This window comes from Colwellia sp. C2M11, assembly GCF_018860915.1.
In the GTDB taxonomy this organism is placed as follows: Bacteria; Pseudomonadota; Gammaproteobacteria; order Enterobacterales; family Alteromonadaceae; genus Colwellia.
This window is the reverse complement of the sequence record NZ_JAHKQD010000018.1, coordinates 1-57,671: the sequence shown is the minus strand read 5'-3', so window position 1 is coordinate 57,671 and position 57,671 is coordinate 1. Positions and strand designations below refer to the sequence as shown.

At 35.0% G+C, this 57,671-nt stretch carries 48 protein-coding genes; 23 read left to right on the top strand and 25 right to left on the bottom strand.

Features of this window, described 5'->3' with window-relative positions:
- Nucleotides 1-225 precede the first annotated feature (225 nt).
- From pdsR to KO509_RS06240, 4 genes are all read left to right on the top strand, one after another.
- Nucleotides 226-945 carry a proteobacterial dedicated sortase system response regulator gene (pdsR, locus tag KO509_RS06255; protein ID WP_215972431.1) on the top strand — a complete coding sequence of 240 codons (720 nt, stop codon included), beginning with the start codon at nt 226-228 and terminating at the stop codon, nt 943-945.
- Nucleotides 935-3,154: a proteobacterial dedicated sortase system histidine kinase gene (gene pdsS / locus KO509_RS06250; RefSeq protein WP_215972430.1), complete on the top strand. Its 2,220-nt coding sequence runs from the start codon at nt 935-937 to the stop codon at nt 3,152-3,154. Before pdsR ends, pdsS begins: the two co-directional genes overlap by 11 nt.
- 115 nt (nt 3,155-3,269) lie before the next feature.
- Nucleotides 3,270-4,586, top strand: coding sequence for a 3-oxoacyl-ACP reductase (locus tag KO509_RS06245; RefSeq protein ID WP_215972429.1), 1,317 nt, complete (start codon nt 3,270-3,272; stop codon nt 4,584-4,586).
- A gap of 320 nt (nt 4,587-4,906) precedes the next feature.
- Nucleotides 4,907-6,427, top strand: coding sequence for a hypothetical protein (locus tag KO509_RS06240; protein WP_215972428.1), 1,521 nt, complete (start codon nt 4,907-4,909; stop codon nt 6,425-6,427).
- Nucleotides 6,428-6,555: 128 nt separating this feature from the next.
- Here the strand turns inward: KO509_RS06240 and KO509_RS06235 are convergent, their stop codons facing one another.
- From KO509_RS06235 to KO509_RS06225, 3 genes are all read right to left on the bottom strand, one after another.
- Complete coding sequence (locus KO509_RS06235; protein ID WP_215972427.1) at nt 6,556-7,314, bottom strand: Nif3-like dinuclear metal center hexameric protein; 759 nt, start codon at nt 7,312-7,314, stop codon at nt 6,556-6,558.
- 590 nt (nt 7,315-7,904) lie between these two features.
- A complete protein-coding gene (locus tag KO509_RS06230) occupies nt 7,905-10,316 on the bottom strand; it encodes a TonB-dependent receptor (protein WP_215972426.1) in 2,412 nt (803 codons plus the stop codon).
- A 328-nt stretch (nt 10,317-10,644) separates the two neighbouring features.
- Nucleotides 10,645-11,430, bottom strand: a complete 786-nt coding sequence (locus KO509_RS06225; RefSeq protein WP_215972425.1) for a class I SAM-dependent methyltransferase — start codon at nt 11,428-11,430, stop codon at nt 10,645-10,647.
- Nucleotides 11,431-11,510: 80 nt separating this feature from the next.
- On the opposite strand from KO509_RS06225, the gene gloB reads away from it, so the two are divergent.
- Together gloB and KO509_RS06215 are read left to right on the top strand one after the other, a co-directional pair.
- Nucleotides 11,511-12,326, top strand: a complete 816-nt coding sequence (gene gloB, locus KO509_RS06220; RefSeq protein ID WP_215972424.1) for a hydroxyacylglutathione hydrolase — start codon at nt 11,511-11,513, stop codon at nt 12,324-12,326.
- A gap of 76 nt (nt 12,327-12,402) precedes the next feature.
- Nucleotides 12,403-14,046 carry a LysM peptidoglycan-binding domain-containing protein gene (locus KO509_RS06215; RefSeq protein ID WP_215972423.1) on the top strand — a complete coding sequence of 548 codons (1,644 nt, stop codon included), beginning with the start codon at nt 12,403-12,405 and terminating at the stop codon, nt 14,044-14,046.
- A gap of 99 nt (nt 14,047-14,145) precedes the next feature.
- On the opposite strand, the gene KO509_RS06210 is transcribed toward KO509_RS06215, so the two are convergent.
- Nucleotides 14,146-14,628 (bottom strand): hypothetical protein, encoded by a 483-nt coding sequence (locus KO509_RS06210; protein ID WP_215972422.1) that lies wholly within the window; start codon nt 14,626-14,628, stop codon nt 14,146-14,148.
- An 880-nt stretch (nt 14,629-15,508) separates the two neighbouring features.
- Here KO509_RS06210 and ccoN point away from each other — a divergent pair.
- The 11 genes from ccoN to ttcA all read left to right on the top strand — a co-directional run bounded on the left by ccoN (nt 15,509) and on the right by ttcA (nt 25,921).
- Nucleotides 15,509-16,933: a cytochrome-c oxidase, cbb3-type subunit I gene (gene ccoN, locus KO509_RS06205; RefSeq protein WP_215972421.1), complete on the top strand. Its 1,425-nt coding sequence runs from the start codon at nt 15,509-15,511 to the stop codon at nt 16,931-16,933.
- An 11-nt stretch (nt 16,934-16,944) separates the two neighbouring features.
- Nucleotides 16,945-17,589 (top strand): cytochrome-c oxidase, cbb3-type subunit II, encoded by a 645-nt coding sequence (gene ccoO / locus KO509_RS06200; protein WP_215972420.1) that lies wholly within the window; start codon nt 16,945-16,947, stop codon nt 17,587-17,589.
- 10 nt (nt 17,590-17,599) lie between these two features.
- The gene (locus KO509_RS06195) at nt 17,600-17,821 is read left to right on the top strand and encodes a CcoQ/FixQ family Cbb3-type cytochrome c oxidase assembly chaperone (protein WP_215972506.1); all 222 of its coding nucleotides are present in this window, start codon (nt 17,600-17,602) and stop codon (nt 17,819-17,821) included.
- Entirely contained in the window at nt 17,814-18,785 is a 972-nt protein-coding gene (gene ccoP, locus KO509_RS06190; protein ID WP_215972419.1) for a cytochrome-c oxidase, cbb3-type subunit III, read from the top strand. Before KO509_RS06195 ends, ccoP begins: the two co-directional genes overlap by 8 nt.
- A 184-nt stretch (nt 18,786-18,969) precedes the next feature.
- The gene (locus tag KO509_RS06185; RefSeq protein ID WP_215972418.1) at nt 18,970-19,464 is read left to right on the top strand and encodes a FixH family protein; all 495 of its coding nucleotides are present in this window, start codon (nt 18,970-18,972) and stop codon (nt 19,462-19,464) included.
- A 3-nt stretch (nt 19,465-19,467) separates the two neighbouring features.
- Nucleotides 19,468-21,960 carry a heavy metal translocating P-type ATPase gene (locus KO509_RS06180; RefSeq protein WP_215972417.1) on the top strand — a complete coding sequence of 831 codons (2,493 nt, stop codon included), beginning with the start codon at nt 19,468-19,470 and terminating at the stop codon, nt 21,958-21,960.
- A gap of 27 nt (nt 21,961-21,987) precedes the next feature.
- Entirely contained in the window at nt 21,988-22,185 is a 198-nt protein-coding gene (gene ccoS / locus KO509_RS06175; protein WP_215972416.1) for a cbb3-type cytochrome oxidase assembly protein CcoS, read from the top strand.
- 35 nt (nt 22,186-22,220) lie between these two features.
- Nucleotides 22,221-22,958: a sulfite exporter TauE/SafE family protein gene (locus KO509_RS06170; protein ID WP_215972415.1), complete on the top strand. Its 738-nt coding sequence runs from the start codon at nt 22,221-22,223 to the stop codon at nt 22,956-22,958.
- A gap of 80 nt (nt 22,959-23,038) precedes the next feature.
- Nucleotides 23,039-23,758 (top strand): fumarate/nitrate reduction transcriptional regulator Fnr, encoded by a 720-nt coding sequence (gene fnr, locus KO509_RS06165; protein ID WP_215972414.1) that lies wholly within the window; start codon nt 23,039-23,041, stop codon nt 23,756-23,758.
- Between the two features lie 152 nt (nt 23,759-23,910).
- Nucleotides 23,911-24,849 (top strand): universal stress protein UspE, encoded by a 939-nt coding sequence (gene uspE / locus KO509_RS06160; RefSeq protein WP_215972413.1) that lies wholly within the window; start codon nt 23,911-23,913, stop codon nt 24,847-24,849.
- 190 nt (nt 24,850-25,039) lie between these two features.
- Nucleotides 25,040-25,921, top strand: coding sequence for a tRNA 2-thiocytidine(32) synthetase TtcA (gene ttcA, locus KO509_RS06155; protein ID WP_215972412.1), 882 nt, complete (start codon nt 25,040-25,042; stop codon nt 25,919-25,921).
- 154 nt (nt 25,922-26,075) lie between these two features.
- Here ttcA and KO509_RS06150 read toward each other — a convergent pair whose 3' ends face one another.
- The 3 genes from KO509_RS06150 to KO509_RS06140 form a co-directional block, all read right to left on the bottom strand.
- A complete protein-coding gene (locus KO509_RS06150; protein ID WP_215972411.1) occupies nt 26,076-27,374 on the bottom strand; it encodes an Ig-like domain-containing protein in 1,299 nt (432 codons plus the stop codon).
- A 64-nt stretch (nt 27,375-27,438) separates the two neighbouring features.
- Nucleotides 27,439-27,969: an outer membrane beta-barrel protein gene (locus tag KO509_RS06145; protein ID WP_215972410.1), complete on the bottom strand. Its 531-nt coding sequence runs from the start codon at nt 27,967-27,969 to the stop codon at nt 27,439-27,441.
- A 210-nt stretch (nt 27,970-28,179) separates the two neighbouring features.
- Nucleotides 28,180-30,000 carry an acyl-CoA dehydrogenase C-terminal domain-containing protein gene (locus KO509_RS06140; protein ID WP_215972409.1) on the bottom strand — a complete coding sequence of 607 codons (1,821 nt, stop codon included), beginning with the start codon at nt 29,998-30,000 and terminating at the stop codon, nt 28,180-28,182.
- A 291-nt stretch (nt 30,001-30,291) separates the two neighbouring features.
- Here KO509_RS06140 and KO509_RS06135 point away from each other — a divergent pair, with 291 nt between their 5' ends.
- A complete protein-coding gene (locus KO509_RS06135) occupies nt 30,292-30,696 on the top strand; it encodes an RNA-binding S4 domain-containing protein (protein WP_215972408.1) in 405 nt (134 codons plus the stop codon).
- A 28-nt stretch (nt 30,697-30,724) separates the two neighbouring features.
- Here KO509_RS06135 and KO509_RS06130 read toward each other — a convergent pair whose 3' ends face one another.
- The 4 genes from KO509_RS06130 to zwf all read right to left on the bottom strand — a co-directional run bounded on the left by KO509_RS06130 (nt 30,725) and on the right by zwf (nt 35,555).
- Nucleotides 30,725-31,372 carry a bifunctional 4-hydroxy-2-oxoglutarate aldolase/2-dehydro-3-deoxy-phosphogluconate aldolase gene (locus KO509_RS06130; RefSeq protein WP_215972407.1) on the bottom strand — a complete coding sequence of 216 codons (648 nt, stop codon included), beginning with the start codon at nt 31,370-31,372 and terminating at the stop codon, nt 30,725-30,727.
- Between the two features lie 111 nt (nt 31,373-31,483).
- On the bottom strand, nt 31,484-33,298 hold the full coding sequence (edd, locus tag KO509_RS06125; RefSeq protein WP_215972505.1) for a phosphogluconate dehydratase: 1,815 nt from the start codon (nt 33,296-33,298) through the stop codon (nt 31,484-31,486).
- Between the two features lie 89 nt (nt 33,299-33,387).
- Entirely contained in the window at nt 33,388-34,083 is a 696-nt protein-coding gene (gene pgl / locus KO509_RS06120; protein WP_215972406.1) for a 6-phosphogluconolactonase, read from the bottom strand.
- Between the two features lie 2 nt (nt 34,084-34,085).
- The gene (gene zwf / locus KO509_RS06115; protein ID WP_215972405.1) at nt 34,086-35,555 is read right to left on the bottom strand and encodes a glucose-6-phosphate dehydrogenase; all 1,470 of its coding nucleotides are present in this window, start codon (nt 35,553-35,555) and stop codon (nt 34,086-34,088) included.
- Nucleotides 35,556-36,083: 528 nt separating this feature from the next.
- Between zwf and KO509_RS06110 the strand changes: the two genes are divergently transcribed.
- On the top strand, nt 36,084-36,932 hold the full coding sequence (locus KO509_RS06110) for a MurR/RpiR family transcriptional regulator (protein WP_215972404.1): 849 nt from the start codon (nt 36,084-36,086) through the stop codon (nt 36,930-36,932).
- 80 nt (nt 36,933-37,012) lie between these two features.
- Nucleotides 37,013-38,464 carry a pyruvate kinase gene (pyk, locus tag KO509_RS06105; protein WP_215972403.1) on the top strand — a complete coding sequence of 484 codons (1,452 nt, stop codon included), beginning with the start codon at nt 37,013-37,015 and terminating at the stop codon, nt 38,462-38,464.
- A 172-nt stretch (nt 38,465-38,636) separates the two neighbouring features.
- Here the strand turns inward: pyk and KO509_RS06100 are convergent, their stop codons facing one another.
- The 8 genes from KO509_RS06100 to KO509_RS06065 form a co-directional block, all read right to left on the bottom strand.
- Nucleotides 38,637-40,094, bottom strand: coding sequence for an NAD-dependent succinate-semialdehyde dehydrogenase (locus KO509_RS06100; protein WP_215972402.1), 1,458 nt, complete (start codon nt 40,092-40,094; stop codon nt 38,637-38,639).
- 1,038 nt (nt 40,095-41,132) lie between these two features.
- Nucleotides 41,133-41,693: a CBS domain-containing protein gene (locus KO509_RS06095; protein WP_215972401.1), complete on the bottom strand. Its 561-nt coding sequence runs from the start codon at nt 41,691-41,693 to the stop codon at nt 41,133-41,135.
- A 244-nt stretch (nt 41,694-41,937) separates the two neighbouring features.
- The gene (locus KO509_RS06090; protein ID WP_215972400.1) at nt 41,938-42,228 is read right to left on the bottom strand and encodes a hypothetical protein; all 291 of its coding nucleotides are present in this window, start codon (nt 42,226-42,228) and stop codon (nt 41,938-41,940) included.
- Nucleotides 42,229-42,357: 129 nt separating this feature from the next.
- Nucleotides 42,358-43,242: a glucosaminidase domain-containing protein gene (locus KO509_RS06085; protein ID WP_215972399.1), complete on the bottom strand. Its 885-nt coding sequence runs from the start codon at nt 43,240-43,242 to the stop codon at nt 42,358-42,360.
- 32 nt (nt 43,243-43,274) lie between these two features.
- On the bottom strand, nt 43,275-44,108 hold the full coding sequence (locus KO509_RS06080; RefSeq protein WP_215972398.1) for a hypothetical protein: 834 nt from the start codon (nt 44,106-44,108) through the stop codon (nt 43,275-43,277).
- A 118-nt stretch (nt 44,109-44,226) separates the two neighbouring features.
- A complete protein-coding gene (locus KO509_RS06075; protein ID WP_215972397.1) occupies nt 44,227-44,871 on the bottom strand; it encodes a LysE family translocator in 645 nt (214 codons plus the stop codon).
- 15 nt (nt 44,872-44,886) lie between these two features.
- Nucleotides 44,887-45,477 carry a DUF1415 domain-containing protein gene (locus KO509_RS06070; RefSeq protein ID WP_215972396.1) on the bottom strand — a complete coding sequence of 197 codons (591 nt, stop codon included), beginning with the start codon at nt 45,475-45,477 and terminating at the stop codon, nt 44,887-44,889.
- Between the two features lie 96 nt (nt 45,478-45,573).
- Entirely contained in the window at nt 45,574-47,361 is a 1,788-nt protein-coding gene (locus tag KO509_RS06065; RefSeq protein ID WP_215972395.1) for an ABC transporter ATP-binding protein/permease, read from the bottom strand.
- 591 nt (nt 47,362-47,952) lie between these two features.
- Here KO509_RS06065 and KO509_RS06060 point away from each other — a divergent pair.
- The 3 genes from KO509_RS06060 (at nt 47,953) to KO509_RS06050 (ending at nt 49,362) form a co-directional block, all read left to right on the top strand.
- Complete coding sequence (locus KO509_RS06060; RefSeq protein WP_215972394.1) at nt 47,953-48,201, top strand: DUF3297 family protein; 249 nt, start codon at nt 47,953-47,955, stop codon at nt 48,199-48,201.
- Nucleotides 48,202-48,326: 125 nt separating this feature from the next.
- A complete protein-coding gene (locus tag KO509_RS06055; RefSeq protein WP_215972393.1) occupies nt 48,327-48,632 on the top strand; it encodes a DUF962 domain-containing protein in 306 nt (101 codons plus the stop codon).
- 133 nt (nt 48,633-48,765) lie between these two features.
- A complete protein-coding gene (locus KO509_RS06050) occupies nt 48,766-49,362 on the top strand; it encodes a 3'-5' exonuclease (RefSeq protein ID WP_215972392.1) in 597 nt (198 codons plus the stop codon).
- 720 nt (nt 49,363-50,082) lie between these two features.
- Here KO509_RS06050 and KO509_RS06045 read toward each other — a convergent pair.
- The 6 genes from KO509_RS06045 to KO509_RS06020 all read right to left on the bottom strand — a co-directional run bounded on the left by KO509_RS06045 (nt 50,083) and on the right by KO509_RS06020 (nt 57,424).
- Nucleotides 50,083-51,030 (bottom strand): M14 family metallocarboxypeptidase, encoded by a 948-nt coding sequence (locus tag KO509_RS06045; protein WP_215972391.1) that lies wholly within the window; start codon nt 51,028-51,030, stop codon nt 50,083-50,085.
- Between the two features lie 34 nt (nt 51,031-51,064).
- Nucleotides 51,065-51,640, bottom strand: coding sequence for an elongation factor P-like protein YeiP (gene yeiP / locus KO509_RS06040; protein ID WP_215972390.1), 576 nt, complete (start codon nt 51,638-51,640; stop codon nt 51,065-51,067).
- Between the two features lie 252 nt (nt 51,641-51,892).
- The gene (locus KO509_RS06035) at nt 51,893-52,030 is read right to left on the bottom strand and encodes a hypothetical protein (protein WP_215972512.1); all 138 of its coding nucleotides are present in this window, start codon (nt 52,028-52,030) and stop codon (nt 51,893-51,895) included.
- 142 nt (nt 52,031-52,172) lie between these two features.
- Nucleotides 52,173-52,724: a DUF2058 domain-containing protein gene (locus tag KO509_RS06030; protein WP_215972389.1), complete on the bottom strand. Its 552-nt coding sequence runs from the start codon at nt 52,722-52,724 to the stop codon at nt 52,173-52,175.
- Between the two features lie 406 nt (nt 52,725-53,130).
- Nucleotides 53,131-56,379, bottom strand: a complete 3,249-nt coding sequence (locus KO509_RS06025; RefSeq protein ID WP_215972388.1) for a S41 family peptidase — start codon at nt 56,377-56,379, stop codon at nt 53,131-53,133.
- Between the two features lie 544 nt (nt 56,380-56,923).
- Nucleotides 56,924-57,424, bottom strand: a complete 501-nt coding sequence (locus KO509_RS06020; protein ID WP_215972387.1) for a GNAT family N-acetyltransferase — start codon at nt 57,422-57,424, stop codon at nt 56,924-56,926.
- Nucleotides 57,425-57,671 lie beyond the last annotated feature (247 nt).

Below are 57,671 nucleotides of genomic sequence, written 5' to 3'. Positions count from 1 at the left end.
AATAAAAAGGCAGTGATATGCTGTAATAAAGGCAAATTGCTGAGCAATTGTGGCAACAATATGGCAATTTCAAAAATAAGGCGCGAAAAGAGTAAAAGTTAGATATAGTCCGAGACAGCGCTATTGTTTGTAATGTATTGACCATTCAAGGCATTGTTTTCTGTAACATAGAGATAATTGTTGTTAACTACTTATCTCTATCAAAAATTATTAAAGTATTTATAAATGACCAAACGAATTGCTATTGTTGAAGATGAAGCCGCCATACGTGAAAATTATGCTGATGTATTGCGTAGCCAAGGTTATCAAGTGCAAACTTATGCCTGTCGAGAAACAGCGACACAAGCTTTCAATTTACGTTTACCTAATTTAGTTATTTTAGATATTGGTTTGAATCAAGAATATGAAGGGGGATTTGTTTTATGTCAGCAATTGCGGGCCAAATCAGCGAGTTTACCTATCATTTTTTTAACCGCTCGCGATAACGACTTTGATACGGTGTCCGGGCTTCGTATTGGTGCCGATGATTATTTAACAAAAGATATTAGTTTACCGCACTTAACTGCGCGGATATCTGCCCTATTTCGTCGCCAAGAAGCTTTTAAACAGCCTATTAATAATGATCATATAACCCAAACAGGATCGTTAACAATTGATAGTCAACGCATGACCATTACATGGCAAAGTAAAGCCATTGACTTAACGATTACTGAGTTTTGGTTAGTACATGCACTAGCCAAGCACCCAGGACATGTTAAAAACCGTACGCAATTAATGACTGATTCAAAAATTTACGTTGATGACAGCACCATAACATCTCATATTAAACGTATTCGTAAAAAGTTTATTAAAACCGATGAACATTTTGACTGTATTGAAACAGTTTATGGTATGGGCTATCGCTGGTTAAGTGAAATGACTAACACAGACCCATATGCCCAATAACAAGTTTTTTCAATTACGCGTTGGTTTAAGAGCCAAAGTATTATTACTTTCTAGCTTTCTATTTGTCATTCCTTGGTTTGGCTATCAATATGTATGGGAAATGGAAAAGTATTTACGTTTTGGACAAGAGCAAACACTGGTAGGTACTGCTAGAGCACTAGCGACAGCATTACATGAACGTGAAAATTTATTTAACAACCAAGCCAGTTTTTTACCTAGCGTAGAGCAAGGTAAAGATTTATATGGCTATCAGTTCACTGAAGCGATCCAACTCGATGGCTTATCTAATGATTGGACAAATTTTTCACAACGAGCTCATTTTTATAATCAACAACAGCAACTATTTGCAAAAGATGCATTAAGTTTAAACTTTAAGGCAAGTGTTGGTAAATATGACAAATATTTATATTTATTTTTTCAGGTCGTTGATAATAAAGTTATATTTCGTGGTAAAAATAACCGCAGCATCACCAACAATGATCATTTAGCTCTATCATTTAGCGACACTAACAATGAATTAAATCGTTTTATTATCAGTAATAAACAAGCCGGTTGGATATCAGCCTTTAACATTACAGATGATCCTGATGATATCCCAAAGCCAGCGCCTCAGATCCAAGGGCATTGGTTAATAACTCCCCAAGGTTATAATATTGAATTACGTGTTCCCTTAAAAACGCTAGGCGATAAAATTGCCTTTGCTTTTTTTGATGTAGATAGCCCTGGTGGCGAAGTTACTTCAGCTATAGGCTCTGCTGATCCAAGCAAGCTCAACAGTTTAGGCACCATATTAGTTCCTTCGCCTGAAATTGAGCGTATTGTAAAAGGTATGCGCTATACTAATTCGAGTATTTGGGTTGTTGACCAACATCATAGAGTACTCGCCAGTGCAGGCTCGTTAAAATCAGCTAGTGGCGTTTGGCAAACAAAAACCGACCCCTTAAATGATCAAGAAGAAAAAAGTCTTTGGTATCGATTTAAACAGCATTTATTACTTCCTCTGTATTATAAAATACTGACTAAACCGCCAACAGATTTCATTGACAAAATTTACGATGCTGGGCACTTAAGTGGCGAACATATTGTCCATGCCTTATCAGGCAAAGCTAAGTCTCAATGGCGATTAACAACAGACAAACAAGCATTAGTGCTATCTGCTGCTTACCCTATTTTCATTAATAATCAAGTGCAAGGTGCTGTAATTGTAGAAGAAACAACAAATGGTATACGCACATTAAGAAATAGAGCTTTAGAAAAGTTATTTACCGTAATTTTAGCCATAATGACTTTAGGGGCATTAACCTTTATTATTTTTGCCACACGCATTTCATCACGTATTCGACACTTATCTAACCAGGCAGAACATGCTATTGATCCCCAGGGACGTATTATTGGCAAAATATCGCCATCTAACAGTCATGATGAAATAGGTGATTTGTCGCGTAGTTTTACTACTGCCGTTAATCGACTTAGCGAATATAATCACTACTTAGAAAGCATGTCATCACGTTTATCTCACGAATTAAGAACACCGATTGCGGTAGTAAAAACATCTTTAGAAAACCTGGCGATACAAGAAAAACAAAAATTATTAGCTGATAACTCAGCAGATAAATCAATCGAAAGTAATCCTTATATTGAACGAGCACAAACAGGCATTAATACATTAAATTTAATTTTAACAAATATGAGCGAAGCGACCCGGCTTGAGCAGATGTTATCGAGTACAGAAAAAATTGATTTTGATTTAAAAACCGTTATTTCTGGCTGTATTGCTGGATATCAACAAGTATATAAAGAGCATACTTTTATATTGAATACTGATCTTGCTAAGTTAACATTTAAAGGCTCACCTGAGCATATTGTACAATTACTAGATAAAGTCGTTAATAACGCCGTTGAATTTAGTGAAGATAATGTTATCACCTTTGACTTAAAACGACATGATGAACAAGTGACTTTATTAGTTCATAACAATGGTATTCTATTACCTAAGCAACTAAATGAAAGCTTGTTTGATTCAATGGTTTCCTTACGTGAACATTATTCAGCTAATAAAAAAATCACCGAACAGCCTCACCTTGGCTTGGGTTTATATATAGCTCGATTGATCTGTCAATTTCACCAAGGTAAAATTAGCGCATATAACCATCGCTCACCTGATGGTGTAACGATAGATATTTGCTTACCATTAAAGTTTAACCGCTAAGTATAATGGCTAAAACTAGGTGAATTAAGTGAAGCACTAAAGTTAAAGAAAAGTTAGGCACTTATACAAAATAATTTGTTAAACTGAAAATATCACCCTATTAAAAATAAAACGCATGAGCTTAACAAATAAGTTTTTTTCGTTGCTTGGCTTTCCTGAGCCTATTGCTCTGCAGCGCTTCAATAGTAAAAATTCACTGCCTGAAAACGTTGCCCTATTAAGTATAAGTCAGCATATTAACCCAAATATTGAACAGGCCTTATTCCAGCTACCAACGCATATAATTAAAAGTATAGCTGATTTAACCATAAGGCCTATTAAAGCGGTTATTATTGATGCAACCGATTATCTTGATGAAAGTAGCTACCAACAATTATATACAACGATTAAAAGCACACTTAAACAGCTAGATAACAATGCAAAAATATTAATTATTGCTCACCCACAATCAACCAATAGAAGTGAAGATGAAAATACCTTTAGCCAGTCATTAATCGGCTTTAGTAAAAGTTTAGCGAAAGAAGTTGGCAGAAAAGGCAGCACCACTAATGTTATTTTTATTAATGATGAAGCCTATGCGACTCACTCAGCATTATCAAATCCTATAAACTTTTTTTTATCGAGCAAATCTTCCTTTATTAGTGGTCAAACCTTAACAATAAACGCTGAAAATAATTTAATAACCCCTCCTTCGGTGACATCAAAGATTAAAAAAACTGCGGTAGTCACAGGTGTTGGGCAAGGTATTGGCGCAGCGATAGCGACAAAGCTATCTGATGATGGATATTTTGTAATCGGCATTGATATAGAGCCAATGAAGATACAGCTAAACAAGGTAATGAATACCTTACAAGGTGAAAGTGTCATTTTAGATGTCTCCGCAAAGGAGGCAGGAAATAAACTGGTCACCTTAGCTCAAAAGCACGGCGGTTTTGATTTAATCGTACATAATGCCGGCATAACCCGAGATAAAACATTAGCTAAAATGCCAGAAAATTTTTGGCAACAAACCCTAAATATTAACTTACTTGCCGTCATGCGTATTAATAAAACGCTATTATATGAGCAAGCTATTAATCCAGGAGGGCGTATCATTTGCTTATCTTCTATGAATGGTATTGCCGGTCAAGGTGGTCAAACTAATTACGCTTGCTCTAAGGCGGGCATAATTGGCTATGTTCAGAGTATGAATACCAAGTTAGCCCGTGAGAAAATTACGATCAATGCCATAGCTCCAGGTTTTATCGAAACACAAATGACGAAAAAAATGCCTTTTTTTACTCGAGAAATGGGAAGAAGAATGAATGCCTTAGGGCAAGGTGGTTTACCTATTGATGTTGCAGAAGCCGTTAGTTTTTTAGGTGATGAACATAGTTTTGCTATATCAGGACAAACTCTTCGAGTTTGTGGGTTAAATATAATAGGGGCTTAACATACGACTAGTGACAATTTTATGAGCGACTACCGCTAGATTAAAAATTATAGCCTGACATTTATAAATGACCGAAGAGTAGTGTTATTTGCTTTTAATCATGCTTGTAATACCGTTAATATTGTAAAGTTATGTAAAGTTATGTAAATTTCACTAAATCAGTTATTATATGATGAACTTATTACGAGCAATACACTCTATCTGCAAGTACAATAATAACCAGGTTAACTTAACTGCTTAAAATTTGAGTAATCTAGCTAAGGGTGCATATTGCCCTAAATTTAATGTTCTGATAGTGGTAATTTACAAAAGGTAAACAAATGACAAACAATAATTCTCTATATTTTCAATTTAAACAAAATATACCGCTATGGTGTGTTCTACTATTTTCATTCACCTTAATGAGTTGTGGTGGTAGTTCAAGCTCTAAAACAGGCTATGTGCAGTTATATAACTTATCGCCAAATGCCCCTGGAATTTATTTAACAATAGATCAGTATGATGATGACGATTATGTTGAACAAACATATTCTGCAATTACATTTTCTAATACTAGTAGTCGTTTCTCTTATGAACCTGACACTTATGATATTGAATTAGCTTGGCAAAATGAGTTTGGAAATCAAAGCGATTTAGAAATTGTTTATCAAGACCAACTAAAAATCAGCAACGAGAGTGTTGAATTTATTGTTATCTCAGAAGATATTAAAGCGCCACAAGTTTTAGTTTATGAAATTCCTGTTAGAGATGATGATGAACTAAATGATGATAGTGATGATGATCTTTTCAATATTAAAGTTCTTAACATGCATAACTGGTCTGCTGGTTTAGACTTTTATTATTCTGAAGCTGATGAAACATTTAATGAAGCTCAATTACTAAATAAAACAAGCTATACTGAATTATCTGAGAATCAAAAATTAGATCAAGATAGCTATATTTTCTACATCACCTCAGCAGGTGAAAGTGACGTTTTATTCACTTCAGAAGATATCTCATTTCCTTATGCATCTGAGTATATTATTGTAATTAGAGAAAACACAGGTGTAGGTTCATCGCCATTCCTTATTGATATCGTATCTACTTCAACGACACAAGAATTTACAGATTCTGGTGCTGAAGCAAGCTACCGTGTATACAATGGTATTGTAGAAAATGATTTACTACCTGGTTATGAAAAAAATATCGACTTTCATATTAATGCAATTGATGATTCACCGGAAGTTGCTTCACTTGGTTATGGCGAATTTAGTCCATCAACAATTATTGAATCAGGTGATTACAGCATGAATGTCGTTTCAACTGAGAATCAAACTAAAATCATCAGTAACCACTTATTACCATTGAATGAAAATACTGATAAAACAATCTTCCTTTATTTATTAGAAGAAGCTGTAGATGAAGATGGTGATGGCGATATCGATGAAAATGGTGATGGTTATATTGATGAATTAGACATTACACTAAATTCACTTGTTGTTACTAATAGTACTTCTGAGAATATTTATAGTCATGAAATGACTGTAATTAACTTAATTGACCAAGATGAAATCATTGATGATTTCTCTAGTGTTAAAGTATATTTTGTTTTAAATGATGAAATCATTGAAACAGCATCACAAAGTTTAACGACTATTTTTGCAGTACCTACTACAGCTCAACTACTTAACAATACATATTCTATTTATGCTATTGGTAGCCTTGATAGTAGTAACATAGTGCTAGCATCAACTCAGTTAACACTTGATGAAGATAGTACAAACCAATTTATTATTTTAGAGAAAGATGCTGATAGTGCAACTGGATATAAAATGACATTTACTAATCAAAGTAATAATTAATATTATTAGATAAGTAACTGAATATAGAAATGAAAAAGCCTACTTAAAATAATTAAGTAGGCTTTTTTTATGCTAAAAAATCAATAATGGTAAACTAATAACAAGGTCTATCGGCTCGTGCTTACACGCTAGACTGGGTTATCGATATCCACAAAAACAACATCGATATTTTGCTCTTTTGCTAAGTATTCACCTAAAGCTTTAACGCCATAACGCTCAGTTGCATGATGACCTGCAGCAAAAAAATGTATATCCATTTCATGAGCAATATGTGTAGTCTTTTCTGAAGCTTCACCAGAAATAAAGGCGTCAATGCCCTGCTCTGCTGCTAACTCAATATAATCTTGTCCACCGCCAGTACACCAAGCAACCGTTTTAATTGGCTTATTTGATGGAGGCGCAATATGTAAGCAAGTTCGATTAAGTTTTTCACTAATTTTTTGAGCGAATACATCACTTGAATATTCTTCAGTTAACTCGCCTTGTATAGCAACACTTAACTTATTACCTAACTCAAGTGGTCCAGTGATATCAATGTTTAACAGTTTTGCTAATTGTGCGTTATTACCTAACGTAGGATGAATATCTAACGGTAAATGGTAGGCGAATAAACTAATGTCGTTATCAAGTAACGCTTTAATACGCTTATGCTTCATACCTCGAATAACATAAGACTCATTCTTCCAAAAATATCCATGATGAACGAGTATTGCATCAGCTTTCTCATCGATAGCTTTATTAATTAATGCTTGCGACGCTGTTACACCCGTAACTATTTTAGTTATTTCTTCTTTGCCTTGTATTTGCAGCCCATTAGGCGCGTAATCCTTTATTATTGCGGGCGTTAATAACTTATCTAAATATTGCTCTAACTCATTTCTAGTCATTATTTTTAATCTTTTATAAAACGTACTAAGAATAAAAATATGATACTAGATCATCAGGCATTTATCATGCGTTAACATTAGATCTAACCACTGTACATGATAATTAATTAGGTAAAAATGATATGTAAATTTGGGATAAGCGACTCTTTAGCTCCGTAATGAATAGCTGTAGTGAATAGTTATATAACTTTGTAGATGATTATTTTTTTGCCGAAACAGAACTGTAAATAAGCACTACAAATAAAGTATTAACAGACAAAAAAAAACAATAAGCAAGCCAGAATAGGTATTTAGCCAAATCATTGACTTTCTAAAGTCAGGTTTCATACGTCATCCATCAACCAAAAGTAATCAATAAAAGGCAAAGAGATAACACCATACCTCACCAAAGTAGCCATGAGCTTTAACGACTAAAGCTCATAATAATAATAACGGTGAAGTAAACAAGGTAACTGAGCATATTTATAACCAAACTAAAACAGGAACACATGTGAAACTAAAAGCAATCGAAATAAAATAACCGCCAAAAATGGCGACTATTGTACGTAGCAAAACATCATGTTTATGTTCATAATTCAACTAATTAAGTATTAAAAACTATACGTAACTGTCAGCTTAGCATTTCGGCTTTCACCTGGTAAGCCACCTAAGAACATAGCCTTACTATAATAAGTTTCGTTGGCTAAATTTCGTAGATTTAGTTGAACATCAAAGTCTTCACCAGCATAGCTAATCGCACTATCCCAAACAGTATAAGCTTCGATAATTGCATAGTTAATACCAAATGAAGATGAAGAAATAGAGCGTTCATCTTCATAGGTCATACCTATACTAAATTTTATCGGGCTAGCTAAACCATCAAACTGGTGGCTATAGTTGGTCCAAATACTTGCAAATTTTTCAGCAATACCTTTTGTTTGTTCATCGGCCAAACTTAGTGCATTTCCACCTGGCTCAGTAACAGGCTCTTGGTAAGTCGCATTAAAATTCATTGACCATTGTTCGTTAACAGCAAAGTTAATATCAACTTCAATACCCTGCGTGCTATCTTGCTCGTCATAATAATATTCTGGTACATCAATATTAAAAGCAGCATCAGCTGGATCATCTTCATACAATGGATTGTCGTAACGTAAGTTAGTCCGAGCAGTATCAAACAAGACGATCGATCCTAATAAATCTTCATCTAAAGCGGTAAAACGTACACCTAAATCCCAAGATATCGACTCCGAATCTGGACGGTTATCATCTTCAGTCAAACTGCCCAAAACACTGTAAGCAGTTCTCCCTTTTGAATGGTTAATAAATGCGGAGAAATACTTAGAGAATTGATAGTTCACTCCTAAATTATAAGTAAAACCATCATCATCAGCATCAAGCTCAGGACTACCGTCACTAAATTGATTTTGATATGTTTGCTTAACAGAACTATAAGCACCGCCTATTCGCGCCGTTAGTGCTTCATTAAAATAAAGAACTTCCTGTAAACTCAAACCCCAGGCTGTTGCAGATTTATCATATTTACTACGTAACGACGGGCTATAATCTTCGAAAGTTCCCGTTGGCCAATTAGGATCACGAATATCTAAAATATAAGGAACAGCATCACTTCTGGTGTCATCAGCATCCCAAATTGAATATTGTTGATATTCCATGTCACGTTTTTCGTAATTAGCACTTAATAAGTGTTCACCTCTTAAGTTACCAAGACTCCAAGTATTAGATAAATCGGCAAAATACTGTATTGTTTTTTCATCAGCATTTATTTTTCGATATTCTTGGCGGCGTGCGGCATAAGGATAAAGTACGTCATCAAGCACTAAAGGTGCTCTAGGATCAAGATTGATAGTGCCATTACGATCATGATAAATATAATTGTAGGCTGATGTTTGACGAATATAATCTGTAGAGTAAGTTCGATATTGCAATTGATGAGTAAGGGTCCAATCATCGGTAATATTAAGATCTTGACGAAGTTTGATTCTAAACTCTTTACCTTCATTCGGCGTAGAGATAGGTGAAATCAAACCAGTTTCACCTAAATCAAAAGGTTGCCAACCATCAGTAGAAGCTAAAGTACCTGCAAGCTCTTGGCGTTGTGAATCAGTTAGCTGTAGGCCGCCACTGTCAATGTCGCCATTTACCAAGTCAGCAGCAGTAATATTTCCAGGTAATGAATCCACTAAAGTTAAATCAATTAGTCGAACCGGATCACCGATAGAATCTATTTGTACCGCATCATCAATATAAGCAGCAGATAAAAGTATTGTATTGTCGTTTGAAAATGCATGGCTTAATGATGTGTATAGCTCTGAACGTTCAGAGCTTAAACCACGATACCCATCTGAAGTTTCATAATTAGCTACTACGCGATAAGCAGTATCTTCTGTTATACCCGCTGTAGCATCGAACATAACACCGTAATTATCCCATTGACCAACAACGGCTCTTATTTGATAAGCTTCTTCTTGTTGTGGTTTTTTTTCAATTAAGTTAATTACACCACCCGCTGATCCCATGCCATAAAGCCCGGTAGCAGGACCTTTTAATACTTCAATACTTTCAATGTTTGTCATTGAGCGTGTAGGGTTGTAACTATTGTCTAAATCTGCGCCACCATACATACCATCGTACGCGTAGTTTACACCTAAGCCCCTGATAGCTAAATTATCTCCAACGCCATAATTATTACCATCTTGAGATAAACCACTTACATTTCGTAAACTTTCTTGTAATGTAGCCCCTGCTTGTTCACTAATTAACAGTTTGTCGACTACAACTACAGCTGCAGGTGTTTGCATCAAACTCATATTAGATTTAGTTGCAGTGCCTGACTCTAAGATCAATTGATTGTGTCTGCCGTAAATGGTTATTTTTTCAACTTTCTTTTCTTCAGAATTAACTGTATTAGTTTCACCGGCGAAAGTTGGAAGAGAAACAGTTACTAGGATACTGGCGACTGCAGCAGCAATAGGCCATGTTTTTTTCAATTTAAAGTTCATTATGTATAGTCTTTGGGGTTAAGTACCAATTTTTCACGAATGATAATGATTTGCATTAATCATTGCAACAAATTTAGTGATAGATTAGAAAGTTTCTCTCTAAATTTTACCTAAAGACAACGTTTGGAATGTACTTGAAGAATTAATAAACAAATACGTCGATTATAATGACATGGAATTCAGTCAATTCTCGTGTCTTTTCATTATAAGTAACGTCTAGTAATAGAATATGAATTATTTTGAGCATTCAATATTAAGCTTATTTAGCTGATTAACCACCAAGCTTCAATATTATCAAAATAGTTCATTTATCAATAATAGGCAGTTTTTATTTATGGGGAATATTGTTCTTATTTTCGGAGTTAACATTCATGCTAGGAATTTTAACAGGATTAAATTTAGCTCTTATTTGCCATTTCGGTTTTATTGGTGTCAAAGGTAACACCCTTTTTTTCGCTATAATGACATATACTGAACCGACACTTGTTAAATAATTTTTTGCAAAACTATGCCAGTAATTAGCCAAACCATGCTCATTCATTTTTCCTGCTAAACTACTATACAGACAACGTTCATCACTAAGAATTTCAAAACCCATTAATTGTAACCAGTCTTTTACCCGCATAGGCGAAAAGAAATGTTCATTCCAAGGCATTGTTTTTCTTCTATAAGGAATAATACGATTAAGTCCAGCTAAAGAAAATGGGTTAAAACCAGTAATAACAAGATAACCATTAGGAATTAATGCTCTATTTGCTTCGCGAATAACATGATGAGGATCAAGAGAAAATTCTAATACATGGCTAAGTAAGCAAACATCGACACTATGCTCAAGTAAAGGTAAATCATCAAGCTCACAAACAATATCTGTATTGTAATTTTGTTGCGAACCAGAACAAGGATTCGGGCTACAGCTAACTTGGTTTTTTATTGGGCTGTGCTCGCAAGATATTTCATGACTTAAAGCACCTATTTTCAATAAATGATAACCAAAAAACTTTTGCCACCATGGTTCTAAAACGTTTTCAATAGCTGATAAAATTATATCGCCATTGGGTAAGTCTTGCCAAGATTTAGGATAATGGGGTTGTCGAAATGCTAGAGCAGGTTTCATAAATACAAGTTATTTCAATTGGTATTACTGATAATCTCAGTATAATTAACTCTGATTCTTAAGCAAGTTGGAAATTATAAATGAGCACAATCAAATCGAATAATACAGATATCATCAAGGCTTTGCCTGCATTCGCTGATAATTATATCTGGGGCATTACTAATAGCACTAAAGCTGCATTCGTTGACCCTGGTGATGCTGATGTTTGCATTACTTTTTTAGAAGAAAACCAACTCATACTTAATGCTATTTTAATCACTCATCATCATGCAGACCATACAGGCGGTATAAAGAAATTAGTCGCTTATTGCCAACAGCAACAATGGCCTCTCACCATTTATGGGCCAGCAAAAGAGACCATACCACACTGCGATGTTAAATTAACTGAAAATGACATTGTCACGTTACCTGAACTTGAAGTAAGTTTTACCGTTATAGATTTACCTGGACATACTGCTGGTCATATTGCTTACTTTACTCAAGAACAAACTACACCAATTCTGTTTTGTGGTGATACTTTATTTTCTGGTGGTTGTGGTCGACTTTTTGAAGGCACTCCCAGACAAATGCTAACGTCACTAACCAAATTAGCAAACTTACCTGAAAATACAAAAGTCTACTGTGCCCATGAGTATACACAAGCTAATCTAAAGTTTGCATTAGCAGTAGAGCCAAACAACGAAAATTTAATAAACTATAGTCAGCAAGTTAATAAGTTACGTAATAATAAACAAAGCACTATTCCAACCACTATTAAAGTTGAAAAACAAATTAATCCCTTTTTACGAAGTCATAAGGCGACAATTCAATCCAGTGCTATGACTTTTGATAATAACACTCAAGCGAATAGTTTAGGTGCTTTCACTACAATTAGACGCTGGAAAGACCAATTTTAACGTGTTAGTCTAAAAGCTTGTGCGCTGTAAAGTGCTACTTAATGTTCTTTCCCTTACAAATTATCACTGGTTATTCATGAAATATTTTTTATTCCCTGCATTCATTTTTCTTAGTGGCTGCCAAAGCACATTATTGTCGCACGATAATAACAACACAGAAAACAACACTAACCAAGCAGAATATATAGCTTCTGCCACTGAAATAAACCAAGCGCTACTCTTTGATGAAAATATTGATGTTATGCATCCTGTTGACGATGTAGATTTTTCATTGTCAAACAAAACGACATTACAACAAAATAATGTTTGGCATCGAATTAGGCAGCAATTTACTTTTGATGTACCTGAAAACGAGCGTGTTATAGCGCAACGTGATTGGTACGTAAAACACCCAAGCTATTTAACACGAATAGGTAAACGAGCTGAGCCATTCTTGTACTATATCGTAGAGGAATTAGAGAAAAACAATGTTCCTATCGAACTTGCTTTATTACCGATTGTTGAAAGTGCATTTGACCCTTTTGCTTATTCTCATGGTAGAGCTTCCGGGATGTGGCAATTTATTCCAGGTACCGGAACACGTTTTGGTATGAAGCAAAACTGGTGGTATGACGGCCGCCGTGATGTTATTGCATCTACTGAAGGTGCTATAGCGTATATGAAATATTTGCATAAATTCTTCGATGGAGATTGGCTACTTGCCCTAGCAGCTTACAACTCAGGTGAAGGCCGAGTACAACGTGCGGTAAGAAAAAATAAAAGAATGGGTAAAAATACAGACTTTTGGTCATTAGATTTACCTAAAGAGACTAAAGCCTACGTCCCTAAATTATTAGCGCTCGCTGATATCATTAAGCGTCCTGAACAGTTTAACCTTAGCCTTTATAAAATATCGAATGAAGAAGTAATTAGCCAAGTTGATATAGGATCACAGCTCGATTTAGCTAAAGCCGCTAGTTTAGCTGGCTTATCATTAACTGAATTACAACGTTTAAATCCCGGTTTTAACCGCTGGTCAACAGATCCTGAAGGCCCTCACCGCTTAGTTTTACCTAAACATAAAGTTGATAGTTTTGAAGTTAACTTAGCAAAACTGGAAAAAAGTGAACGATTAGATTGGCAACGTTATAAGATAAAGTCAGGTGATAATTTAGGTCGAATTGCTAAAAAGTTTCATACTAACATAGACTTAATCCGAAAAGTAAATAACATTGAAGGTAATCAAATAAGAGCTGGAAAGCATTTATTGATTCCTGTTGCAGCCAAATCACTTGATAGTTATATTTTATCTCAAGATCAACGTATTGCTTCAAAACAAGCTAAACCACAGCAAGGATTGAAAAAAACTCATACTGTTGTCGCTGGAGATAACCTTTGGGATATTGGACGCCTTTATAAAGTTAACAGCAATAATATAGCTAAATGGAACGGCATTGCGCCACGTGACACATTAAAACTAGGCCAAAAACTTGTTATTTGGCAAAAGACACAAGCATCCACTAAACGTGATGAAGTAACAAGAATTAATGCAAGTGTAGAACAAGCTGTTATGCGCAATATCACTTATAAAGTTCGCAGCGGAGACTCTTTTGCACGAATCGCAAGTAAGTTTAATGTGCGTATCAGTGATATTGAACGTTGGAATAGTTTAAGCAGAAGTAAATATTTACAACCTGGACAAAAACTAAAACTGTCTATTGATGTGACAAATAATATTTAAATATACGCTTAAAGCTTTAAGGGTATTTATTCATCTATTTTAATAAGATGTCATATTAAACGTGAATAAATACCTTTTACTCATATAACTTAGTTAGCGTTATAAGCGCTGACTATCAAAATCAATGAAAAAATCTTGTTGTTGAACCTTGTCTGCAATAAGAATTTTTACCGTAAACCATAATCGCCACGTCATCACATCTTCACTACAATTAGCAAGTAAACTTTCAGCAACCATGCCATTATTTTGGCCCTCTTTGAAAAAAACAGGTATCTTTCCCATAAACATACTTTTACCTTCAAGATAACTTGCGATGCTCTGTATTTTATATTTTTCACCTAAAGCATCAAAATGCAACTGTATATAAAAAGGCAATTCTGTTTTAATTTTTCCTTCTTGAGCCACTTGCGAAAATTGAATATCAAAATGACCTGTATCAACACTTACCCGACACTGGCTTTGACTAGCTAAACAAACAAATGAAGAAGGTTGCAATTTGATATCATTGGTAGAAACTGGTGTTACTGGTTTACAAGCAAATATCGTAAAAATAAATGCTAAAAAAACAAAAATTCTGTTCATTATAACTTTCTAAGTTCAAGCAAAAAGCGAATACTTACTTGACTCCATTAAACTAAAAAAATACATACTTATGCCACTTCAATTAACATAAACATACACGTAATAACATTAAGATACCATATCGTCCTGGTTACCAACATTGAGACAACCAAGAGTGAAATAATCAGACCTAAAATAATGTCAGGTTATGATACCTCAAGCCCGCAACTATTTATAAGAACATTACAACTAAGGTTTCATTTCAATAATTAGTGCTTTTATTCAAAAAATATAAAAATCAATTTAAATAAAGCCCATTACTTGCTTTATAACTAATATTTTTTTTCTATATTATCAAAAGAAATATTAGTTATACTGATAACTATAAAAGATTGCGCTTTTACACAATAGTATTGAAAGAGAATAAACTTAACATACGCGTTTTATTTCACATTTAAACAAAACCGACAATATGCACCTAAAAAACAAAAAACTTAAAATAAATAAACTTTTCATAAACTTAAGTCAATATATAAAATTATGAACGAATGAGATGATTGTTTTTTACTGACTAATCTTGTCTGGCTTTTATATTTTTTATTTATCAAAACAATAAGTCAGTAATTAGACAACAAGTTTAAATGTTTTGTTTTAATGGAGTTAATAGCCCTGTAACTTGATCTAAGTCAAATTTAAACGAATGCAACAGTTGATTTATAACACCACCAAGAGGTAAAATTGCTTTGCATATATACCATTTAGCTCGATTTTTTGAATATATCAATGCCATTTGACATGCAAATATAAATAGTAAAAATATAGTTCGTTTTTATAACTGAATTTAATGATAACGACGTTGTAAAAACTATTCTCTTAATAATAACACTGCGGAATACAAAACATGACTCAAAGTAATACGTCAGCAGTAGACTACAACTTCAATGTTGTACGTCAATTTACTGTAATGACCGTAATCTGGGGGATCGTTGGTACACTGGTAGGTGTACTCATCGCGGCACAATTAATTTGGCCTGCGTTAAACTTCGATACACCTTGGTTAACCTACTCTCGTCTTCGCCCACTTCATACTAATGCGGTAATTTTTGCCTTTGGTACAAGTGCCTTATTTGCAACTTCCTATTATGTGGTACAACGAACCTCTCAAGTACGATTGTTTGGTGGTAAGTTAGCTGCTTTCACTTTTTGGGGTTGGCAAGCGGTTATTCTATCCGCGATTATATCCTTACCTTTAGGTTATACTTCAACGAAAGAATACGCAGAGTTAGAATGGCCAATCGACATTCTTATTACTATCGTTTGGGTTTCATACGCTATCGTATTTTTCGGTACGTTAATTAAGCGTAAAGTTTCACATATTTATGTTGCTAACTGGTTCTTCGGCGCTTTCATTATCACTGTAGCTGTTTTACATATTGGTAATTCAATGGTTATTCCTATTGCAGGTATGAAATCATACTCCATCTATCCTGGAGCAATTGATGCCATGATGCAGTGGTGGTATGGACATAATGCCGTAGGCTTCTTATTAACCGCAGGTTTCTTGGGCATAATGTATTACTTTGTTCCAAAACAAGCGGAACGTCCTGTATATTCTTACCGTTTATCTATTGTTCACTTTTGGGCATTAGTTTCACTATACATTTGGGCTGGTCCACATCATTTGCATTACACTGCTTTACCTGATTGGGCTCAATCTGTTGGTATGGTTATGTCTATTGTATTATTCCTTCCATCTTGGGGTGGTATGATTAACGGTATAATGACACTATCTGGTGCTTGGCATAAACTTCGTCATGATCCTATTTTACGCTTCTTAATCGTTTCTCTTTCTTTCTACGGTATGTCTACCTTCGAAGGACCAATGATGGCAATTAAGTCAGTAAACGCGTTATCTCACTACACAGATTGGACTGTTGGTCACGTACATTCAGGTGCTTTAGGTTGGGTTGCAATGGTTTCAATTGGTGCAATGTATCACTTAATTCCGTTACTATTTAATCAAGGTCGCATGTACAGCATACGCTTAATCAACGTTCATTTTTGGATGCATACAGCAGGTATAGTACTTTATATTGTGGCTATGTGGATTTCAGGTGTTATGCAAGGATTAATGTGGCGTGCAGTAAATACTGACGGTACCTTAACTTACAGCTTTGTTGAGAGCTTAACAGCTTCATACCCATTCTACTTTATTCGTTTCTTAGGTGGTGTTCTCGTTGTAGCAGGTTTCATCTTAATGGCTTACAACATGTTTAAAACTATTGGTGCTAAAGACGGAAGTCTTAAAGCCATTGAAACAGCTTAAGGAGAATAAACATGAAAAATAACCATGAAAAAGTTGAAAAAAATGTTGGTTTGTTCTTTCTTTTCACTGTGTTGGCTATCAGCATTGGTGGATTAGTAGAAATAACACCTTTGTTTTTTCAAAAAGAAACAACAACACCTGTTGATAATTTAAAGCCATATACAGCATTACAAATGGAAGGCCGTGACATTTACATACGCGAAGGTTGTAGTAACTGTCATAGTCAAATGATCCGTCCATTCAGAGCTGAAACTGAGCGTTATGGTCACTATAGCGTTGCCGGTGAATCAGTTTGGGAACACCCTTTCTTATGGGGTTCTAAACGTACTGGTCCTGATTTAGCTCGTGTTGGCGGTCGTTACAGTGATGATTGGCATATTGCTCATCTAACTGATCCTCGTTCAGTTGTACCTGAGTCAAATATGCCTGCTTATAGCTGGTTAAACGTTAATACACTTGATGGTGAGTTAACAGGTAAAAAGCTTGAAACATTTAATTGGTTAACACGTAATCGTAGCCATAAAGATGAGAATGGGAACCCTATTCCTCTTTATACTCAGGAAGAGATTGATGGCGCTAAAGATGCGGTTAAAGGTAAAACTGAAATGAGTGCCTTGATTGCCTACTTGCAATCACTTGGCCACGCATTGAAGTAAACTGATTATGATGGAATATGGAACACTTAGAGGGTTAATTGCCCTCCTTATATTGGCATTATTTATTATAATTGTAGTTTGGTCATATTCAAAAAAACGTAAGTCTTCATTTGATAAAGTTGCTAACTCTATTTTTGAAGAAGACGACGTTTTAAAAGAACAAACTATGAAAAACGATAAAACACGCCATTTTGATACAGATAGCAAACAGGAGACTAATAATAATGTCTAGCTTCTGGAGTATTTGGGTTTGGGTTCTTACCTTGGGATCACTAGTAGCTTATGTTTTTCTACTACGTTGGTGTTTAAAGAACTTTACAGGTGTTAAAGAAGGTGAGTCAATGGGACACAGCTTCGATGGCATTGAAGAATTAAACAATCCGCTACCTAAGTGGTGGAGTACGTTTTTCTTATTAACAATTATTTGGGCATTTGGTTATATTGCTCTTTACGGTTTAGGAGGCTGGTCTGGTCTTTTAGGTTGGAAGAGTTCAAACCAAGGTATTCTAAATATTGCTGAATCAAAGGCAAAAACAATAGAAAATTTAGCTAAAGATTCAGGTGTTTTAGTTCAATATGACCGTGAAGTTGCGCAAGCAAACGAAAAATATGGTCCAATTTTTGAAGCTTATGCTGCACGTACAATTGAAGACTTGTCGACAGATAGCGAAGCATTAAAAGTAGGTCAACGTTTATTTATTCAGAACTGTGCTCAATGTCATGGCTCTGATGCTCACGGTACAACAGGCTTCCCTAACTTAGCTGATAAAGATTGGTTATATGGTGGTACACCAGAGAAAATCAAAGAAACTATCATGCATGGTCGAAAAGCATCAGGAATGGCGGCATGGTCTAACGTTCTTGGTGGTGAATCAGGTGTTAAAGAAGTAGCAGCTTATGTTATTAGCTTAAGCGGCCGTTCAGTTAACCCTGATCTTGCAAAAGCAGGTAAAGAGAAGTTTGCTCTTTGTGCAAGTTGTCATGGTCCTGATGGACAAGGTAGTTTAGCACTTGGTTTACCTATGGGTGCTCCAAACTTATCTGATAATATTTGGTTATATGGTGGCTCTCAACGCGCAATTGAAGAATCAATTCGCAATGGTCGTGCTGGCGTTATGCCTCCTTGGAAAGATATTTTAGGTGAACAGAAAGTACATGTAATAAGTGCTTATGTTTACTCACTTTCTCAAGATTAAAATTTAAGAAATAATCAAAACATTACATAGTTTGTAACAACCTATGTAAGTTACAAAAACCCTAGGTAACACATTGTTAACTAGGGTTTTTTATTATTAAATCTTACTAAAGAAAAGTAGCTCAAAAGGTAGATAAGCGCTATAATATGCGTCAAATTTAACCTATTGAATATTGTTATATATTATGAAAACATCTTGGTATCGTGAGCCTTGGGCTTGGTTAGTTTTTTTTCTTCCATTTTCTGCTGTTGTTGCAGGAACTATCACTTATGTAATTGCCAATACTGATCCGGATACGCTTGTTGTTGGTGACTATTACAAAACAGGTAAAGCCATTAATTTACAAGTTGCAAAGGTTAAACGAGCACAAAAGCTAGGAATACGCTTTACATTACAGCTTACTAATAATGAACTTATAATAGAGCCAACGGGTATTGAAAAAACATTTTCATTGCTCAATGTTAGTTTTTTTCACCCAACGCAAGAAAGCAAAGACTTTTCTTTAGCTTTAACACCTGATGGTAATGGTTATTTTAGACATAGTTTTGATCATGATATTTCGGGGAAATGGAAAATAACTATGTCTCCATTTGATAATGACTGGAAAATCCAAGAAACCATTGTATTACCTCAAAGTACTGTTATTGACATCATTCCCGATCCAACTAAAGCACAATAAACTATGTCCACTTCTTGTTTTCATTGTAATGAAGTTATTCCATCCGGTATAAACCTTTACGTTACCATTAATCAAAAAGAACAACCTATGTGTTGCATAGGTTGTCAAGCTGTTGCGCAAACTATTTTTGATAATAACTTGACCCAGTATTATCAATTTAGAACTGAGCCAGCCCAAAAAGGCGCCGAGCTAATACCTGAAGAATTAAAAAGCTTACAATCGAAAAAAAATAAATTACTTAATGAAGAAATGCTGCAAAGTGAATTTATTTATCAAGATCAAGGTGCAAAAGAAGCTATTTTAACGATTGAAGGGATTAATTGTGCTGCTTGTGCTTGGTTAATTGAAATGCAACTTACCAAGCTTAAGGGGATTAACGAAATAAGTGTCAATGCAACGACACAACGTGCAACCTTAAAGTGGCAAGATAAGGTTTTACAATTAAGTGAAATACTTGATGCCATAGAAGACATTGGTTATCAAGCCCTTCCCTTTAAAGCAAATGAAATAGAACAACGTAATAAGAAAACCAGCAAAGTATTTATCAAGCGTTTAGGCATCAGTGGCATTTTAATGATGCAAGTTATGATGATTGCTGTCGGGTTATATTTTGGCGCTTTTTCTGATATGGATGAAGATCATAAAATATACCTGCGTTGGGTTAGTTTTATTCTAGCCATCCCTATTGTTTCATACGGAGCTTTCCCTTTTTATATTGGCGCAATAAATGCTTTAAAGATTAAAAGATTGTCGATGGACGTTCCGGTATCAATTGCTATTATTTTAGCCTTTACTGCCAGTGCTTGGGCAACAATAACTGAGCAAGGAGAAGTCTATTTTGAGTCCGTATCTATGTTTACTTTCTTATTGCTTATCGGTAAGTTTTTAGAATTTAGAGCACGCTCATATGCTGCTCAAGTTTCAGCAAATTTGTTAAAGTTGATGCCAATGACGGCGACTAGATTAAAAAAAATAGGAAGTAACTCTCCTGCAATTAATGAAACAGTTCACACAAAGAATAGTGAATTACAAAAGTCAGCGAATGATGTTGAAAATATAAGTAATGAAGAGCTTATTGCTGCCAAACAATTAATTAAAGATGATCTAGTGTTAATTAAACCAGGTGAAGCTATTCCAGCAGACGGTATTATTATTAGTGGCGCCAGCCAAATTAATGAAGCAATGTTATCTGGCGAGCAAACGCCAGTATCAAAAACAATTGATGATGTGGTTTTTGCAGGAACCATTAATGGTGATGGAAACCTTACCGTCAAAGTACAACAACCAAGTAATCAATCATTTTTAAGTCAATTAATTCGTTTAAGTGAGAAATCTCAAGCGTATAAGCCTAAATTGGCACGTTTTTCTGATAAGGTAGCACAATATTTTGTCGCTATTATTTTAATTACAGCCATTGGTACCGCACTTTATTGGCATCACCATTTACCCGAAGAAGCTTTTTGGATTACCTTATCCGTATTAGTTGCGACCTGCCCCTGTGCATTATCTTTGGCAACACCAACTGCCTTAACTTGTGCCACAACTCGATTAAATCGTGATGGTATAATGATAAAGTCAGCTCATGTCATGGAAACCATGCCTAAAATAGATTGCTTCGCTTTTGATAAAACAGGCACGTTAACAACAGGTGAGTTTGCGATAGATAGAGTTGAAATCTATGATAATCAATACACTAAAGCCGAAGCATTAGTGATAGCGGCAGCTTTAGAATCTCATTCTGAACATCCTTTAGCTAAGCCTTTCAAACAACATAGAGACTTTAATCTTCCGACAAAAGAAATCCAAGTTCAGTCTGGATTAGGTGTAACTGGTATTGTTAATGAGCACCCTTATCGTATTGGCAAAGCTAGCTGGCTGTTAACAGCTACAGAGCATAAAAATGATCAATCGTTAATGAGCGCTTCTTGTGTACTCGTTTTTGAAAATAAACTTATTGCAGCATTTTATCTGGTCGATAAGATCAGAGAAGACGCCTATATTTTATTAAACACGCTTAATGCCAGCCATCAAACAATGATGCTGTCTGGTGACAATCAAAGCGCCTGTGACAAAGTAGGTAAAACCTTATCTGTAACTCAATGTCATGGTAACTTAAGCGCCACAGATAAAATGTCAATAATCAAAGAACAACAAAAGAACAATATTAACATTGCTATGGTAGGCGATGGTGTTAATGATTCTCCAGTATTTGGTGCTGCACATGTATCTATGGCAATGGGCTGCGGAACTGATATAGCCAAAAGCGGTGCTGATGTTATTTTACTTAATAGTAAACTAACAAGTATTAATACCTTAAATGATGTATCAATAAAGACTAAACGCATTATTTTTCAGAATTATTTATGGGCTTTTGGCTACAATGCTATTGTATTACCATTAGCTGTAGCCGGTTACATTACACCTTACATGGCTGTTATTGGTATGTCTGTTAGCTCAATTTTAGTGATCAGTAATTCACTACGCTTACTCAGATAATAGCCCTTAAGATCAAGAGAAACAAAAATGAGCATTATTTATTTTTTAATTCCAATCGCAGTATTACTAACAGCACTGGGTATTTATATGTTCTTTTGGGCAGTAAAAACTGAACAGTTTGATGACCTTGAAAAAGAAGGTATGAGTATTCTTTTTGATAATAAAGAGGATGATAAAACAACCAAACAAAGTAGTGATAAACCTGACAGTACAAATCATGGCTAACAAAGTCAGCAGTTCTCATAACGGTAACTAACTCAATGAACCTAGACTTATTCTCCGCATTTGTAATAGGATTACTTGGCTCAGGGCATTGTATTGTGATGTGCGGTGGGATTACCACCATGCTCACTTCAGCCCTTCCTGAGTCAAATAAATATAATAATCAAATACCTGTTAATAATCAGAGACCTATTAAGCACTCAACAGCATCCTCAATTACTCGTAGTAAAACCGCCTTAGTAATTTTATACAATATTGGTCGTATTTCTTCCTATGCTTTTATCGGCGCAATTGTGGGATTTACCGGCTCTATCGCGGCAAAAAATATTGGAATGCCACTTGCTGGTCTACGGTTAATTTCGGCAACCTTTATGATCTTACTTGGTTTATATTTAGGTCAGTGGTTGATGTGGTTAAATCGAATAGAAGCCCTAGGTAAGCATTTATGGCGTTACATATCACCTTTAGCCAGTAAAGCCATCCCTGTAAATTCACCAATAAAAGCACTTACTCTTGGCGCCATTTGGGGCTGGTTACCTTGCGGATTAGTCTACTCAACCTTAACTTGGGCACTAGCAAGCGGTAGCATATATACTGGGGCGAGTATTATGTTCTTTTTTGGCTTAGGTACTCTTCCCGCACTGTTAACTCTTTCTATTGGGTTTAGTAGCATTAAAAATACTTTAACTAAACCATCGTTCAAAAAGGTAATGGCGTTAGTACTAATAACCTTTGGTATTTATAGTTTTATTGTTGCATACCACCAGATGTTCTAATACCATAGCATTATCCTAGAAATTAGAGTAAATACATAAATGAAAATTTACCCTATTCCTATAAAATAAATGAGTAGCCTATGTTAAATAATAGTTCCCCTGGTGCACAGCATATTAACTGTCAAAACTGTAGTATTAGTGAACTTTGTCTACCTTTTACCTTAAATGATCAAGAACTTAATACGCTTGATCAAATTATTGATCGTAAACGTCCTTTCCACAAAGGTGATAAAATATTCACTGATGGTCAAGAAATGCAGGCGCTTTATGCTATTCGTTCTGGTACATTTAAAACTTTTACCGTTAATGAACAAGGTGAAGAACAAATCACTGGCTTTCACTTAGCTGGAGATTTACTAGGATTTGACGCTATTGCCGAATCAGAACATAAAAGTTTTGCTCAAGCTTTAGAAACATCGATGATATGTGAAATTCCTTACGATAATTTAGATACTTTATCTAATACTATGCCAAAACTTAAGAAACAAGTTTTACGCTTAATGAGTAACGAAATTAGAACCGATCAAGAAATGCTTACGTTGTTGAACAGAAAGAATGCCGAACAGCGTGTTGCTACTTTTTTAGTCAGCTTAAGCAAACGCTATCGTGCCAGAGGTTTATCAGCCAATGAATTTCGCCTTACAATGACACGAAGCGATATTGGTAATTACATTGGACTTACCGTTGAAACAATCAGCCGTTTATTAAATCGTTTTCATAAAACAGGCTTAATTAAGGTTGATGGTAAACTTATTACTATCATAAACCTCAATGAACTTGTTAATTGTGCCGAACTTTAGCTCCTCAAAGGCTTTCTAGCGTTATAATTTATAATGCTTGTTTTAAATCCCTTATACTTTGATTTAAAACAAGCATTAATCTCACACTTTTGATATAAATTACTTAAGCTTTAATAAAGTTTAACCAATGTATAACAACAGGGAGAATTATCATGAAAACCTATCAAAAAATTCTAGTCGTTATCGACCCATCAACTGATGAACAAAAAGCATTACAAAGAGCAATAGACTTAGCTGCCAATATTAAAGCAAGTGGCGGTCAGGTGGAAATAACTGCTTTTCTAAGTATCTTTGACTTCTCTTATGAGATGACTACTATCCTTTCCAACGATGATCGTGGCGCTATGCGACAATCTGTTATTAAAGATAAAGAGCTTTGGCTAGAAGGTATTATAAGTGATTTAAAGCCTGATATTGATATTAGTAACTTAGTTGTTTGGCATAATCGCCCTTTTGAATCTATTATTGAACAAGTAATCCAAAATAATTACGATCTAGTCATTAAAGGGACTCATCAACATGACAGATTCAAATCGGTAATTTTTACTCCTACCGATTGGCATATATTGCGTAAATGTCCATGTCCAGTATTATTAGTAAAAGAACATGAATGGCCAAGCAATGGGAACATACTTGCGGCAATTAATGTTGGAAGTGATGAAACAGAGCACAATTCACTTAATAATAAAATTACTAAAGAAGCAAAAAATTTAGCACAGCTGATTCAAGGAAACGTTCATTTAGTAAATTCATTTCCTGGCACACCTGTTAACATTGCAATTGAAATACCAGAGTTTAACTCTAGTGAATACAATAATACTATGCTGCAACATCATAAAAAGTCGATGGCAGCACATGCGACTGAATTTGAAATTGATATCACTAACACTCACGTTGAAGAAGGCTTACCTGAAAGAGTCATTGAAGAAGTCGCAGATAAAATTGATGCTGAGCTAGTTGTGCTAGGCACAATAGGCCGAACGGGTATTTCTGCAGCATTAATTGGTAATACCGCAGAGCATGTCATTGACCAACTTAACTGTGATGTACTTGCGCTAAAACCTGAGGGTTATGTGTCGCCACTACAGTAAAAGTATTCTCTCATACTGAAATCAAAGACTGAAAGAGGTATGTAACCTTTTTCAGTCTTTATTAAGCTAATATAACGTCGAAATAATCCCCTTTCAAACAACTTTAATAGCACTTTAAACTTTTAACCTATGATAGAATTTACCATCGAAAATAAAATATCTAATGTGATTAAGTGGTAAGTAGTTTTTAATGAATACTCAACAAGCTATTAGCAATAAGCTAGAAAAAAAAATCAGACACCTAACAGGCAAAGCCGTTTCTGATTACAACATGATTGAAGAAGGCGATAAAATTCTTTGTGCCATAAGTGGAGGTAAAGATTCTTTTGTCATGCTTGATACCCTTTTACACTTAAAACGTGTAGCGCCCATTAAATTTGACGTTATAGCTGTCAATCTCGATCAAAAACAGCCTGGCTTTCCTGAACATATACTACCTAATTACCTCGAAGAAAAAGGCATTGACTACTACATTATTGATAAAGACACCTACTCAGTAGTAAAACAAAAAGTACCTGAAGGCAAAACAACGTGCGCTTTATGTTCAAGACTCAGAAGAGGATCATTATATGGTTTTGCTGAAAAGATTGGTGCAACAAAAATAGCATTAGGTCATCATATGGATGACATCGTTGAAACCTTAATGATGAACATGTTTAATAATGCAAAATTAAAGGCTATGCCACCCAAACTACTAAGTGACGATAAACGAAATGTAGTCATAAGACCGCTATCATATTGCAGAGAGAAAGATATTGAGCAACTATCCGAGGTAAAGAGCTACCCTATTATTCCTTGTAACCTCTGTGGGTCACAAGAAAACTTACAAAGAAAACAAATAAAAAAAATGCTCAATACTTGGGACCAAGAGTCTCCAGGGCGCGTAGAAAGTGTTTTTAAAAGTACGCAAAGTGTTAGTCTTTCTCAATTATCTGACCATAATTTATACGACTTTTCAGCGCTTACCATCGATAGAACCGCCGAGCCAAAAGAACAAGAGTTTGGAGGCGCTGACATCTCGTCGTCAAATTTAATTGACGTTAAAAACATAGAAATAATCGACGCTTCTTGATCGAATATAGGGAACACACAAACGTGTGTTCCCCTATTGAATGCATCTGGTGTAACTTATAAACCGTCTGAACCATCAAAACCTTACTATATTGAGATAACCTTTATATAAAGCTAAGTGTTTGGTTGGGTTTATTCGTTTTTATTACCTGTATTTATTCAAGAGTGATATTTATAGTGCTACTTTCTCCAGCATAAGTCACCGTAACAATCACTTCATCGGTACTTTTTGAAATATTCGTTAACTGATAACTCGCTGTGTTTGTACCTAAATCAATCAATTCCACCGTGACTAAACTAGTATCGCTAACTGACCAATGTGCAAACTCAGAAACATTCAAGCTTGTTGGGGTGTCGGTATAATAAGCCGTTAAGGTTAAGTCTACCGACTCTGATGATGCCAAGGTAATATCACTACCTTTATTAATTTTTATAGAGTCAAGTTCAGCTGTTCCTGTTACTGATACGGTTGCCGTAGTTTGATTGCCTCCACAAGAGCCAACAAGTTGCGTTGTACCCGCAATAAGGCCAACTAGGGTGCCTTTGTTATCACCTGTTGTCGTAATGCCGAGATAGTCACCACTTTCTTGTGACCAAACAATAGTATTATCAATAGAAGATGGCAAAGTAGTATTGGTTAACGTGGCCTGACCGTTAACTAAAATACGTTCTCCTATTGCGAGCGTAATATCATCGGTAACTATATCATCAAGTAAAATATCAAGATGGCCTACATTGAGTGGGTCGGCAACAACGGTTAATGAGTCGGTAATATCGTCTAAAGTCCCCGTTATTATGGTGGTTTCAATGTCAGGTGATGAGGTATACAAGGTACCGTTTTTATCAATAGTCGCACTAGTATTGCTATCAAGACTAAAGCTGATATCTTTGATCGTATTCATTGAAATATAACCATCTTCATAATTTACATTTGCAGTAATGTTGGTCGCCACACAGGTACCAATAGTACCCTCTTCCGGCTGAGGATGAATTAAGTTAATAGCGCTTACCGCAACGTCACTAACTGAAATTTCTCCTTCATCCACAATCCCATTAATGCTTGTTCCCATAATAATAACAATACCTTGATTATTCGAGGAATTGGCGACAGCGGTAACTAAACCTTGCTCATTAACAGTAGCGATGCTGTTATCACTTGAACTCCAATCAATACTTTCCGTTACGTCGATAACATCACCACTATTAGTTAAAGCCATTGCGCTAAGTTGATGAGTTTCACCTTTCGTTAATCGAATATGATCATCGTTGATCGTAAGTGACTCAATAAATAGCCCTTGCTCACGCAATTTTTCAAACGTAACTGCTTGACCGAGTTCGCTAGCGTTATTATCCGTATCGCAACCAAATAACATGATGTTCGTTAGGCATATAGCAATAAAATAAGCTATAGCGTTGCTTTTGATTTTGTTACTTTTCATTGTATTAGCTTTCATTGTTTAATTTTCACCGCAAATGCTTTTTATGAACTTTTATACATTCAAATAGCATGATTAATAACTAGAATTGGTAGATTACACCAAGAGAAATACCAGATATGGATATATCATCATCTTTATAGAGTGATTGATAACCAAACCTAAGTTGGGTATTTTCGATATAAGATATTTTTTGATGAAAAGTGATGCCCCAAGAAAAACCAGAATAGGTATCTTCGCCGTTATACGTTTCTGCAGGCCCCTGCACCGTCATATCGGTTACAGCATAGCCTAGTGATACATCTAAACCAAAACCACTGATAGTCTTTGATTGCAGTACAAGGTAAAGAGCAATACTTTGTTCTAAATCGAATTCCATACGATAAATATTATCGGTATTGTTACCTCTTAGATACTGAGCTTCCAAGCCAATACGTTCTTTATTTGCTCCTATGCGAAAGGCAGTTGCACTAGGTTTCGCACGTTCATCACGAAGTTCAATAGAAGATAATATATAATCAACACCAACATAAGTTGAGTCGACAAGGGGTGATTTGGCAGTACTGGGGAATGAAAAGCTAATTAATAATAGCCAAGAAATAATTTTTATCATGAAGATCCATCTACATTTTATATCCTATTTAGAAGTAGATAGTATAGAACTTAGCGAATCTAATCAATACCTTTACTATAACGGACGATGATTAAAGAAACATATAGTAACCGTAGGTTAAAAAAAAACCACAATCAATGATTATAACTATTGATTGTGGTTAATATCTATTTAAGCGAATAAAGGTTGTTTAATTACCTGAGTATCCCCCTACAAAAACGATAACAACTCTTGGTCAAGCTGCATCAAGGTTTTAGGGTCTGCCATCATAGTTTTCGCTAACGACTTAGTTCTTGGTAACATGCGTTCAAAATAAAACTCTGCTGTTTTAATTTTTGCACGGTAAAAATCACGATTTTCAACATCTGTTGCTAACTTCTCGTAAGCAGCTTGTGCCATTTGAGCCCAAAAATAAGCCATCACGATATAACCAGAAAACATTAAATAATCAACTGACGCTGAACCAATGATATCTCTATCTTTCTTGGCTTTAAGTGCTAACCTAAGAGAATACTGCTGCCAATTAGCTGTTGCTTTACTTAATGGCCAAATAAACTTATTCATTTGACGCTTATGCGGGCTATTTGAAATCATACTTTTATCTTTACAAAACGTTAGTATTTCTTTAGTAAAGGCTTTTAATGATTTTCCACGCGTTAGTAAGATCTTACGACCCAGCAAATCTAACGCCTGTATACCTGTTGTACCTTCATACAGTGTTGCAATACGTGCATCACGAACAATTTGCTCCATTCCCCACTCTTTTATAAAGCCGTGACCGCCGAATATCTGTAAACCATGGTTCGCACTTTCTGAGCCAAGTTCAGTTAAGAAAGCTTTAAGGATAGGTGTAATAAAACCTAAACGTTCATCTGCTGCTTCTTTTTCAGCATCAGTTTTTGCCATTTCAATTTCATCAACAATTTTAGCCGTATAATAGATCATGGCACGACCACCTTCAGAAATAGCCTTCTGCGTCATTAACATTTTACGAACATCAGGATGAACAATAATAGGATCTGCTACTTGCTCAGGAAATTTCTTACCTGTAAGCGAGCGCATTGATAGACGCTCTTTTGCGTAAATTAATGAATTTTGATATGCCAATTCTGCAGTACATACACCTTGTAATGCAGTACCTACACGGGCGGTATTCATAAAAGTAAACATACATTCTAGACCTTTATGTTCCGGTCCAATGAGTTCACCAACAGCATTATCAAAATTTAGCACCGCAGTTGCAGAAGCTTTAATACCCATTTTATCTTCAATAGAGCCGCAAGTAACATGATTGCTTTCGCCTAAATTACCTTGCGCATCCGTTTTAACTTTAGGAACAATAAATAAAGAGATCCCCCGTGTACCTGCTGGCGCATTTGGAAGCCTAGCTAACACAATATGGATAATATTCTCTGTTAGGTCATGCTCACCCGCTGAAATAAAAATTTTAGTACCGGTAATATTATATGTGCCATCTTCATTTGGCTCAGCTTTCGTTTTAACTTGCCCTAAATCAGTACCACATTGTGGCTCAGTTAAGCACATAGTACCTGTCCAGCTACCTTCAGTTAAACGCGTTAAATAAAGCTCTTTTTGTGCTTCGCTGCCATGCGATTGTACTGTATTCATGGCACCATGGCTTAATCCTGGATACATAGCCCAAGACCAGTTAGCGGTACCCATCATTTCTGATTTAGCCATACCTAATGACGGTGGTAAGCCCTGACCGCCATGTTCAATAGGATGAGATAAGCTTTGCCAACCACCTTCAACATATTTGTTATAAGCTTCTTTAAAGCCCTTAGGTGTCGTTACAGCACCATTGTTAAAGGTACAACCTTCCTTGTCACCACTTTGATATAAAGGTAATAGTTCATTCTCACAAAACTTTGCACATTCTTGTAAAATTGCATCATTTAAATCAGGGGTTGCTTCGACAAATTCAGGGTATTTTTGGTAATGTCCATAATAATCAAATACATCTTCTATTAAAAATTTAATGTCTGCTATCGGTGCTTTATAACTAAGCATAGTTTTCTCCTACCACTGAAGTAATTGATGATGCGGTGATCATATTAATAATTGCCGTTAACTAAACACCTTTTAGTTATGTTTACTTAACGGTGATCACTATAAATAATAACAGAGATTAGAACACTGGTCATACCACCAACACAAGTTGTTTTTTAGTATTTTTTCTTATCAACATTAATATTTATTAATAACGTACTGTTTTTTATAAAATAAAATAGTCAAACCTTAGTTTGAAAAAGTGATAAAATAAGCAGTAGAAACAACTCTTTTTAAGGGCTAAAAAGATATATGTCAGAAAGTTATTTAGAAATACAGTTAGATAAACAACCAATAGAGTTATGTAAATTACTTAAAATTGCTGATCTTGTTGCAGGGGGTGGTGAAGCGAAAGTTGTTATTAGTGAGGGATATGTTTTACTCAACGGTGAAGTCGAATATCAAAAAAGGAAAAAAGTTTACCATGATGATATTGTTGAGTTTAATGGTGAAAGAATACAAGTTGTTATAAATGAAGAGCTAAGTGAAGATGATGTTTTTGATTATGTTCCTAATGAAATAATAACAACTGCTGAAGATTTAAATGAAAATACTCAATCAGTAAGTACGAAATCATCAAAAAATGAAGTAAAAGCAGCAGTACCAACAGTTGATGGCACCGCTAGGCTCTCTAAAAGAAAACCTATTTCTTTTTAGTTTCGTACTAAAATATCAATATAAGAAATTATTTAACGAGGTTAAGTACTTCGTTAGATAGTTTCGTTATTTCAGACCAATTTTTCGTTGCTACAACTTGACTAGGAACCAACCAAGAGCCACCACAACAAGCAACATTTGATAATGCTAAATAATCACGAACATTCTTTAAATTAATTCCGCCTGTAGGGCAAAAAGTAATATTAGGGAATGGACCACCAATAGCTTTAATAGCATTAACACCACCTGAAGCTTCTGCTGGGAAAAATTTCAAGTGATCATAACCTAAATCTGCTGCGCTCATTAAATCTGAAACAGAAGAAACACCAGGAATTAAAGCAATACTACTTTCACTCCCTGCTTTTAATAAATCTGGCGTTAAACCTGGGCTTAAGGCAAACTTAGCTCCTGCATCAATTGATTGCTGTAAGTGTAGACGGTTAGTAACAGTACCTGCCCCAACAACGGCCTCTGGCAACTCTTTAGCAATAGTGCTAATTACATCTAATGCAGCAGGCGTACGTAAGGTCACTTCTAATACTTTAATACCCGCAGCCAAAAGTGCTTCCGCAATGGGTAAAGCATCTTCAACTTTATCAATCACTAGTACAGGAACGATAGGTCCCATTGCAAAAAGATCTTTTGGCATAATTTGCCAATTATTTATTGATGTCATAAATCCTCTATTCTATTTTTTATTTAATATAATTCAATTTAATGTGTAATTTTTAGTTTTTTAAATGTATTAATTTAGCTTGGTTGACCAATACTTTTCTTTAGCAGAGGCTTACTCATCAAACAGAGAACATGCACCTGTTTCTGCTGAGCTTAAGTTACGACGCATAAACCCAAACAGTTCACGCCCCATGCCTTGATGATGTCCATTTTTTTGGAATAGAGCATTATCACGAGCAGCTAATTCTTGTTCGTCAACTAATAACGTTAATTCTCCCGTCACACCATCTACATTGATCATGTCACCCGTTTTAACTTTGGCAATTAGACCTCCATCTAAACCTTCAGGACATAAATGAATGGCTGCAGGTACTTTACCTGATGCACCAGACATACGACCATCAGTCACTAAAGCAACTTTAAAGCCCTTGTCTTGTAACACTCCTAATGGTGGCGTTAATTTATGTAATTCAGGCATGCCACGAGCTTTGGGTCCTTGGAAACGAACTACCGCAACAAAGTCTTTCTCTAACTCACCGTTATCAAACGCCGATTGAAGCTCATGTTGATCTTCAAAAACAATCGCAGGAGCCTTTATTACAAGATGATCATCACTTAAAGATGAAGTTTTTAATACTGACGTACCTAAATTACCTTTCAACGTTTTTAAACCGCCATCAGCTTTAAATGGTTTGGCAACGGTTGTAATTACCGCTTCGTCTAATGATTTTTCAACGCCATCAACCCACTTAAGTTGACCATTATCCAATATTGGTTTTTGGGTATAACGTGTTAAACCACGACCACAAATTGTTTCAACATCTTCGTGCAATAACCCCGAGTTAATAAGCTCTTTGAATAATAATGCCATACCACCCGCTTCTTGAAAGTGGTTAATATCAGCGTGACCATTTGGATAAATACGAGTGATTAACGGTACAGCTTGAGATAAATCATTAAAATCCTGGAAATTAATAATAATACCGGCAGCACGCGCAAATGCGATAATATGCATCGTTAAATTAGTAGAACCGCCTGTTGCTAATAACGCTACAATTGCATTAACAATAGAGCGTTCGTCAACCATTTTACCAATAGGCATATAATTGCCTGACTGTTGTGTTAGACGAGTTACTTGACGGGCTGCGGCTTTTGTTAATTCTTCACGTAATGGCGTATTAGGCGCAACAAAAGAAGCACCCGGTAAATGTAACCCCATCACCTCAACGACTAACTGATTAGAGTTAGCTGTACCGAAGAAAGTACAAGTACCTGCAGCATGATAAGACGCAGACTCAGCCTCTAACAAGGCAGCTTCGTCAACTTCACCTTGTGCATATTGTTGACGTACTCGTGCTTTTTCTTTATTAGGAATACCTGATGGCATAGGTCCAGCAGGAATAAAAGCTGTTGGCAAATGGCCAAATGTCATACTGGCAATAAGTAAACCGGGTACAATTTTATCGCAGATACCCAACATTAATGCGCCATCAAACATGTTATGAGATAAGCCAACTGCTGTGGCCATAGCAATAACATCACGGCTCATTAGGCTTAAATCCATGCCAGGCTGACCTTGTGTAACACCGTCACACATTGCAGGAACACCACCTGCAAATTGAGCTACACCACCTGTCGCTTTAATTGCATCTTTGATAATTTGAGGGTATGTCTCATAAGGCTGATGTGCACTCAACATATCATTGTATGCGGAAACAATGGCAACATCTGAATGGTTTAAGCCTTTAATCGCTTGTTTATCTTCTTTATTACAAGCCGCAAAACCATGCGCTAAATTACCACAAGATAAACTTGCACGATGAACAGTATTTGATTTTGCTGCCGCTATTTTAGCTAAGTACTCTTTTCGAGTTGTCGCACTTCGAGTGATAATACGTTCTGTAATATCTACTATTTCTTGCTTCATTGCTATTTTCATAGGCCTACTTCTTGATTTTTAACGGTAAATTATTAAATTAATATTTTTAATGAATATTAATTTGCAGATAATATTCCTTATTTAGCCCAATATATTTGGGTATCTATCACATCATTGTGTAAAAAAGCTCTAATTGGCATTTCAAAAATATCGTGAGTGCTCAGAGCTTTATCTAATACTTGTTTTTTATTATCACCACACACATGCAAAAACACATTTTTACTGGCTTTTAATGCCGAAAAACTAAACGTTATACGTTGATGAGGCGCTGTTTTTGGTTGAACTTTCATTAATGAATTAACATTATTAACATCTAGGCCTTGTTCAATTTCATCACTGCAAGGAAAAAGCGATGCAGTGTGACCATCTTCTCCCATACCTAAAATAACAACATCTAATGGTAATAATGCATGATTAGCAGCCAAATTAAGATCTGCTAAAGTCTCGTCACATAATTCATCACCCTGCTTAAGGTGAAAAAACTTTGCCGAAGCAGCTTTATTAATGAGTAGATTTTCGTGAACTAATTTAGTATTACTATCATCTGAATTTATATCAACCCAACGTTCATCAGCCAGCGTTATCGTTACTTTCTTCCACTCAATTGACTTATTAGAAAGCGCCTTAAAAAAACCTTTAGGGGTTGAACCACCTGAAACAGCAAGACTTGCCTTGCCTGTTAAGCTAATAGCCGACTGCAGTATTTTACTAATCTTATCTGCTAATGACTCGTCTAATTGTTCTCTGCTATCAAAGTTATTTAATTGATACATGATTATTCAACCCACTGGCGATCATCTCGCGCAATTAAAGAAATAGAAGAAACCGGTCCCCATGATCCCGCAGCATATGGCTTAGGTGCTTCATTCGTTGATTTCCATGCATCAATAATACTATCAGCCCATGTCCAAGCAGCTTCAACTTCATCGCGACTAACAAATAACGACTGGTTACCATTTAAAACTTCAAGCATTAAGCGCTCATAAGCATCAATAACACGTTGATCTTTATATGTATCATTAAAGCTTAAATCTAATTTGTTTTCCTGAATGTTCATTTGTGAAGCAATACCAGGAATCTTATTCATCATTTGCAATTCAACCCCTTCATCAGGTTGCAGACGAATAGTTAATTTATTTGCAGGTAAATCACTGTAGCTATCTTTGAAGATATTATGTGGTTGCTCTTTAAAATGAACAACTATCTCACTATGTTTAGCTGGCATACGCTTACCAGTTCTTAAATAGAAAGGTACACCTGACCAACGCCAATTATTAATTTCAGCTTTAATAGCAACAAAGGTTTCTGTTTTACTATTAGTATTCGCACCTTCTTCATTCAAATAACCAGGTACGCCAACACCATTTAAATAACCATCAGCATATTGGCCACGTACTGTTTTTTCTTTTACATTAGTACGATCAATAGGGGAAAGTGCTTTAACCGCTTTTAATTTTTCAGCACGAATACTTTCTGCACTTAAATCAGCAGGCGGTTCCATAGCTAACAGAGATAATACTTGTAATAAATGGTTTTGAATCATGTCGCGCATTTGTCCAGCTTCGTCGTAAAAGCCCCAACGCCCTTCTATACCAACACTTTCAGCAACAGTAATTTGAACATGGTCAATGCTATTTCGATCCCAATTGGTCGTAAATAGTGAATTAGCAAAACGCAGAACCAACAAATTTAAAACTGTTTCTTTACCTAAATAATGATCAATACGGTAAATTTGATTTTCTTTAAAGAAACGGGCTACTTGATTATTAATGACTCTAGAAGATTCTAAGCAATGACCAATTGGCTTTTCCATCACCACACGATCTTTATCAGTAACAAGATCTGCATGATTCAAACCGTCACAAATATTGCCGTAAATGGCAGGTGATGTAGAGAAATAATAAACACGGGTATCATTCCCAGTTGATAATGTTTTTGCTAAATCTTTGTAGGCATCAACTTTTACTAAATCAAGTTGTTGATAAACTAAACGCGCCATAAAGCGGGCCAACACAGACTCATCTAATGATTCTTTAACAAAAGTATTGATATTTTCTAGCACAAAAGCTTTAAATTCATCTAAATCGTGCGTTGGGCGAGCAACTCCAACAATACGGCTATTCTCATTAATTAACCCACACGCTTCTAATTGATATAGTGCCGGCAATAATTTACGGCGAGATAAATCACCTAAAGCACCAAAAATAACGATTTCACTGGCAGATTGACTATCTAATTTATTCATAAAAACTCTCTGACCTCTTAATACCTCAGTACAATTATACTGATGATAACTATCATTTTACTTCATGGGAATGATGAACAGTAAAATTCTCACCCATATACAACGACTCTCTCATAATTTAAATAAAACAGTAGAATTGTAACTTAGCTACATATGCATCTAATTTAGCGTTTGAGTGTTAATCAGTAAAGAACTTTCTGTAATTTTACTACATTTTATTTATAAAAAGCCTAAAAATATTAAAAAACTGACCTGAACTATAAGATTGTTCGAATTTAATGCGTTAATATTACAAACAAAACAAATCAAATCTCGCTTTATTTATTAAAAATTTGCAAAGTCACTGTGTTTTACATTATATTAACGTTAATTTATGAAATAAAATTTCATTTTTTATGTTACTAAAAAAGAAAATAAATTACAGTAAGCATATACAGTTATAATGCAGTAACTATTATTAGTTATATAATTTCAATATTATCACGCCAATAAGTGGCTAGTAATAAGTAGGGCCAAGGTCACAAAATAATGAATATATTAGAAAAGATCACTAACGAGCTGGACACCCTAAGTAAATCTGAACGAAAAGTGGCAGAAGTTATACTCTCTTCACCCAATACTGTTATTCACTCAAGTATAGCTGCGTTAGCAAAACAAGCGAATATAAGTGAGCCAACAGTCAATCGTTTCTGCCGTCGATTAGATACAAAAGGTTATCCTGATTTTAAACTACATTTAGCACAAAGCTTAGCTAACGGTACTCCTTATGTTAACCGTCATGTAGATGAAAATGATAGCGCTGAAGATTATACCGATAAAATTTTTGAATCAACTATGGCTAATCTTGAGTTAGCACGTAAAAGTTTAGATTCATCCTTGATTAACCGCTCTGTCGATGTGCTTACCCAAGCTAATAAAATATCGTTTTTCGGGTTAGGTGCTTCAGCCATTGTTGCTCATGATGCCCAAAATAAATTTTTCCGCTTTAATGTTCCTGTCGTTTATTTTGATGACATATTAATGCAACGTATGAGTGCTATAAATAGTCGTCAAGGTGATGTTGTTATTGTGATATCACATACAGGAAGAACAAAATCATTAGTTGAGGTTGCTAGTTTAGCAAAAGAAAATGATGCTACCGTCATTGGGATCACAACTAAAGACACACCACTTGCTAAAGAATGCAGTATTGTTTTATCTGTAGATGTTGCTGAAGATACTGATCTTTATATGCCAATGTCTTCAAGGATAGCGCAATTAGCACTGATAGACGTGCTTGCAACAGGTTTTACTTTAAGACGCGGTAGTAAGTTTAGAGATAACCTAAAGAAAGTAAAAGATAGCCTAAGAAGCTCACGATTCGACCGAAAAGATTAATAGTAAACTCATTGTACAAAAATTGAAAAAACCAAAATAAAATATATTTTTAGACACATTAAAAAGTTATAAGGATTAACATGCCTAGAAGAACGAAGATTGTTGCTACCCTTGGTCCAGCAACTGATGATAAAGCAAAATTAAAAGCAGTTCTTGCTGCCGGTGTAAACGTAGTAAGACTTAATTTTTCTCACGGCGTACCACAAGATCACATTGACAGAGCTAATAATGTACGTGAAGCGGCGAAAGAATTAGGTATATATGTTGGTATTTTAGGTGATTTACAAGGACCTAAAATCCGAATATCTACGTTTAAAGATGGCCCTATTAAATTAGCTATTGGTGATAAATTTGAACTTGATGCAACATTAGAGAAAGGCCAAGGCTGTCAAGAAAAAGTAGGCATTGATTATAAAAAACTTGTACAAGATGTTAACGAAAATGACATTTTATTACTTGATGATGGTCGTGTTCAACTAAGAGTATTATCAACTTCAGATACCTCAGTATTTACTGAAGTAACTGTTGGTGGACCATTATCAAACAATAAAGGCATTAATCGCCAAGGTGGCGGTTTAACGGCTCCAGCATTAACAGCAAAAGATAAAGAAGACATTAAATTAGCCGCTAAAATCAATGTTGACTTCTTAGCTGTTTCTTTCCCTCGTGATGCTGCCGATATGCGAGAAGCTCGCTCTTTAGCAGAAGCAGCTGGCTGTGATGCACGCTTAGTTTCAAAGATTGAACGTGCAGAAGCTGTAAATGACAATGACGTGCTTGATGGTATTATTTTAGCCTCTGATGTTGTTATGGTTGCTCGTGGTGATTTAGGTGTTGAAATTGGTGATGCTGAACTTGTTGGTAAACAAAAACACATTATTGCTCGCTCTCGTCGATTAAACCGTGTTGTTATTACAGCCACACAAATGATGGAAACCATGATTGAGCAACCAATGCCAACACGTGCTGAAGTTATGGATGTTGCAAACGCAGTGCTAGATGGTACTGATGCTGTAATGTTAAGTGCTGAAACAGCTGCTGGTAAATATCCAGTAGAAACAGTGACGGCCATGGCCAATGTTTGTGTCGGTGCAGAAAAACACCGTTCGGTAAATATATCAAATCACAGAATGGATCTAACCTTCGATGAAATATCTGAAACGGTTGCCCTTTCTGCTATGTATGCAGCAAACCACTTAAATGGTGTTACTGCAATTATTGCATTAACAGAATCAGGACAAACCAGTAAATTAATGTCTCGCATTACTTCTGGCTTACCTATTTATTCATTATCTCGCCATGCTAAAACATTAAATAAAACAGCTATTTACCGTGGCGTTTACCCTATTGCTTTTGATTCAACTGACAGCAGTGTTGAGGCATTAAGTGATGATCTATTAAAAGTTGTTTGTAAAAACTCAGAGTTGGCCGTTGGCGATAAAATTATATTAACCCACGGTGACTTAATGGAAACAGTTGGCGCTTCAAATACATTAAAAGTATTAACGCTTGCTGAAAAGCACTTTAGTTAATTAGTAATAGTTAAATACTAGTCTTTAGCTACATACTAATGGTCAGTTACTAAGACTAAATAGCTAACCTAATAAAAAAACAGCTAGATTATAGATTTACTCTATAAACTAGCTGTTTTTTATTTTTCAGTACTATATTAATCACGACGCCAATTTGACGATCATAATTGCGCTATTTATCTAAACCGCCCATACACAAGTATTTTATTTCTAAATAATCATCTAAGCCATACTTAGAGCCTTCGCGACCATTACCTGATTGTTTCATACCACCAAACGGCGCTGCTGCATTAGAAATCAATCCTTCGTTAATACCAACCATACCAAAATCTAAACCTTCAGCAACACGCCAAATTCGACCAATATCACGAGAGTAAAAATAAGCAGCTAAGCCAAATTCTGTATCATTCGCGATACTAATAGCTTCACTTTCATCTTTAAAGCTAATAATTGGTGCTACTGGGCCAAAAATTTCATAATGCGCTACTGGCATATCGTTCGTAACTTTAGAAAGTACTATAGGCGCTAAAAAGTTTTCGCCGATAGATAAATCATAATCACCAAAAGACATCTCTGCTCCCTGACTAATAGACTCATCTATAAGCTTTTTAACATCTTTAACTGCCTGTGCTGTGATCATAGGGCCAACCGTAACGCCTTTATCTAAACCATTCCCAATAGATAAACCTTTGACTGCTTCAATAAATTTTTCAGTAAACTCTACTAATACATTTTCCTGCACTAGAATACGATTAGTACAAACACACGTTTGACCAGCATTTCGGTACTTTGATACTAACGCACCAGCAACAGCGGCATCAATATCAGCATCATCAAAGACAATAAACGGCGCATTACCACCTAACTCCATTGATACTTTTTTCACGGTAGAGGCACATTGACTAATAAGCGACTTACCAACCTCTGTAGAGCCGGTAAAAGTAAACTTAGCTATATCTTTATGCTCAGTTAGCACCTTTCCCATACCACGAGCATCATCACCAACAACAACATTAAAAACACCTGCTGGAATACCAGCCCTTTCAGCAAGCTCTGCCATAGCAAGTGCAGATAAAGGTGTTTGTGTTGCAGGTCTAACGACAAATGTACAACCCGCAGCAAGTGCCGCTGCTGCCTTACGAGCAATCATTGCATTAGGAAAATTCCATGGCGTAATAGCAGCAACCACACCGATTGGTTGTTTGATCACAACAATACGCTTATCACCTGATGACGCAGGAATTGTATCACCATAAATTCGCTTACCTTCTTCAGCAAACCATTCAATAAAAGCAGCACCATAAGCAATTTCACCTAAAGCTTCAGTTAAAGGTTTACCTTGCTCTAGAGTTAAAATACGACCTAAATCATCTTGATTTTCCATCATTAAGTCAAACCAATTACGTAATAACGTAGAGCGTTCATTTGCTGATTTTGCTGACCATGCTTTTAACGCTTTTTTAGCTGACTGTATCGCTAATTCAGTTTCAATTACGCCAGCATTACACACTTTAGCCACTTGCTTGCCTGTAGCAGGATTCAAAATTTCTATTTCATTTATACCTGTGTGCCAACAGCCATTGATATAAGAAGCGTATTTTACTAATTTTCGATCGTTTAAATGTTGCATACTTTTTGACCCCTTAACTAATATAACATGGCAGAAATAATGCTTTACAGCCGTTATTATAACGTACAATAAAAATTATTTAGAGAAGTCTATCAGTAGCATTTCATTAGATGCATATGTTTATTGCGTTTCTTAAGATAAATCAGGGGGAAACTCTTAATTGGAGCACTGACAACACGGCTTATTTCAGCCATCATAAGTTAACAATAATTTAAGGTTATTGAGGTAACTATAACCTTGCTTATTAAGATATTAGCGGTATTGAAACTGGCTTACTGATTCGTGAGCGAGTATTTTGATTAAGTGATTACTTGAGGGAAAAGAATAGTAAGCATGAACAACCTGTGAAGTATAGATAAAAGGCTATTACCTATACTTCTTTTGTTATATGTTCTTTGTGTTCTTTGTGTTCTTTATAGGGGGCGATTAATTAAAAAACTAATTAACTTAACAAATTAATTATAAATTTATTAACTGTTATAGATCCATGCTAAAAAACATTTTGAATCGATTACATTAGTAAATTTAATTAATTTTGAACCGTTTTGATCAGTAACAACAATATTATTTTTGTTAACTGAAATAGATTGTACAGGTGATTTAATTGAATAAATCATACCTTTATATGTATAAGACATAATAAAACTCTTTTAATTTGCGTTTAAACGCATGAATAATAAAAGCTATATTATTGTGTGAAAACTTTTCGATATTTATAAATATCAACTCAATACGAGAATATATCTCGATAACTCAGACAATAATTGAAGCTTAATAATTTGAGTGATGACTAACTGTGAAAGGGAAAGACAAAACAATGATTACCGTGGAAGGTAAACTGTTAGATAAACGAGAGGAGAGTAAATAACACGGCAAGTATATAGATTAATTATGGTGAAGTAAACAACTTATACTAAAATACCGTTATTTAACTTAATAAAAATAAAAAAGGTGCTAATGAATAGAACCTTTTTAAGTTATTGATCGAGCCATACTGTTTTTATATTTAAAATAAAAACAGTATGGCTGTTCTAGTAGTTAATCATTTATAGAGTTAAATATTTTACTAAACGATGTTGCTACATCGATAGTAATTGGCAATTTTAATTTTCTAGCAATATCACTAGATGAAATTACCCCTCGAATATGATGATGACTTTGATCGAGCACCAAACAATGGCGAACTTTATAATGTTTTAATGCTTCAATAACATCACTCACTTTAGCTTTTTCCAGCTCTTCAAAGTTAAATGCATTTAATGACGCTCTGGTAATCATAACATCAGACACTAATAACTCTTCGCGTGTAAAGCCTTGTGCTATTTTTGCCATAATATTCTGTTCGCTAACTTCATTACTGGTGATAACACCTAAAAATTCATCTTCATCTGTCACTACTATTTTCATATGAACATGTTCTTTCATCATTAACTTTATTGCATCGACAGCTAACGTACTCGCGTCAATCATAAGGGGTTTATGCTGATTAAAATCAGTAAAAATATTAATTGCAGGTGAATGCATATTTATATCTTGAAACTGTTCAGGTGTTGCAATTTGATCGATTTTGTCTAAATCAAGAAGAGAAAGTGTTTTCATAATAGCCTCTTTATCTGTTCTAATTTACTACAGATAATTCAATAAATTTTATGAACGAAGCAACCAAAATCATAACTATATTTTCACAATAATAACTACAATTTGATTAATTCGTTGTATGTTTGATAAAAGATTTGACTACGCTAAAAAATATGAAGGTCGCTTACACAGCATTATCACTATTGATTATTGTTAAATAAAATAGTTAAAGGTATAAGGTCTATTTATATTTCAGCATAAAGAATTATGAAATAGGTGGGGCTCTAGGATGAGCTACAAAACGAGTAGCGGTAACAAACGACGTACTTTTATTTAAAGTACGTACTGGATGATATTTGTTGATTTGATAAAGACCCGATACTGTAGGTAATGCATCGGTAGGTTGGTCGTTTACTTCACTATTATCGATAGATAAGTGAACAATAGCAGAATCAGCATTTTCAATATCAAAGGCGTTTTTATTCTCTGCAATACTATATGCAGTGACTAATACCAATAAAATGGCGCAATATCGAAAAAGGTAATTTAAGTTCATAACTTCATACTAAGTTAACTTAGATTAAGAGTAAATATAAATTTTCATATAATTGCAACCACTAAATAAATGTTATTCGGTCAAACTAAATAGGAAATAAATACTTCATATTATAGCTGACCGTAAAATTTATCCTTCAAGAAGCTCAGCAGGCAAATCATCCTTTTCTTCCTCCCTTAAAAAAGGTGCATTTTGTCTAAGCATTTTGGTAATGTCGATAACATAATCAACACCACGTTCAGAGTAAGGTAATAAGCCTGTAGCTAACACTTCAGGATTTAACTCCTGCTCTTGTGATCTTAATTCAAACCGAATAGTTCGAAACACACGATATGCATTATGAGAATTAATATTATCAAAATAACGGGTAACGGCTTCATCTAAGCTTTGAAAAGCGGCAACCTCATGACTTGCACCAGTATTTCTACTATTTGGAACCATGCCACAGCCCTCTTGATAGCACCAAATTCCAAAGAAATTTAATCCAATACGAGAAAAACGTGAAGTGCCCCAAGCCGATTCATTTGCCGCTTGTACTAAAACTAAAGGCATAGGGATAATGTCTACACGCAAGAGTAAAGCGTTTAATTGTGACAAAGTCGAAGCGTTTTTATTAACCCGATATTTTTTAACTAAACGCTTTAATTCTTGATGTTCTTGCTCTGATAGAGGTAATTCTAATGAAACATGTTCAAGCCAAGTATTTAGTTTCGCTCTAGTTTCTAATAATTTTTTATTCTGCTTGATAACAGCAGGTTTTATAAAATCAAAAAACTTTTTCTTTTTAGTTTGTATATCTAAAATCGCACCAAAATCAGGTAGTTTCACCTCATGTAAAGGCTTCTCTATTACTTTTTCTATTGGCGCTTTTTTTGCTTTACTTGTTATAACTTTAGTTAATGGCTCATCAATCGTTATATCGACTACCGTTGGTTTCAAGAAGGTAAAAGGAGCGAGCAAAGCAAGCATTAAAAATAATATTAATACAACTTTAATTAATATTGTGATCTTCATAAACAATCCATAATCTATTGAATTTACTGAGCTTAGGCTGAGAATGTATCATCTGAATCAGATTTAATCGTTTTAGGCGCTACTTTTGTTACACCTTGCAGATTACCGACATACTTATCAGTTGCGATGCTAATACCAAAGATTTCACGGTATAAGATCCCTTTAATATTATAATAAAGCGGAGCAAGAAATGAGAGACCAATCAATAAAACAATAATACCTAATGGGGCGAAGCTTGATTCAATTAATAATGCTAAAGGCATAAATAACAATACTAAGGAGAGGAATAAAACCACATAAATATAGAGTAAAGAAAAAAACTTAAAACGTAGCGTTTGAATAGATAAAATAATCGCTTTCATTGGTGTCATTTTTTTCTCAATTACCAAAGGAATTGTTAACGATAATGTTATCGCTAAAAATATACCTGGTAATACAAGTAACTGAAAGCCAATGCTAATTAATACCGAAGTAAATAAAGCACATAACACAACCCAACTTGCTCGTTGTAAAAAAGAAAAAATCATTTTCGCATGAGTTTTCATCCCCACAGCGTGTGATACCCCCATCATTTCAACAGCACCAAGAAAAGGCCAGACGGCAACAGTAACAACTACATTTAATAACATGCTTGCTTGAGGATCAGCTAATACCGCTTCAATTCCACCAAGATAATTGCTTCCAATAAAAGAAACCAACATACCAAGTAACACAGAAAACAATAAACCAACATTCATTGAAATTCTAGACTGTAATGTTTGTTGCCATGCCTCGGTAAAAATACCTTTAACATCAATTTGATAGTCACCTTTAAGGGCACTTTCAATATTACCGCCGACTTGTACAATAGTTATTTTTTCTGGCAAAACAATGATCCTTTTATGCTTTTTATCGTTAGATTTTATCACTAACATACGTGTGAAGAATTAAATGGCTAGATATTATACCCGAATATAAAACAGAATGTTGACAGAGGTATGTTATCTAGCTCAAATCACTGGCTACAATTTGTATCGCTAATAGCAATAATACTAGACCCATCAACCGATCAATAAGGTAACCTTTTATTTGTAAGAAATTTCTCATTTTATGGTGGGTTAGTAAGTAAGATAAAAAAACAAACCAAATTGCAGTAGCGATAGCCATATATAAACCATAGCCAAGTTTAATTGAAAATGGTGTTTCTGGTGAAATAACAACTGAATACACACTAACAAAAAACAAAGTTGCTTTGACATTTAATCCATTAATCAAAAAACCGGTAAAAAAAGCATTTTTTGCCGAAGGTTTTTTCTCATCACTCAGCATGGAAACATTTACATCATTTACAGTGTTCAAAGGCTTTTTCGCGCGTAAACCGTGCCAAGCAATGTAACAAAAGTAACTAGCGGCAATATATTTTAGAGCCGTAAATAAGCGTTCATCACTAGCAATAATCACACCTACCCCAACAAGTGAATAAATAACATGTAATAAAATGCCGGTACCTATACCTAAACTTGTAAAAATGGCAATTCGACGATCGTATCGAATACTTTGCTTTAATATAATAGCAAAGTCAGGACCTGGACTTGCAACAGCAAGTAAATGTACTGCTGCAACAATAAAAAACTGTTCTAAATATGACATACTGGTTCTATTTACTTAAGGGTGCTTCGAATGGATACGTTGAAGTATTTCCTGAAAAAAGTTACTGCCTTTTTCATTGGCCAACGCAATATTATTTTCAGGAATTTTTTCTGGTTCATTATAAACAGATAAAACTCGAGCCATACTCGCTTCGCGAATTATATGAATAATGGGATATGGTGAACGGTTGGTAAAATTACTACTATCATCATAATCTTCCCCTTCAAAACAATATTCTGGATGCATACTTGCCAGTTGAAACAGACCTTCAAAACCAGATTCAACAAGTAGATCATTACCATAATCAACCAAATCTAAATAACGATCAAAACTACGAAAGCCATCACTATAAACAATTAGCGTGGTTTCTATTTCATCATGGGCTTGTAAATAACGACACTGCTCTATTAATTCATGTAAAGCAGCCTTTACTTGATCAGCCTTAGAATGATGATAATGAATAGTGTTATTCACAAATTCTTTTTTAGCGAACGGACAAAAATTAAGCGCTATTATAACTTCTTCTAGCCATTGTTTAGTCGCCTGAATTTCTGAAGGTATATCTGTACTTCCAATGTCCAAACTGTTCGTTTTACCTGTAGGCATAAATGTAATTCTAATTAAACTAAATACGCGCTAGTTTATCCTGAATATCAGTAAAATCATACGGTGAATACTCAATAACAAATGAGTACTAGTTCTTTAGTTAATAGATTGCTGTAATTGCCACATTTTGCTGTATTTACCTTGCAAGGCCAACAATTGTTGATGACTTCCTTGCTCCACAACTTCTCCATCATTCATTACAATAATATTATCACTATCAATAATGGTTGATAGTCGATGGGCAATAACCAAGCTTGTACGGTTTTTGGTAACATCATTAATCGCCCTTAAAATAGCTTGTTCTGAATGGCTATCTAATGATGATGTTGCTTCATCAAACACCAAAATTTGTGGATTTTTTAAAATAGTACGTGCAATGGCAACCCGTTGTTTTTCACCACCTGAAAGCTTTAAACCTCGCTCCCCTACCATAGTTTCTATACCATCAGGTAAACTATTTACAAACTTGGTTAAGTGCGCTAATTCTATAGCGTGCATCACTTGTGCTGCACTAGCGTCTGGATTACCATAATTCACATTGGCAAATAAAGTATCATTAAATAACACAGTATCTTGCGGTACTATACCGATGTTTTGACGCAATGAATGTTGTGTCACTTTGCTAATATCTTGATTATCAATACTAATAGAGCCTGAACTCATATCATAAAAACGAAATAGTAATTTAACCAATGTTGATTTTCCTGAGCCACTTTCACCAACAACGGCAACCTTGTCTCCTCCCTTTATCTTAAAGCTGACACCCTTAATAATCGGCCGTTTGCTATTATATGCAAAATGGATATTATCAAAACAAATCTCAGCTTGATCAACAATTAACTCATTTGCATCAACGCAATCTTGTACTTTTGGTGATTTATCTAATAAGCCAAATAAATTTTCAATATTCGCTAACGAGCCTTTAATCTCACGATAAACAAAACCTAAAAAATTCAACGGCATAAATAACTGCATCATAAAAGCGTTAATCAGAACAAAGTCACCTAATGTCATTTTATCTTCACTAACATGTACCGCAGCAAGTGCCAACATTGACGTCATCGCTATAGCGATAATAAGCGCTTGTCCACCATTTAAAGCAAACAAGGATAAGCGATTTTTAATTTTGGCTTGTTCCCACGTACTTAATTGTTTGTCGTACGCCTGCGCTTCATAATCTTCATTGGTAAAATATTTAACTGTTTCATAATTAAGTAAGCTATCAATAGCACGTGTATTACTAGAAGAGTCAGCTTTATTGGCCGCTCTAACATAACGTGTTCGTAACTCTGTTGCGTATACTGAATAAGCAATATAACTAAGAATTGATCCTAAAGTAATTAATGCAAACCAGATACCGTAATTAATAAATAAAATAGTCACCACCATAACGATTTCAAGCAAGGTAGGTACAATATTAAAAATCATAAAGCGCATTAAAAAGCTAATCCCCGAAGTTCCACGATCAATATCGCGAGATAGCCCACCCGTTTGACGGTTTAAGTGAAAATCTAAATCAAGTTGATGCAAATGACGAAAGACTTTCAAACCAATGCGACGTATTGCTCGCTCGGTTACTCGCCCAAATAAAGTGTCGCGAATTTCAGCAAAGACCACAATAGATAACCGTACAAGGCCATAAGCTAGCACTAACCCTATAGGTACAACTAAAGCTTGTGCATTTTCAGGTGCTTTAGCGTCTAAGGTATCAACAATATCCTTTAAAATAAAAGGTAAATAAACACTCGCAATTTTTGTCAAAATTAAACAACAAAAAGCTATAGCAATTCGTGTTTTAAATTCAAATAAATACGGTAGGATAAGTTTAAAAGCTTTCCAATTTAGCGTGGTAACTTCGTGTTCAGGATAGCTTGAGCGACGCATAATCTATTAATATCAATGTGGTTTACAGGCATTCTATGCCAACTTGCCATGTTTATCACTCGCTAATACTTAAATAAGTTATTTATTCTTGCAATAACTTAAGCACGCCACTAAAACACCATACTTATGTGGTTCAAAGTCACCTTAGTTATTTCACTTTTTTTAGCTATATACAATGTTTTATCTGTTTGTTTATATAAAGATTCAATTGAAGGGTTACCTTTAATCAAGTCAGTATCTTTTTTTCTGACTCATTCGGTGTTAATTCTCGGTTAAAACGCTAATAAGACCTGCCTCATAGACTATAAATTCTAGATTAGAAGCTAAGCTAAACGGATTTAAACTAACTTAACAATTATTTTAAATATGGTTACCCATTCAATTATATACTAATAAGTTTATAAAGCTTTGTAGGTAGAGTAATAGTTCAAATATAAACTTATCTATATAAACCATGCTATTAGCAAGGTTAGCAACAAATGCAAGTAAAAATTTCGAATATTTTCAGTATGTTTAGCTATGCTAAGTGCTTGAGCACTAGGTTGATATTGTCTAAAATAACGTACTTTTTATTTTATTTAGGTTAATTATATGAGCGATACTAAATCATTACCCGCTTTACCAGATCGCCTTTCAGGTAATCCTCGTAGCCCACATCATGTGGAAGAAATTTTTGAACACAACATTGGCATTCGATTAAACGGTAAAGAGCGTAACGATGTTGAAGAGTATTGTATTAGTGAAGGCTGGGTTAAAATTGCTTCACCAAAAGCGTTAGATCGCCGTGGACAACCGCTTTTACTAAAATTAAAAGGCACTGTTGAAGCTTTTTATAAATAAGTTTTTATAAAAGCATATAACAAGTTGTCAGCTTATTGCCTGGCAACTTAATATGCTTTTTGTTATTTTACTTTATATACTCGGCTAGTTACCCTCTATTGTGCAACAATTAAAGGCGAGAAAAAATGACAAAAAAATACACAACTTTTAACGAATTTTATCCGTTTTATTTAAGTCAGCACACTAATGTAATGTGTCGTCGACTACATTTTTTTGGCTCTTGCTGCATTATTCTGTTGATATTATATGTTTCGATATCTAGCAAGTTACACTTATTATGGTATATCCCACTCATTGGCTATGGCTTCGCTTGGGTAGGACACTTCAGCTTTGAGAAAAACAAACCCGCTACATTTACTTATCCTATATATAGCTTAATAGGCGACTGGGTTATGTTTAAAGATATACTAACGGGTAAAATTAAGTTTTAAATTAATTTATATTGAACGAAAGTTAAAATCAGCACTATTTCCTTAATCCTTCTTTATCTACAGTTTCCCCGATAACTACAGTAGTTTAACGAAAATAAAAATTTTCTGAGCGTTAACAATTAAAGGCAAAACTATGATTCGCCCTACTAAAGAAGAAATAAGAGAACTGCCCTTGTATAAAGGCCTTGCTCTTAACGATATTAACATCATTGAAAACAAACATGATGCTGATGATGCATTAAAAAAATTGCAAACTGAAGTATGCCTTGGTTTTGATACAGAAAGTAAGCCAATCTTTAATAAAGGTGAGAAAAGCCCAGGTCCAACCTTGATACAGTTATCAACACCAGAAAAAGCTTACCTTTTTCCAACACGATTTCCTGTTGCAGTTGCAGCAGCTAGGAAGATATTGAGTGATCCAAAAATAGAAAAAGTAGGTTTTGGTATTAAAAATGATAACAAAGAGCTACGTAATAAACTAAATATTGAAATAGCAAATACACAAGACCTATCTATTACATTGAAAAACTTAGCCGATGAAAAAAATAGTGTTGGAGCTCGTGCTGCTGTAGCAATGGTACTTAAATTAAGACTAGGAAAAGGTGCTCAGAAGTCTAATTGGAGTGCCTACCCACTTAAGAATAGTCAGATTTTGTATGCCGCAAACGATGCGCACTCCGCTATTTGTGTACAAAAAGCTTTAATGACAAATTATAAAATTAACACATAAAAAAAGTGCAGCTTTAATGGCTGCACTTTTTAACTAGCTTGTTATGCATCCTGCATTTATTTAGTGTTCTCATTCATCCTTAAAAACTGTCCTTAGTATATCCTTTGAGTAAAACCCTACTCATTGTCCCTAGCTATAAATCCTTTTACTTCCTTGCAAATTATATTCTCAATCATTTTGAGATTAATTCCATTTAAATGTGCTTCCTAAGCAATATCTTCCTAATATCAATTATCCTTAATTGATCACATCCTTGTTCGTTATCCTTTGGTAGAATCCTATTCACCTGATTTATCCCTTAAATCGTCCTTAAAATTCTAGTAATCCTTACTTTATAAATAATTACCTAGGCAATCCATACTTTAGCAATACTTATAAAAAGCTTCCTGCTTTCTGTCTTCCTGACAAGACTAATAATACACTTAAAAATATAATTTAGGACGACACGAATAAATAGGTTTACGCTTGGAGCTTATCGACAACAGCAAAAAACAAATAAATCCTTATTAAATCAATGAGGTATATTGAGGTAGAAATAAATCATGAGAAAAAAGACAATATATCTCACACCTATGTAAGAGATCTCTCACAAAATAATAAGCAAATGACTATTTAAAAGTTGTTGAAAGAATATAAATTAAAAAAGATGTTTAGATTGTGCTTAAAAAAGTAGCTGATAATAATTAAAAAGCCTAGATAACTAGGCTAATAGATCAAAATTTAACGTGATATTGAATCATTATTTTTGAGAATAAAATCAAGTGCGCCAGTTATTGCCGCTACTTGAGCAAGAATACAGTTTTCAGCATCAGATTTAGGACTGTCTGGATAAACTTCAGTTGTAGTAACATAATTCGCATCAGTTAACCCCATACAAAGACCGAGCTCTCTGCCTGGATAATTTATAACGCCAAACTGCTCTATATCAACCCCAATTAACTTACCACTGTCATCGGCTGGAGCAATATGTGTCACTTTTTCAACAGCATCAATTATCGCTTGTTGAAATTGAGCTTGAGGGTTAAGAGTATTGCCAACCAAATAAAAGCCGTCTGGAATATTCCAAACAGTTTGTTCAATTGCATCGCGTGCTGAAAGTGCAGGTCTGAAAACAGTATTGTCTGTATCAGTCGTTTCATGTAAATCTATGTGCACTAAAATATCAACATCCAGTGATTGAATAAAGTCTATTAAGGCTACAGATTCTTGGGCAGGACTCCCTTGATAAAATGATCGGTTAGGATCAATTGCATCAGGGTTCCATCGATTAATCGTTTCATACCCCCAAGGGCTGACACAAGGAACAACTAACACATTAAAATATTCACTGTAGTCTGAATCTAGATTAGCGGCTTCATTTTGTAAAAAACGTAATGCGCCTTGTACTCCACTCGTTTCATAACCGTGTACTCCACCTGATATTAGCACTGTACTTTTATCACTTTGCCAGTGCTTGCTTTTTAATGCAAATAATGGGTAGCGCTGTTCATCAACTGACAACGCCCCATATTGCACAATATCAAAATGCGAAGATAAAGCATTAATTTTACTAATAACCTCATCTTGATACGAACGCTTTATTGTTTGCAACTCAAACCATTGCTTTTTATCAGCTGCATCCCACTTCTGGCCTAATGTACCAATGGTGCATTCAAGATTATTAGTCATATTACCTCGTTATCTTTACCTTTAATTTGTGAACTTACTTAGAATCTGAGCGACCCATAAATTTATGTTCACTTGTATTCACTTTAATTTTATCGCCTGTAGAAATATGCTCAGGTACTTGTACGATTAAACCAGTTGAAAGTGTTGCTGGTTTAGTACGAGCACTTGCCGATGCGCCTTTTATTGATGGATCAGTTTCAGTAATAACCAAATCGACACTCGCAGGAAGGTCAACAGCAACAGGTACATCGTCAACAATTATAATTGACATACCTTGTGTTTCTTCATTAATAAATAAAAGTTCATCGCTAAGGCTATCTTTGTGTAAGTTATAAGGCGTGTAATCTTCATTGTCCATGAAAACATATTCATCACCATCGATATATGAAAACATTGATGGACGGCGACTTAAATCAGCAAAATTCAGCATATCTTCTGCTTTAAACGTTTCATCTACTTTTGCACCAGTAACCACATCATATAAACGCATACGATACAAACTACCGCCTGCTCTACCTTGAGGTACTGAACGAGTTATATCTCGTACTATTAACACTTTACCATTGTGCTCTATCGCTGCGTTTTTCTTTATTTCGCTAGCCTTTGGCATGAAAAATTCCTTAAATAATGAATAATTAAATTTATATAGGGTTGATAATTAGCAAAGAAAATACCACGAACACAGGGTAATGCAAGTATTCGATAAAACAAATGAGTATTAATTATCACTGCAACGTAATATAAAAAGTAAACTTTCATACATTAGATCATATAAATCTGAGATTTTAACCAATAAAAAAGGCTAGTATAAATAAATATACTAGCCTTCGATTTAAAATTTATTTTTATTCGTTACCGAATGTTATTCATAAGAGCGCTCTAACCATGCCAACTGTAGCTTTAAATCAGCAATTTCATTATTTGCATCAGCTAGTTGTTGTTGTATAGTTTTTTGATCATTATCACTGCTTTCAACACTTAACTCAGTTTTTAATAACATATTATTTCTATCCTCATAGAGCATAAAGCCCATCAACATTGGTTACTACACATGTATTATTACATAGTGAGTTACAGAATTAATAGTATTACTAAGCTATGACAAATATTCACATCAGAAATAATGCTGAATTAATAAGATATTACCACATTAAATCATCTGGAATTTGATAATCCGCATAAGGATCATCTTCGTCTATTTGTTCATCAACTGCCTTATCATTTTGTACTAATATCACGTCCTTATCTAATTCAGCTAGTTTTTCAGCTGTTTCTCGAGTAACAATATAAGTCACATCTTCTAAACCACACAAAGATAAGCGTCCATTAACCAATGCTTTATGCGTAGTAGAATCTAAAGAAAGTTTTTTAATTTTACTACCAAAAGTGTAATTATATTCATTATCACCATCAGTACGCGTAAGTTGGTGGTGCGTTAAGATTTGTTTAATACGTAAGTTTTGTTCTTTATCTGCAAGCAACTGTTTTTTCTTTTCATTTAAAGCATTATCTCTTTCTTGCTTCTCTGCTTTAGCTTTTTCTAAATCTTGCTTAACTTGCTCTTGCAAAGACGCACCATGCTGCACACCACTACGCTTTTGCTTATTTTTTTTTCGTTTATCAGCATTTGCTTGACGTGTTTTTTGTTTGGTTGTTAAACCGGCATTAAGTAATTGATCTTGAAGTGAGGACATTATAATTTTCACTGAGATTTATTGATGCTTTATTCTAACAATAAAAAATGATGAGACAACCCCTGGATAGTTTATCCCATTATAAAAAGATCAAATATAAAACTAAATAACTTATAAACAAACAACAAAACCAAGTGCTTTTTCTTAGCTTAAAGGCTATCTTTACAATGCTATTAATTTGGTTAATTTAAGCAAAGTTTTTGTGATCGATCACTCTGTAATTTCTTGTGGAAAACTCATCAATTGCAAATAAATTTAACGATAAGTCAGGAAAAATAACTACTAGAGAATACTTGTTAGGCCGAGCTTAGCTTAACAAGTAAGTTTTATTGCTTGTAGCAGGTAATAAAAAATCCGCGATAAACGCGGATTTTTATATTAATGAAGCTTATAAAATGAGAACTTATTATTTTAATTTGTTAAGTAATACTTCAACAGCTTTCTCAATTTGCTTGTCTTGACCATTTGCAGATGATTCTGGATCATTTTTGACCATGTGATCAGGTATAGTTTGATTGTTTTCTAAGTAATTACCTTTAGTGTCTTTCATACCAACTTGTGGTACACCTGCACGAAAGTCACCAGATATACCTGTTTCCCACCATACTGCTGTCATTGTGCCAGGTACTGGCATACCTACAATATCACCTAAATTCAATTCATCATAAGTGTAAGAGAAAGCATGTGCATCACTGTAGTTACCTTCATTGATAAGTAATACCGATGGTTTATTCCATTGATCTATAGGGTCACCAGCGTATTTACGACCACGAACGTGCATGGTGAAATATTCATTCCCACTAAGCAGTTTAGCTAAGTCGTTGTGTAACCAGCCACCACCGTTAAAGCGTGTATCAACGACTACCGCTTCTTTATCAAAATGCTTTCCTAATAAACTAGAATACACCGCTCTAAAGCTTGGATCATTCATACTTCTTACGTGAACATAAGCAAGGCGACCATTGGAGAGTTTTTCAACTAACGCTTCTCGCGTACTTACCCAACGTTCATATAACAGATTACTGATTTCTTCTCCGGAGACTGGTTTTATTACTTCCTCAAAACTATCACCTTTAGCATTTTCAAAGGTAAACCTTACACGTTTACCATTTGTATGATTTAACAATTGGTATAAGTTTTGTGTTTTGGTCAATTCAACGCCATTTACTGCGACAAGCTTATCCCCAGGTTTAACTTTACTATTCGCTTTATCGAATGGCCCTTTTGCCAGCACCTCTTCAACAAGTAAGCCTTTACTGTAATCAAAAAATAAGCCTATACGACCTGTACTGTCGTTAGTGCTTGTTGATTTTGGTCGATAAGATGAACCTATGTGCGACGCATTTAATTCGCCTGTCATTTCTGCAAACATATTAGCAAAATCACGACCATGGCCAATTGACGGTAATTTCTGACGGTAAGATTTGCCAACATCATCCCAGTCTATGCCGTGGAAGTCGTCACGGTAGAACTTATCTTTGATTACGCGCCAGCTATGGTCAAACATAAAAGCACGCTCTGAAGCGGTTTTCAGCTGCATAACAGGATTAGCACTAATTGGCTTTAAGCTGATGGTTTCACCAATATCGCCTTGCTTTAACTGACCGTCTGCAAGAATAAAGATTTTTTTACCATCTTCGCTAAAAGACATACTAGCCGATCTTGCATTAAGCTTTGCCACTAGCTCTGTTTTATTATCACGAATAGACTGACGCCATAAATCATAACCTTTCTCAAAGCGGGCTAAATAATATAGCGCGGTAGTATCCTTAGTAAGGTATGCTTCGCTTAAGTTTGAAGAATGAACAGTAAGACGAACAGTGCGACGTTCAATATTATCCCATTCAATATCTACAACTTTTGACGCTTCAACTTTCTCTTTTTCAGTATCTTCGCTAGTCTCTTTAGCGCTATCTTCTTGGTCTTTATTCGATGCTTTTTCTTCTTTGGTTTCTAACTCTTTTTGTAGCTCATATTCTTCCTTCGACATACGGAATTTATCGTAACTATCTTGTGTTAAAAATGCCGCTAAAACATCACCTTCACGACCCCAACTACCGTGGTCACGCATACCAAAACGAGAACTCCACCAAAGCACAGCTTCACCATCTTTATGCCAGGTTGGAGCACCATTATTATAGCCAGATAAGCTAATATCTTTAGGCTGAGCTGAACCGTCTGACGGGAAAACCCCAATATTATTAACAAATAATCGGCTTCGTGGTGAGAAACTTGCGGTCATCCAATAACTGTCAGGTGCCCAAGCAAACGATATGTCACCATCTGCGTAGGAATAATTGTGCTCTTTTCCTAAAGCAACATTTACCTTTTTACTTTCACGGTCAATAACCTGAATTTCATCACGATTTGATAAGAAAGCTATTTTTTTACCATCGGGAGAATAAACGGGTTGGAAGCTATCAGAGTCAGCTAAATGAACCACTTCTTCTTTTAACGTCGTTGCTGCAAAAAAGTATGGTTCAGATTCGTTTGTAATACTTGTTTCGTATAACCCCCAATACCCTTCACGTTCTGCAGCGTATAAAAGTGTTTTACCATCTTTATGAAAAGACACTGAACGCTCTTGTTGCGGTGTATTCGTAATGGCACGTGTTGTCTTAAACTCTGTACTGGCAACAAATACTTCGCCACGGGCGACAAAGGCAACTTCTTTTCCATCAGGCGATACTGAATATTCAGTAATTTTTCCACCTAAAGAAATTGGGAGTAATTCATCTTCTTGTATATCATTAGCTATCGCTATTTTTACATGAGCAACTGAGCCACTTTTACTCGTATACACACTACCATGATGCACAAAAGCTAATGTACCATTATCACTTATCGATAAACTACGAACAGGGTGTTCTTTAAATGCAGTTACTTGTTTTTTATTACTACCGTCTAGGTCTGTTTGCCAAACATTAAAAGTGCCAGACTTTTCTTCAGACGTATAATAAAAGCTGTTTTTGTCTTTCCAAACAGGATTATGATCTCCACCTTCAAATGTGGTTAACTGCTGATGCTTGCCTGATTTAAGATCTTGTAACCAAATGTCACGGGCAAAAGCTGAAACATCATGCTTTCTAAATTGGTTCTCATAGGATTTTTCATCACGATAAAGCACTTGTTTGCCATTGGGAGAATACTGCAGCTCAGATGCTGGAATAGTGGCAAGCATTTCAGGGGTGCTGCCTTTTATTGAAACGGTATAACTTTCAGTTAAACGAGAAGTTGGAAACACCGTTGATTGCTTTGAATCCATACGGCTTGAGATAAATAAGACTTCTTTGCCATCTTTGCTGAAATCTTGTGGAATATCATTCGATGAATGATAAGTTAACCGTTTTGCTTTTCCGCCACTTGCTGGCATTACATAAATATCTAAGTTGCCATTTCTGTCACTTGCAAATGCAATTTGTTTCCCATCACGAGACCAAATAGGATGGCCATCCCAGTCGCTATGAATAGTTAAAGGACGGGCTGTTCCGCCATTAGCTGGGACTGTGTATATATCGCCTTTGTAAGAGAATGCGATCGTTTTACTGTCGGGTGATATACTACTGTGTAAAAACCATTCTTCGCTTTTCTCTGCCGCTGTCGCTGTCGTGGCAAACATAGCCAAAGCCGACAACATATACTTTATTCTGTCCATTGTTACTTCCTTAATAACTTAAAATATTGTTTACACTTTATTATTAAATACTCAACAAATAAATTTCTGATACATAAAAATCAATCCTAATTACATTGAAGCTAAGCTATCAGATTTTTTTCATTGTATTATTCATGAATGATTTTGATATAGTATATCATTGATGACATTATGACATGAATTCCATCCCAATTATCAATGCATTAGTCTTATTTATTCTTATATATCACACATAAAAGCTAATAAAGATATTACTAGGAGAAACCGCAACCAAACTATTTAATTAAGTAGAATAAGGTTCAAGGCGAGGACAAAAGAACCAATACATGGCCCATGTAAAATCATCAGACGAAAAAGTGTTTTATTGTGCGCCTTAATTTATGGTGTTAAACGATAAACTGATTGTTATGTATCAAAAATACAAACTTGAAAAATTTTAGCTAAATCCACACTAACAACTGTACTAAAAATAAAAGACTCCTGATTAAAGTAAAGTAATTAAGCGTAGCTAAAAACTCATAATCCAGTGAGACCAGTTATCCTGTTATGTGTATTTGAATCCAAACTCTGTACAGGCTAATGACTTATTATTTAATGTAATAAAATTAGGTACATTACCAATAATTTCAAATCCTTGTTTTAATAATACATGTTTAGAAGCTGGATTATTTGCTAGTACCTTAGCTTCAAGGTATTGAACACCAAATTCTTTTTTTGCAATTTCAATTAGCGAAGCTAAACAGAGGCTGGCATAGCCTTGAGATAAAAATCGTTTTGAAACCCTATAACCTACAGAAGCTTTATTAGCACTAATATCTCTTAAATTAGCTCTTGCGATAATTTCATTATCTTTAATAAGTAAACCACAAAACGCAGTACTAGAAATTACTTTATCGAGTTCTTCATCAATATGTTGTGCAACACCTTGCTCTGAATAAAAATTATTCTCTCGAGGTTCAATTAATGATTCAAACCATGCTCTATTTTCTAGCTCAAAATCAAATAACGGCTGTAAATGGTGCTTAGATAAAAGTTCAAGCTGCATTGAAATACTCCATACGCATAGACATTATGCTGAATAGATGAGCGCATAACACTCAACTAAAAAACAAATTAAAATCAACAAAATAATATCAGTTTCATTAATTAGGTGAACAAATTTATATGTAGAAAAAATTGCCAAATACAAGGCATTTATTTCAATAACGAGTTGTTCTAATTATTAAATAAATAACGATGTAGTTGGTGATTTTAGCAAGTAGAAATGATCACATAGTTAGTGAGATTGGTAT

Coding starts and splice junctions, on each gene's coding strand:
- KO509_RS06090 (WP_215972400.1), bottom strand. CDS start 42,228: ATGAACTTAAATTACCTTTTTCGATATTGCGCCATTTTATTGGTATTA.
- yeiP (WP_215972390.1), bottom strand. CDS start 51,640: ATGCCAAAGGCTAGCGAAATAAAGAAAAACGCAGCGATAGAGCACAAT.
- KO509_RS06170 (WP_215972415.1), top strand. CDS start 22,221: ATGAACCTAGACTTATTCTCCGCATTTGTAATAGGATTACTTGGCTCA.
- KO509_RS06060 (WP_215972394.1), top strand. CDS start 47,953: ATGAGCGATACTAAATCATTACCCGCTTTACCAGATCGCCTTTCAGGT.
- ccoO (WP_215972420.1), top strand. CDS start 16,945: ATGAAAAATAACCATGAAAAAGTTGAAAAAAATGTTGGTTTGTTCTTT.
- KO509_RS06030 (WP_215972389.1), bottom strand. CDS start 52,724: ATGTCCTCACTTCAAGATCAATTACTTAATGCCGGTTTAACAACCAAA.
- uspE (WP_215972413.1), top strand. CDS start 23,911: ATGAAAACCTATCAAAAAATTCTAGTCGTTATCGACCCATCAACTGAT.
- KO509_RS06020 (WP_215972387.1), bottom strand. CDS start 57,424: ATGCAGCTTGAACTTTTATCTAAGCACCATTTACAGCCGTTATTTGAT.
- KO509_RS06135 (WP_215972408.1), top strand. CDS start 30,292: ATGTCAGAAAGTTATTTAGAAATACAGTTAGATAAACAACCAATAGAG.
- KO509_RS06100 (WP_215972402.1), bottom strand. CDS start 40,094: ATGCAACATTTAAACGATCGAAAATTAGTAAAATACGCTTCTTATATC.
- KO509_RS06055 (WP_215972393.1), top strand. CDS start 48,327: ATGACAAAAAAATACACAACTTTTAACGAATTTTATCCGTTTTATTTA.
- pdsS (WP_215972430.1), top strand. CDS start 935: ATGCCCAATAACAAGTTTTTTCAATTACGCGTTGGTTTAAGAGCCAAA.
- KO509_RS06045 (WP_215972391.1), bottom strand. CDS start 51,030: ATGACTAATAATCTTGAATGCACCATTGGTACATTAGGCCAGAAGTGG.
- gloB (WP_215972424.1), top strand. CDS start 11,511: ATGAGCACAATCAAATCGAATAATACAGATATCATCAAGGCTTTGCCT.
- KO509_RS06050 (WP_215972392.1), top strand. CDS start 48,766: ATGATTCGCCCTACTAAAGAAGAAATAAGAGAACTGCCCTTGTATAAA.
- KO509_RS06110 (WP_215972404.1), top strand. CDS start 36,084: ATGAATATATTAGAAAAGATCACTAACGAGCTGGACACCCTAAGTAAA.
- KO509_RS06230 (WP_215972426.1), bottom strand. CDS start 10,316: ATGAACTTTAAATTGAAAAAAACATGGCCTATTGCTGCTGCAGTCGCC.
- pdsR (WP_215972431.1), top strand. CDS start 226: ATGACCAAACGAATTGCTATTGTTGAAGATGAAGCCGCCATACGTGAA.
- KO509_RS06085 (WP_215972399.1), bottom strand. CDS start 43,242: ATGAAGATCACAATATTAATTAAAGTTGTATTAATATTATTTTTAATG.
- ttcA (WP_215972412.1), top strand. CDS start 25,040: ATGAATACTCAACAAGCTATTAGCAATAAGCTAGAAAAAAAAATCAGA.
- ccoS (WP_215972416.1), top strand. CDS start 21,988: ATGAGCATTATTTATTTTTTAATTCCAATCGCAGTATTACTAACAGCA.
- fnr (WP_215972414.1), top strand. CDS start 23,039: ATGTTAAATAATAGTTCCCCTGGTGCACAGCATATTAACTGTCAAAAC.
- KO509_RS06225 (WP_215972425.1), bottom strand. CDS start 11,430: ATGAAACCTGCTCTAGCATTTCGACAACCCCATTATCCTAAATCTTGG.
- pgl (WP_215972406.1), bottom strand. CDS start 34,083: ATGTATCAATTAAATAACTTTGATAGCAGAGAACAATTAGACGAGTCA.
- pyk (WP_215972403.1), top strand. CDS start 37,013: ATGCCTAGAAGAACGAAGATTGTTGCTACCCTTGGTCCAGCAACTGAT.
- KO509_RS06075 (WP_215972397.1), bottom strand. CDS start 44,871: ATGTCATATTTAGAACAGTTTTTTATTGTTGCAGCAGTACATTTACTT.
- KO509_RS06130 (WP_215972407.1), bottom strand. CDS start 31,372: ATGACATCAATAAATAATTGGCAAATTATGCCAAAAGATCTTTTTGCA.
- KO509_RS06150 (WP_215972411.1), bottom strand. CDS start 27,374: ATGAAAGCTAATACAATGAAAAGTAACAAAATCAAAAGCAACGCTATA.
- KO509_RS06025 (WP_215972388.1), bottom strand. CDS start 56,379: ATGGACAGAATAAAGTATATGTTGTCGGCTTTGGCTATGTTTGCCACG.
- KO509_RS06095 (WP_215972401.1), bottom strand. CDS start 41,693: ATGAAAACACTTTCTCTTCTTGATTTAGACAAAATCGATCAAATTGCA.
- KO509_RS06185 (WP_215972418.1), top strand. CDS start 18,970: ATGAAAACATCTTGGTATCGTGAGCCTTGGGCTTGGTTAGTTTTTTTT.
- KO509_RS06065 (WP_215972395.1), bottom strand. CDS start 47,361: ATGCGTCGCTCAAGCTATCCTGAACACGAAGTTACCACGCTAAATTGG.
- KO509_RS06215 (WP_215972423.1), top strand. CDS start 12,403: ATGAAATATTTTTTATTCCCTGCATTCATTTTTCTTAGTGGCTGCCAA.
- ccoN (WP_215972421.1), top strand. CDS start 15,509: ATGACTCAAAGTAATACGTCAGCAGTAGACTACAACTTCAATGTTGTA.
- KO509_RS06240 (WP_215972428.1), top strand. CDS start 4,907: ATGACAAACAATAATTCTCTATATTTTCAATTTAAACAAAATATACCG.
- edd (WP_215972505.1), bottom strand. CDS start 33,298: ATGAAGCAAGAAATAGTAGATATTACAGAACGTATTATCACTCGAAGT.
- KO509_RS06145 (WP_215972410.1), bottom strand. CDS start 27,969: ATGATAAAAATTATTTCTTGGCTATTATTAATTAGCTTTTCATTCCCC.
- ccoP (WP_215972419.1), top strand. CDS start 17,814: ATGTCTAGCTTCTGGAGTATTTGGGTTTGGGTTCTTACCTTGGGATCA.
- KO509_RS06180 (WP_215972417.1), top strand. CDS start 19,468: ATGTCCACTTCTTGTTTTCATTGTAATGAAGTTATTCCATCCGGTATA.
- KO509_RS06210 (WP_215972422.1), bottom strand. CDS start 14,628: ATGAACAGAATTTTTGTTTTTTTAGCATTTATTTTTACGATATTTGCT.
- KO509_RS06035 (WP_215972512.1), bottom strand. CDS start 52,030: ATGTTATTAAAAACTGAGTTAAGTGTTGAAAGCAGTGATAATGATCAA.
- KO509_RS06140 (WP_215972409.1), bottom strand. CDS start 30,000: ATGCTTAGTTATAAAGCACCGATAGCAGACATTAAATTTTTAATAGAA.
- KO509_RS06195 (WP_215972506.1), top strand. CDS start 17,600: ATGGAATATGGAACACTTAGAGGGTTAATTGCCCTCCTTATATTGGCA.
- KO509_RS06070 (WP_215972396.1), bottom strand. CDS start 45,477: ATGCCTACAGGTAAAACGAACAGTTTGGACATTGGAAGTACAGATATA.
- KO509_RS06245 (WP_215972429.1), top strand. CDS start 3,270: ATGAGCTTAACAAATAAGTTTTTTTCGTTGCTTGGCTTTCCTGAGCCT.
- KO509_RS06235 (WP_215972427.1), bottom strand. CDS start 7,314: ATGACTAGAAATGAGTTAGAGCAATATTTAGATAAGTTATTAACGCCC.
- zwf (WP_215972405.1), bottom strand. CDS start 35,555: ATGAATAAATTAGATAGTCAATCTGCCAGTGAAATCGTTATTTTTGGT.